Annotated in this window: 53 protein-coding genes and 2 pseudogenes (1 of these 55 cut by a window edge); 26 read left to right on the top strand and 29 right to left on the bottom strand. The window is 69.7% G+C overall.

Annotation, left to right across the window (positions count from 1 at the left end):
• Both ABT061_RS41500 and ABT061_RS41495 read right to left on the bottom strand, forming a co-directional pair.
• Positions 1–512 carry the 5' portion of an ABC transporter permease gene (locus tag ABT061_RS41500; RefSeq protein WP_350928628.1) on the bottom strand. 334 nt of this gene lie to the left of the window's left edge, so 512 of the gene's 846 nt are visible here — the first part of the coding sequence; it begins with the start codon at positions 510–512; the stop codon falls past the left edge of the window.
• A gap of 76 nt (positions 513–588) precedes the next feature.
• Entirely contained in the window at positions 589–1,542 is a 954-nt protein-coding gene (locus ABT061_RS41495; RefSeq protein ID WP_350928626.1) for an ABC transporter ATP-binding protein, read from the bottom strand.
• Positions 1,543–1,734: 192 nt separating this feature from the next.
• Here ABT061_RS41495 and ABT061_RS41490 point away from each other — a divergent pair, with 192 nt between their 5' ends.
• The 7 genes from ABT061_RS41490 to ABT061_RS41460 all read left to right on the top strand — a co-directional run bounded on the left by ABT061_RS41490 (position 1,735) and on the right by ABT061_RS41460 (position 10,225).
• Positions 1,735–2,406 carry an iron-containing redox enzyme family protein gene (locus tag ABT061_RS41490; protein ID WP_350928624.1) on the top strand — a complete coding sequence of 224 codons (672 nt, stop codon included), beginning with the start codon at positions 1,735–1,737 and terminating at the stop codon, positions 2,404–2,406.
• Positions 2,406–3,494: a radical SAM protein gene (locus ABT061_RS41485; protein ID WP_350928675.1), complete on the top strand. Its 1,089-nt coding sequence runs from the start codon at positions 2,406–2,408 to the stop codon at positions 3,492–3,494. The genes ABT061_RS41490 and ABT061_RS41485 overlap by 1 nt, the downstream gene beginning before the upstream one ends.
• Positions 3,484–3,672, top strand: coding sequence for an aroma-sacti cluster domain-containing protein (locus tag ABT061_RS41480; protein ID WP_350928622.1), 189 nt, complete (start codon positions 3,484–3,486; stop codon positions 3,670–3,672). The genes ABT061_RS41485 and ABT061_RS41480 overlap by 11 nt, the downstream gene beginning before the upstream one ends.
• A gap of 12 nt (positions 3,673–3,684) precedes the next feature.
• Positions 3,685–6,702 carry an adenylate/guanylate cyclase domain-containing protein gene (locus ABT061_RS41475; protein WP_350928620.1) on the top strand — a complete coding sequence of 1,006 codons (3,018 nt, stop codon included), beginning with the start codon at positions 3,685–3,687 and terminating at the stop codon, positions 6,700–6,702.
• Complete coding sequence (locus ABT061_RS41470) at positions 6,699–7,535, top strand: S8 family peptidase (RefSeq protein ID WP_350928618.1); 837 nt, start codon at positions 6,699–6,701, stop codon at positions 7,533–7,535. Before ABT061_RS41475 ends, ABT061_RS41470 begins: the two co-directional genes overlap by 4 nt.
• Complete coding sequence (locus ABT061_RS41465; RefSeq protein WP_350928616.1) at positions 7,519–8,172, top strand: GAF domain-containing protein; 654 nt, start codon at positions 7,519–7,521, stop codon at positions 8,170–8,172. The genes ABT061_RS41470 and ABT061_RS41465 overlap by 17 nt, the downstream gene beginning before the upstream one ends.
• Positions 8,173–8,299: 127 nt before the next feature.
• Positions 8,300–10,225 carry an AfsR/SARP family transcriptional regulator gene (locus tag ABT061_RS41460; RefSeq protein WP_350928614.1) on the top strand — a complete coding sequence of 642 codons (1,926 nt, stop codon included), beginning with the start codon at positions 8,300–8,302 and terminating at the stop codon, positions 10,223–10,225.
• A 373-nt stretch (positions 10,226–10,598) separates the two neighbouring features.
• On the opposite strand, the gene ABT061_RS41455 is transcribed toward ABT061_RS41460, so the two are convergent.
• Positions 10,599–11,576 carry an aldo/keto reductase gene (locus tag ABT061_RS41455; protein ID WP_350928612.1) on the bottom strand — a complete coding sequence of 326 codons (978 nt, stop codon included), beginning with the start codon at positions 11,574–11,576 and terminating at the stop codon, positions 10,599–10,601.
• A gap of 109 nt (positions 11,577–11,685) precedes the next feature.
• On the bottom strand, positions 11,686–11,880 hold the full coding sequence (locus ABT061_RS41450) for a DUF1918 domain-containing protein (protein WP_350928610.1): 195 nt from the start codon (positions 11,878–11,880) through the stop codon (positions 11,686–11,688).
• A gap of 163 nt (positions 11,881–12,043) precedes the next feature.
• Here ABT061_RS41450 and ABT061_RS41445 point away from each other — a divergent pair, with 163 nt between their 5' ends.
• Complete coding sequence (locus tag ABT061_RS41445) at positions 12,044–12,385, top strand: ArsR/SmtB family transcription factor (protein ID WP_350928608.1); 342 nt, start codon at positions 12,044–12,046, stop codon at positions 12,383–12,385.
• A gap of 385 nt (positions 12,386–12,770) precedes the next feature.
• Positions 12,771–13,850 carry a TauD/TfdA family dioxygenase gene (locus ABT061_RS41440; RefSeq protein ID WP_350928606.1) on the top strand — a complete coding sequence of 360 codons (1,080 nt, stop codon included), beginning with the start codon at positions 12,771–12,773 and terminating at the stop codon, positions 13,848–13,850.
• A 203-nt stretch (positions 13,851–14,053) separates the two neighbouring features.
• On the opposite strand, the gene ABT061_RS41435 is transcribed toward ABT061_RS41440, so the two are convergent.
• From ABT061_RS41435 to ABT061_RS41390, 10 genes are all read right to left on the bottom strand, one after another.
• Positions 14,054–14,470, bottom strand: coding sequence for a nuclear transport factor 2 family protein (locus ABT061_RS41435; RefSeq protein WP_350928604.1), 417 nt, complete (start codon positions 14,468–14,470; stop codon positions 14,054–14,056).
• Complete coding sequence (locus tag ABT061_RS41430) at positions 14,452–14,904, bottom strand: VOC family protein (protein ID WP_350928602.1); 453 nt, start codon at positions 14,902–14,904, stop codon at positions 14,452–14,454. Before ABT061_RS41430 ends, ABT061_RS41435 begins: the two co-directional genes overlap by 19 nt.
• Positions 14,905–14,963: 59 nt before the next feature.
• Entirely contained in the window at positions 14,964–15,878 is a 915-nt protein-coding gene (locus ABT061_RS41425; protein WP_350928600.1) for an ABC transporter permease, read from the bottom strand.
• Complete coding sequence (locus ABT061_RS41420) at positions 15,875–17,107, bottom strand: ABC transporter permease (protein WP_350928598.1); 1,233 nt, start codon at positions 17,105–17,107, stop codon at positions 15,875–15,877. The genes ABT061_RS41425 and ABT061_RS41420 overlap by 4 nt, the downstream gene beginning before the upstream one ends.
• Entirely contained in the window at positions 17,104–18,687 is a 1,584-nt protein-coding gene (locus ABT061_RS41415) for an ABC transporter ATP-binding protein (RefSeq protein ID WP_350928596.1), read from the bottom strand. Before ABT061_RS41415 ends, ABT061_RS41420 begins: the two co-directional genes overlap by 4 nt.
• Before the next feature lies 1 nt (position 18,688).
• Positions 18,689–19,798 carry a BMP family ABC transporter substrate-binding protein gene (locus ABT061_RS41410; RefSeq protein WP_350928594.1) on the bottom strand — a complete coding sequence of 370 codons (1,110 nt, stop codon included), beginning with the start codon at positions 19,796–19,798 and terminating at the stop codon, positions 18,689–18,691.
• A gap of 117 nt (positions 19,799–19,915) precedes the next feature.
• Positions 19,916–20,584, bottom strand: coding sequence for a flavin reductase family protein (locus tag ABT061_RS41405; RefSeq protein WP_350928592.1), 669 nt, complete (start codon positions 20,582–20,584; stop codon positions 19,916–19,918).
• A complete protein-coding gene (locus tag ABT061_RS41400; RefSeq protein ID WP_350928590.1) occupies positions 20,581–22,020 on the bottom strand; it encodes an amidohydrolase family protein in 1,440 nt (479 codons plus the stop codon). Before ABT061_RS41400 ends, ABT061_RS41405 begins: the two co-directional genes overlap by 4 nt.
• Complete coding sequence (locus tag ABT061_RS41395; protein ID WP_350928588.1) at positions 22,017–23,003, bottom strand: zinc-binding dehydrogenase; 987 nt, start codon at positions 23,001–23,003, stop codon at positions 22,017–22,019. Before ABT061_RS41395 ends, ABT061_RS41400 begins: the two co-directional genes overlap by 4 nt.
• Before the next feature lie 258 nt (positions 23,004–23,261).
• Positions 23,262–24,731 (bottom strand): aldehyde dehydrogenase family protein, encoded by a 1,470-nt coding sequence (locus ABT061_RS41390; RefSeq protein ID WP_350928586.1) that lies wholly within the window; start codon positions 24,729–24,731, stop codon positions 23,262–23,264.
• Between the two features lie 75 nt (positions 24,732–24,806).
• Here ABT061_RS41390 and ABT061_RS41385 point away from each other — a divergent pair, with 75 nt between their 5' ends.
• The 3 genes from ABT061_RS41385 to ABT061_RS41375 all read left to right on the top strand — a co-directional run bounded on the left by ABT061_RS41385 (position 24,807) and on the right by ABT061_RS41375 (position 28,868).
• Positions 24,807–25,889, top strand: coding sequence for an NAD(P)-dependent alcohol dehydrogenase (locus ABT061_RS41385; protein ID WP_350928584.1), 1,083 nt, complete (start codon positions 24,807–24,809; stop codon positions 25,887–25,889).
• A gap of 155 nt (positions 25,890–26,044) precedes the next feature.
• On the top strand, positions 26,045–28,270 hold the full coding sequence (locus ABT061_RS41380; protein ID WP_350928582.1) for a cytochrome P450/oxidoreductase: 2,226 nt from the start codon (positions 26,045–26,047) through the stop codon (positions 28,268–28,270).
• A 118-nt stretch (positions 28,271–28,388) separates the two neighbouring features.
• Positions 28,389–28,868, top strand: coding sequence for a hypothetical protein (locus tag ABT061_RS41375; RefSeq protein ID WP_350928580.1), 480 nt, complete (start codon positions 28,389–28,391; stop codon positions 28,866–28,868).
• A gap of 90 nt (positions 28,869–28,958) precedes the next feature.
• Here ABT061_RS41375 and fdhA read toward each other — a convergent pair whose 3' ends face one another.
• Both fdhA and ABT061_RS41365 read right to left on the bottom strand, forming a co-directional pair.
• Positions 28,959–30,182, bottom strand: coding sequence for a formaldehyde dehydrogenase, glutathione-independent (fdhA, locus tag ABT061_RS41370; RefSeq protein WP_350928578.1), 1,224 nt, complete (start codon positions 30,180–30,182; stop codon positions 28,959–28,961).
• A 239-nt stretch (positions 30,183–30,421) separates the two neighbouring features.
• Positions 30,422–31,260, bottom strand: a pseudogene (locus ABT061_RS41365) (IS5 family transposase).
• Positions 31,261–31,637: 377 nt separating this feature from the next.
• Between ABT061_RS41365 and ABT061_RS41360 the strand changes: the two are divergent.
• Positions 31,638–32,402 carry a class I SAM-dependent methyltransferase gene (locus ABT061_RS41360; protein WP_350928576.1) on the top strand — a complete coding sequence of 255 codons (765 nt, stop codon included), beginning with the start codon at positions 31,638–31,640 and terminating at the stop codon, positions 32,400–32,402.
• A gap of 67 nt (positions 32,403–32,469) precedes the next feature.
• On the opposite strand, the gene ABT061_RS41355 is transcribed toward ABT061_RS41360, so the two are convergent.
• The 6 genes from ABT061_RS41355 to ABT061_RS41330 form a co-directional block, all read right to left on the bottom strand.
• Positions 32,470–33,114 carry a DNA alkylation repair protein gene (locus ABT061_RS41355; RefSeq protein WP_350928672.1) on the bottom strand — a complete coding sequence of 215 codons (645 nt, stop codon included), beginning with the start codon at positions 33,112–33,114 and terminating at the stop codon, positions 32,470–32,472.
• Between the two features lie 305 nt (positions 33,115–33,419).
• Positions 33,420–34,244, bottom strand: coding sequence for a hypothetical protein (locus ABT061_RS41350; RefSeq protein ID WP_350928574.1), 825 nt, complete (start codon positions 34,242–34,244; stop codon positions 33,420–33,422).
• 427 nt (positions 34,245–34,671) lie between these two features.
• Positions 34,672–36,204, bottom strand: coding sequence for an apolipoprotein N-acyltransferase (gene lnt, locus ABT061_RS41345; RefSeq protein WP_350928572.1), 1,533 nt, complete (start codon positions 36,202–36,204; stop codon positions 34,672–34,674).
• A gap of 316 nt (positions 36,205–36,520) precedes the next feature.
• Positions 36,521–37,213 (bottom strand): hypothetical protein, encoded by a 693-nt coding sequence (locus ABT061_RS41340; RefSeq protein ID WP_350928570.1) that lies wholly within the window; start codon positions 37,211–37,213, stop codon positions 36,521–36,523.
• A gap of 207 nt (positions 37,214–37,420) precedes the next feature.
• Entirely contained in the window at positions 37,421–37,897 is a 477-nt protein-coding gene (locus ABT061_RS41335) for a hypothetical protein (RefSeq protein WP_350928568.1), read from the bottom strand.
• 80 nt (positions 37,898–37,977) lie between these two features.
• Complete coding sequence (locus ABT061_RS41330) at positions 37,978–38,439, bottom strand: hypothetical protein (RefSeq protein ID WP_350928566.1); 462 nt, start codon at positions 38,437–38,439, stop codon at positions 37,978–37,980.
• A 335-nt stretch (positions 38,440–38,774) separates the two neighbouring features.
• On the opposite strand from ABT061_RS41330, the gene ABT061_RS41325 reads away from it, so the two are divergent.
• The 3 genes from ABT061_RS41325 to ABT061_RS41315 are packed head-to-tail and all read left to right on the top strand — an operon-like array spanning position 38,775 to position 40,110.
• Entirely contained in the window at positions 38,775–39,110 is a 336-nt protein-coding gene (locus ABT061_RS41325; RefSeq protein ID WP_350928564.1) for an ArsR/SmtB family transcription factor, read from the top strand.
• Positions 39,107–39,577 carry an SRPBCC family protein gene (locus tag ABT061_RS41320; RefSeq protein WP_350928562.1) on the top strand — a complete coding sequence of 157 codons (471 nt, stop codon included), beginning with the start codon at positions 39,107–39,109 and terminating at the stop codon, positions 39,575–39,577. Before ABT061_RS41325 ends, ABT061_RS41320 begins: the two co-directional genes overlap by 4 nt.
• A gap of 20 nt (positions 39,578–39,597) precedes the next feature.
• Entirely contained in the window at positions 39,598–40,110 is a 513-nt protein-coding gene (locus ABT061_RS41315) for a DUF6069 family protein (RefSeq protein WP_350928560.1), read from the top strand.
• A 286-nt stretch (positions 40,111–40,396) separates the two neighbouring features.
• Here the strand turns inward: ABT061_RS41315 and ABT061_RS41310 are convergent, their stop codons facing one another.
• On the bottom strand, positions 40,397–40,858 hold the full coding sequence (locus tag ABT061_RS41310) for a MarR family winged helix-turn-helix transcriptional regulator (protein ID WP_350928558.1): 462 nt from the start codon (positions 40,856–40,858) through the stop codon (positions 40,397–40,399).
• A 98-nt stretch (positions 40,859–40,956) separates the two neighbouring features.
• On the opposite strand from ABT061_RS41310, the gene ABT061_RS41305 reads away from it, so the two are divergent.
• On the top strand, positions 40,957–41,823 hold the full coding sequence (locus tag ABT061_RS41305) for an alpha/beta fold hydrolase (protein ID WP_350928556.1): 867 nt from the start codon (positions 40,957–40,959) through the stop codon (positions 41,821–41,823).
• On the opposite strand, the gene ABT061_RS41300 is transcribed toward ABT061_RS41305, so the two are convergent.
• Entirely contained in the window at positions 41,780–42,181 is a 402-nt protein-coding gene (locus ABT061_RS41300; protein WP_350928554.1) for a hypothetical protein, read from the bottom strand. The genes ABT061_RS41305 and ABT061_RS41300 overlap by 44 nt on opposite strands.
• Before the next feature lie 171 nt (positions 42,182–42,352).
• A complete protein-coding gene (locus tag ABT061_RS41295) occupies positions 42,353–43,057 on the bottom strand; it encodes a hypothetical protein (protein ID WP_350928552.1) in 705 nt (234 codons plus the stop codon).
• Positions 43,058–43,282: 225 nt separating this feature from the next.
• On the opposite strand from ABT061_RS41295, the gene ABT061_RS41290 reads away from it, so the two are divergent.
• The 6 genes from ABT061_RS41290 to ABT061_RS41265 all read left to right on the top strand — a co-directional run bounded on the left by ABT061_RS41290 (position 43,283) and on the right by ABT061_RS41265 (position 48,563).
• Positions 43,283–43,999: an ABC transporter ATP-binding protein gene (locus tag ABT061_RS41290; RefSeq protein WP_350928550.1), complete on the top strand. Its 717-nt coding sequence runs from the start codon at positions 43,283–43,285 to the stop codon at positions 43,997–43,999.
• On the top strand, positions 43,996–44,718 hold the full coding sequence (locus ABT061_RS41285) for an ABC transporter permease (protein WP_350928548.1): 723 nt from the start codon (positions 43,996–43,998) through the stop codon (positions 44,716–44,718). The genes ABT061_RS41290 and ABT061_RS41285 overlap by 4 nt, the downstream gene beginning before the upstream one ends.
• The gene (locus tag ABT061_RS41280) at positions 44,712–45,965 is read left to right on the top strand and encodes a histidine kinase (RefSeq protein ID WP_350928546.1); all 1,254 of its coding nucleotides are present in this window, start codon (positions 44,712–44,714) and stop codon (positions 45,963–45,965) included. Before ABT061_RS41285 ends, ABT061_RS41280 begins: the two co-directional genes overlap by 7 nt.
• A 15-nt stretch (positions 45,966–45,980) precedes the next feature.
• Positions 45,981–46,607: a response regulator gene (locus tag ABT061_RS41275; protein ID WP_350928544.1), complete on the top strand. Its 627-nt coding sequence runs from the start codon at positions 45,981–45,983 to the stop codon at positions 46,605–46,607.
• Positions 46,608–46,882: 275 nt separating this feature from the next.
• Positions 46,883–48,184: an FG-GAP-like repeat-containing protein gene (locus tag ABT061_RS41270; RefSeq protein ID WP_350928542.1), complete on the top strand. Its 1,302-nt coding sequence runs from the start codon at positions 46,883–46,885 to the stop codon at positions 48,182–48,184.
• Positions 48,185–48,365: 181 nt separating this feature from the next.
• Complete coding sequence (locus ABT061_RS41265; RefSeq protein ID WP_350928540.1) at positions 48,366–48,563, top strand: hypothetical protein; 198 nt, start codon at positions 48,366–48,368, stop codon at positions 48,561–48,563.
• A gap of 75 nt (positions 48,564–48,638) precedes the next feature.
• On the opposite strand, the pseudogene ABT061_RS48485 reads toward ABT061_RS41265, so the two are convergent.
• Positions 48,639–48,821: pseudogene (locus ABT061_RS48485) on the bottom strand (IS30 family transposase); the annotation flags it as partial.
• Between the two features lie 174 nt (positions 48,822–48,995).
• Between ABT061_RS48485 and ABT061_RS41260 the strand changes: the two are divergent.
• Positions 48,996–51,425, top strand: coding sequence for a GDSL-type esterase/lipase family protein (locus ABT061_RS41260; protein WP_350928538.1), 2,430 nt, complete (start codon positions 48,996–48,998; stop codon positions 51,423–51,425).
• Positions 51,426–51,698: 273 nt separating this feature from the next.
• On the top strand, positions 51,699–52,028 hold the full coding sequence (locus tag ABT061_RS41255; protein WP_350928536.1) for a tetratricopeptide repeat protein: 330 nt from the start codon (positions 51,699–51,701) through the stop codon (positions 52,026–52,028).
• A gap of 90 nt (positions 52,029–52,118) precedes the next feature.
• Here the strand turns inward: ABT061_RS41255 and ABT061_RS41250 are convergent, their stop codons facing one another.
• The 3 genes from ABT061_RS41250 to ABT061_RS41240 all read right to left on the bottom strand — a co-directional run bounded on the left by ABT061_RS41250 (position 52,119) and on the right by ABT061_RS41240 (position 55,038).
• Positions 52,119–52,616, bottom strand: coding sequence for a flavin reductase family protein (locus ABT061_RS41250; RefSeq protein WP_350928534.1), 498 nt, complete (start codon positions 52,614–52,616; stop codon positions 52,119–52,121).
• A 9-nt stretch (positions 52,617–52,625) separates the two neighbouring features.
• Positions 52,626–53,849: a styrene monooxygenase/indole monooxygenase family protein gene (locus ABT061_RS41245; RefSeq protein WP_350928532.1), complete on the bottom strand. Its 1,224-nt coding sequence runs from the start codon at positions 53,847–53,849 to the stop codon at positions 52,626–52,628.
• 199 nt (positions 53,850–54,048) lie between these two features.
• Positions 54,049–55,038, bottom strand: coding sequence for an AraC family transcriptional regulator (locus ABT061_RS41240; RefSeq protein ID WP_350928530.1), 990 nt, complete (start codon positions 55,036–55,038; stop codon positions 54,049–54,051).
• Positions 55,039–55,322: 284 nt separating this feature from the next.
• Between ABT061_RS41240 and ABT061_RS41235 the strand changes: the two genes are divergently transcribed.
• Positions 55,323–56,348, top strand: a complete 1,026-nt coding sequence (locus ABT061_RS41235) for an aldo/keto reductase (RefSeq protein ID WP_350928528.1) — start codon at positions 55,323–55,325, stop codon at positions 56,346–56,348.
• Positions 56,349–56,449: the final 101 nt, after the last annotated feature.

Genomic DNA, 56,449 nt, shown 5'->3' with positions numbered 1-56,449 from the left:
AGCACCGCGATCAGCAGCGGCCAGCGGCCGAAGTCGATGTTCGGGGCCTCGCCGGGGCCGTGCACGAACAGCACCGCGAGGAAGACGACCACCGCCGCGATCACCCCCTGGATCGCACCCGCGACGATCTTCTCGACCCCGACGGCCCAGACCGGGATCGGGGCCAGCGCCCTGTCGTCGATCTCCTTGGTGTAGGACAGCTCCATGACCAGCGGGGTCGTCACCGCGAAGATGCCCTGGAGCACGATGCCCGAGGCGACCAGGCCGGGGACCAGGATCGTGGCGAACGTCTCCGCGCGCCCGGCCTCGGAGAGTCCCTGCCCCGCCCCGTACCCGATCCGCGGCAGGACCACGGCGAACACGAATATGAACAGGACGGGCTGGACCACGGTGCGGGCCATGAAGGAGGGCAGGTCCCGCCGCAGCACCCGCAGGTCCCTGGCGAGCAGCGCGCCGAAGGTGCGCGCGTAGCCGCGTGACGCGGCCGGCGGCGCGATGGTCGATGCCGTCATCGCATCTCCTTGAGCGGGGAGATCCCGGGCTCTGGCCCCGGGAGAGGGGGCGCGGCGCGATGCCGCGGGGAGGAGGTCAATCCCGGTACTCCCGCCCGGTCAGGGCGAGGAACACCGTTTCGAGGCTGGGCCGGACGACCCGGACGTCGGCCAGCGCCAGCCCGGCGTCCTGGCCCGCGCTCACCAGGGCGGCGAGGATGCCCTCCGGCGCCAGGGTGAAGACGCGCAGCCGGTTCTCCGAGACCTCGGCGTCCGCGACCCCCGCCAGCCGCCGGGCCTGCTCGACGAGCTTCTCCGGGTCCCCGTCGTAGGTGAGGGTCAGCACGGTCCGCAGGCCGGTCGCCGTCTTGAGCTCGGCGAGCTCCCCGCAGGCCAGCACGGCTCCGCGGTCGATGATCGCGATCCTGTCGCAGAGCTCCTCGGCCTCCTCCATGTAGTGGGTGGACAGCACGATCGTCTGGCCCCCGGCGCGGATCTCCCGCAGGGTGTCCCAGAGGTTCACCCTGGTCTGCGGGTCCAGACCCGAGGTGGGCTCGTCGAGGAAGAGGATGTCCGGCCGGTGCATCAGCGCCCGCGCGATCATGACGCGCTGCGCCTGGCCGCCGGACATCTCGGTGATCCTGGCCGTGGCGCGGGAACTCAGGCCGAACCGCTCCAGCAACTCGAGCGCCCGCCGCCTGGCCTCCTTCGCGGGCAGCCCGGCGTACCGGCCGCGGAACTCCAGGTTCTCGCACGCGGTGAGCTGCCGGTCGAGGTTGTTGTACTGGGCCACGACACCGATGTGGCGTTTGACCGCGATGGGCTCGCGCACCACGTCCGCGCCCCCCACCCTGGCCACACCGCCGGTGGGCACGATTCTGGTGGTGAGCATGCCGATCGTCGTCGTCTTTCCCGCCCCGTTGGGCCCGAGGAGGCCGAACAGCTCCCCCCTGCCCACTCGCAGGGTGAGCCCGGCCACCGCCTCGGTCACCCCGGACGAGCTCACGTAGGTCTTGCGCAGTTCGCTGGTCTCGACCGCGACGTCCGCCATGTCCGGCTCCCTCTTCGGCACGTGGCGCCCAGTGTGCGAGCCCCCGGTTAAAGCGCGCCTTGATCGCGGTTGGAATCCGGTTTGAGGCATGGCACCGCCCCTGGCAGGGCGCGGCACCAGGTACTTCCATACCGGGTTTCAACCGTTATCCAACCGGCCGAGCCGACACTTCGTTCAGACGACGGGAGCCCGATGCCACCCCCCAGCGCCATCCTGCGGGCGAAGATCGACCTGGCCGACCGCGCGCTCAGGAGCGCGGAGAGCACGCTGTGGCGCGCCCCCGGTCCTCGACGGCGCTACCGCGACTACCTGTGCGCGATGCACATGGTCATCAGGGCCTCGGTACCGCTGCTGCGGGCCGCGTCGGCCAGGGCGGTGGAGCTGGGCGAGGGGGAGCTGGGCGAGTACCTGGACCGGCACGCGGCCGAGGAGGCCTGTCACGACGACTGGCTGCGCGAGGACCTGGCCTCGATCGAGCCCTCGGCGGAGGAACTGCTGCGCCGCACGCCGCCCCCGTCGGTGGCCGAACTCGTCGGGGCCCAGTACTACTGGGTGCTGCACCACCACCCCGTCGCGCTGCTCGGATACGTCGCGGTGCTGGAGGGCGAGGCGCCCTCCCCCGCACTGCTCGAACACCTCGAACGGGGCACCGGGTACCCCCGGGCGGCCTTCCGCACCCTGTGGCGGCATGCCGCGCTGGATCCGGGGCACCGTGACGGCCTGGACCGGATGCTCGACGGCCTGCGGCCGACGCGCGAGCAGCAGGCCGCCGTCGGCACCAGCGCCCTGCACACCGTGCGCGCCGCGGCCGCGCTCCTGCGCGAGCTGGCCGGGGAACCCCCGGAGGTGCTCCCGTGCACCTGATGGACATCCTGGCGCTGCGCCCGGTACCCGCCGCCGCGGTGCTCATGGCGATCACCCGGCGGTGCCCGCTGCGCTGCGGTCACTGCTCGACCGGCTCGCTGCCCGGTTCCGAGGAGCACCCCGGGGAGATCTTCCAGCGGTTCGCCGGGACGTTCACCCCGGCGGACCGGCCGGAGCTGGTCATGCTCACCGGAGGCGAGCCGCTGCTCCGGCCCCGTCTGGCCCGCTCCCTGGCCGAGACCGCCGCCCGCAGCGGCACCCGCACGATGATCCTGTCCGGCATGTTCTTCGCGCCCCGGATTCCCGCCTCGATCGCCGGGGCGATCGAGGCGGCCGACCACTTCTCCGCCAGCCTGGACGCCTTCCACGAGGAGGAGGTGCCCAGGAGGAGCGTCTTCGCGGTCATGCGGGCGCTGCTGGCGCGAGGCAAGGACCTCAGCTTCCATCTCACCGGGAGCGGGCCCGACGACCCCTACCTGCGCGACGTCACCGCGGAGATCCGGCGGGAGTTCCACGACCGGATCCCGATGCTGGTGGGGCGCGTGCGGCCGGTCGGCCGGGCCCGTGCCGGCACGCCCGCGCTCCGCCCCCTGCCGGGCAGGGGCACCGTACCCGCACCGGCCGCCGGGAACGCCGGAACCGTGACGGGCTCCGGGGTCGCGCCCGCGCTGCCGTGCGCGATGGCCGCCTGGCCGACCGTCGGGTTCGACGGGACGATCACCGCGTGCTGCAACCAGGACGTCGTCGACCACCGCCCCGTCCCCGGCCACCTGCGCCTGGGGCACGCGGGTGCCGACGACTGGAGCACGGTCAGGGAGCGCTGCCTGACCTCCGGCACGCTGCGCGCCCTGAGAACGTACGGCCCGCTCCGGCTGGCCGGCGCCCCGCCGGGCCGGGGGTACTGCGAGACCTGCCGGGAGCTGGAGGTCACCCCTCCCCCGCACACGCCCGCCGCCGCCTTCCTGGAGCGGCGGGTCCTCGACATGCAGCTGGCCGGCGGCGGGGTGGGCTTCGCCGGGAGGTACGGCTGCCCGCCCTACGGCGACCTCGTCTCACTCGGCCACCCCGGGAGGAAACATGACCTTTGACCCCCTCGACGAGCTGGCCCGGGCGGGAATCGACCTCACCCTCGTCGGCCCCGAGCAGCGCGAGATCGTCCGCTCGCTGAGCGAGGCCGAGGTCGCGCTCCTGGTCTCCATCCACGGGCAGCTGCGAGAGGGCTCCCCCGAGGTCGAGGCCCACATCGTCGGCGGACTCCTGTTCTGATCGGGGATGATCATGCGGTGCCCTTCCTGCCTGGCCGAGACGCCGGGACACCCCCGGTTCTGCCCGTCGTGCGGCACACACCTCGCCGCGCCGGCGCCGGTGGAGGTGCGCAAGATCGTCACAGTGGTCTTCTGCGACCTGGCCGAGTCCACCGCGCTGAGCGAGCGCCTCGACCCCGAGTCCCTGCGCGCGGTCCTGATCCGCTACTTCGCGCTCATGCGCGACCAGCTCGCCTGGCACGGCGGCACGGTGGAGAAGTTCATCGGCGACGCCGTCATGGCCGTCTTCGGCGTACCGGAGCTGCACGAGGACGACGCGCTGCGCGCCGCCCGTGCCGCGCTGGACATGCGGGCGGCGCTCGAACGGCTCAACGACGACCTCGACCACGATCTCGGGATCCGGCTCAGGGTCCGCATCGGCGTCAACACCGGCGAGGTCGTCACCTCCGGCCTCACCCGCGGTGAGCAGGCCCTCGTCGCGGGCGAGACGGTGAACGCCGCCGCCCGGCTCCAGCAGCTCGCCCAGCCCGGAGAGATCCTGCTCGGGCCCGAGACCTGGCGCCTGGTCGGCCCCTCCGCCATGGGCACCGCGGCCGGCCCCCTGACACTGCGCGGCAAGCGGCATCCGGTCACCGCGTGGCGGCTGGTCTCGATGCGCTCCGACGACCCGGCCGTGATCCGGCGGTTCGACATCCCGTTCGTCGACAGGCAGGAACCGCTGCGCGAGCTGGACCGGACCCTGGACGGGATCATCAGGCACCGCCACTGCCGCATCGTGACCCTGCACGGCGAGGCGGGGGTGGGCAAGACCCGGCTGGCACGGCTGTGGGCGGAGCGCGCGGGGCAGCGGGGCGTCCTCGTCGGTTCCGGCCGCTGCCGCCCGTACGGCGCGGGCGGCACGCTGCTCGGGGTGGCGGACGCGGTGCGCGAGCTGGTGACCGTGGGCACGCCCGACCCGCGGGCCCTCGCCGTGCTCCGCGACGGCCTGCTGAAGGACGGCACGCCCAACCCCTCATACCAGGAGACCTCCTGGGCACTGCGCAGCGTCCTGGCCGGACTCGGGCGCTCCACGTACGTGCTGATCGTGCTGGACGACGTGCAATGGGCGGGCGGCGCGGTCTTCGACACGCTCGGCCGGCTGGCCGAGGAGCTGAGCGAGGCGGCGGTGATGGTGCTCTGCGTGACGCGCTCCGACCTGTTCGACCGCATGCCCGGCTGGCAGGTCGCCTCCCGGCTGGCGCTGCCCCGGCTCGGCCCGGCCGACTCCCGGCTCCTGGCCTCCGGGCTGGCCGAGGTGACGCCGCACGACGACGCCCTGCTCGACCGGATCGCCGACCGCTCCGAGGGCAACCCCCTGTATCTGGAGCAGCTGGTGGCCATGCTCGGCGACGGCGGGGAGCCGCACGGCCTGCCGCTGACCGTGCACGCTCTCATCGCGGCCCGCGTCGACAGGCTGGGTCCCGCGGCCAGGGAGGTGCTGGAGTGCGCCGCGGTGGTCGGCAGGGAGTTCACCGCCGGGGAGCTGCGGGCCGTCTCGGGGACCGGCGAGCCCGGCGCTCCGCTGGAGGAGCTCCGGCGCAAGTCCTTCATCGAGCATCGTACGGAGGCGACGTTCCGGTTCACCAGCGGCCTCATCCAGGAGGTCGTCTACGGTGGCATGGCCAAGCGGCGGCGGGCCGAGCTGCACGAGCGGTTCGCCGGCTGGCTGGCCGCCGGAGGCGGCGGGGACGAGGCGGTCGGCACGCACCTGGAGCAGGCATACCGGCACCGCGCCGACCTCGGCCCTCCCGACGAGCACACCGCGCGGCTGCGCGACGGGGCGGCGGCCCGGCTGTCGGAGGCCGGCACCCTCGCGCTGCGCAGGAGCGACCTGTCCAGAGCGGAGAACCTGCTCAGCAGGGGGGCCGCGCTGCTGGGGCCGGCCCACCCCGGCTGGCCGCGGATCAGCGGGCGCGTCGCGGAGACCCGGATCACCCTGGGTGACGTCGAGCGGGGACGGCTGCTGCTCACCGAGGTGCTGGAGCGCGCGACCGGCGACGCCGACGCGGTGGTGGCCGCCCACGCCTCGCTCTACCTGAGCCACTTCGACCCGGCCGGCTCCTCCGAGGTCGCGCGCCGTGCCATACCGGTCTTCGAGGCCGCCGCCGACGACCTCGGACTGGCCAGGGCCTGGGCCATGGTCGCCCAGGAGGCGCAGGGGCGCGGCAGGTTCGCCGAGACCAGGGAGATGTTGCAGCGTGCCCTGGAGTACGCCACGCGGTCCGGCGCCGAGCTGGAGCGCGCCACCATCCTGGGCAACCTGGCGGCCTCCCTCTGGCTGGGCCCGGAACCGGCGCCCGTCGCCATCTCCAGGTGCCGTGACCTGCTGACCGCGCACGGCAGGGACCGGGGGATCGTGCGCGCCGTCGTCGGCTGTCCCCTGGCGGTCCTGCTGGCCACGCGGGGAAGGTTCGACGAGGCCAGGACCACCCTCGCGGCGGCCGGGCGTTCCCTCGCCGACCTGCGGCACGCCTACGCCGACGCGTTCATGCCGATCTTCTCCGCGGCCGTCGAATCGCTGGCCGGACGCTGGGACCTCGCCGAGGACCTGCTCCGCCAGGCATGCGCCAGGGCCGGGGCGCTCGGCGACAGCCAGCTCCTGGTCACCGCCTCACGTGACCTGGCCGGCACGCTGCTGCGCCGGGGAGACCTGGCCGGGGCCGAGCTGTGGGCGGGCACGGCCCTGGAGGGCTCGCCCCGGGCCGCCCCGATGAACACGGCCGAGCTGCACGCGATCCAGGCCGAGGTGCTCGCCGCCCGGGGCGCCGCGGAGCCCTGCCGGGAGCTCATGGACCTGGCCGTACGCGAAGCCGGCGGCACCGACTCCCCCGCCTGCCGCGCCACGGTGCTGCTCGGCAACGCCCGCGGCCTCGCCGTCCTGGGCGCCCACCGGGAGAGCGAGGCCGCGGCGCGCGGCGCGATGGCCGAGTTCGCGGCCAAGGGGCACCTGGTCGGCAGGGGATGGGCACTGGCGCTGGCGGGCCGGCGATGACCGCCCATCCCGAGCTCACCTGGCGGCTCGGCGCCGAGGACGACCTCGCCGACATCAGCGTGTCCGCCGCGGGCAACGCGGCCATCACCCCGGAGTGGGCGTGGCAGGGCGCCACCGGGCGCGGCGTGCGGGTCTGCGTGGTGGACAGCGGGGTCGACCGCGACCACCCGCTGCTCGCCCCGGTGCAGGCGACCCATGCCGTGGTGACGGGCCCGGACGGTAAGGCCGTCGTGCGGGAGAGCGACGCCGCCGACACCTGCGGGCACGGAACGGCGTGTGCCGGGATCATCCGCTCGATCGCGCCCGAGTGCGAGCTGCACAGCGTCCAGGTGCTGGGAGCGGGCTTCTCGGGAACCGGTGACGCCTTCGTCACCGGGCTCCGCTGGGCCATCGAGCAGGGCTTCGACGTGGTGAGCCTGAGCCTGTCGACCAACAGGAGGCACCTGGCCGAACCGCTGCGCGAGCTCGGTGACCTCGCCTACTTCCGCCGTACGGTGCTCGTGGCGTCCGCGCACAACCTGCCGGTGGAGAGCTTCCCCTGGCGGTTCTCCTCGGTGATCTCCGTGGGAAGCCACGCCGGGGCCGATCCCGGGCTGATCCTGTACAACCCTCGCCCGCCCGTGGAGTTCTTCGCCCATGGATCCGACGTGGAGGTGGCCTGGCCCGGCGGCGGGCGCACCCGGTGCACCGGGAACAGCTTCGCGACCCCTCACGTCGCGGCCCACTGCGCGCTGATCCTGAGCAAGCACCCCGGGCTGACGCCCTTCCAGGTGAAGACCGTCCTGTACCTGACCGCGCAGAATGTGAGGAATCTCGATGATGGTGAACGGTGAGATGATCGCGGCCGTCTCGGCGGCGGTCGCCGGCTCTGAGGCGGAACACCGCCTCCTGCTCCAGTCGATCGTCGACACCGCACGCGTGATCTTCGGGGCCAAGGCGAGCTCGATCTTCCTGGTGAACGAGGAGCACGGGGACCTCGTCTTCGAGGCGGTCTCCGGCGAGGGCGAGAAGGTGCTCGTCGGACGGCGCTTCCCCGCCACGCGGGGCATCGCGGGGTGGGTGCTGAGCGCCGGGGACGCGCTGATCGTCGACGACCTGTCGACGAGCACGGTGTTCGCCCGCGACATCGCCGAGTCGACCGCGTACGTGCCGGGTGGGCTCATGGCGGTGCCGCTCGTCCACGACGACGAGGCGCTGGGCGTGCTGGAGGTGCTCGATCCTCACCCACAGGCGCGGGCGGCCATCGACGAACTGGCCCTGCTGACGCTCTTCGCCGCGCAGGCGTCGGCGGCGCTGCGGATCGTGCAGCGCAACCGCCACGCCCTGCGGGTGCTGGAGGGCACCGGGGCCGAGTTCGGCGACCTGCTGTCCATCGTCTCCGCGCTCGCGGGCGGGACCGAGGAAAGACGGCGGGCCGGACTGCGTCTGCTCGGTTCACTTCACGAGCTCCTGGTTGACAATCAGAGCTGACTACTTCAGCAGAAATCACCGGTTTACTAATAGATAGGCGCATATATCATGACAATTCTGTGAGCCCGCCTCCACATAACCCGGTCAGATTTCCGCAGCCGCCTGGACAGCCAATGGAGAATCCCCCGTGGGTGCAACCGTAGTGCGCGAGAAGGCGGAGGCGGGAGAGACCACCTTCGCCGTGCTCGGCCCTCTTGAGGCCCGCCGCGACGGCAGCCTGGTCCCGCTCGGGCCCTTCAAGCAGCGCGTGCTCCTGTCCCTGCTGCTCTGCCACGCCAACAGGATCGTCCCGGTGGACCAGCTCAGCACCGCGGCGTGGAGCGAGGAGCCCCCCAGGACCGCGCTGAAGAACGTCCAGGTCTACGTGTCCGCGCTGCGCAAGAACGTGCTCGGGGAGGCCGACCGCGACCGGCTGGCCTACCGTCCTCCCGGCTACCAGCTACGGCTCGGTCCCCAGCAGCTCGACATCCTCGTCTACGAGACCCTGGCCCGCAGGGGCCGCCAGCACCTGCGCGACCGCGAGATCACCAAGGCGGTGGGCCCGCTCCACGAGGCTCTGCGGCTCTGGCGGGGCGACCCCCTGCCCGACATGGCGCACGTGCCGCTGATCAGCGACGAGCTCTCCCGGCTGCGCAGCGAGCGCATGTCGGTGTACGAGGACTGGGCCGAGGCGGAGCTCAGCCTCGGACACCACACGCACATCATCGGCTCCCTGGAGGAGAACGTCCGGCGCCACCCGCTCAGGGAACGGCTGCGCAGCACGCAGATGATCGCACTGTTCCGCTGCGGGCGGCAGTCGGAGGCCCTGGCGCAGTACGAGGACATGCGCCAGACACTGGCCCGGGAACTCGGCCTCCAGCCCAGCCCGGTCCTCGAACGGCTCTACCGGGCGATCCTCGCGGGTGACCCGTCCCTGGACGGCCCGTCGGCCGGGGGCCCGCCACACCTCGGCGGCGCGGCCGTGATCAGGTCGCACCCCACCGCGGGCCACGGCCAGGAGGTGATCGCCCACCTCAGCCAGCTCCCCCGCGACCTGGCCGACTTCACCGGCCGCCGCGAGAGCGTCCAGGACATCCTCGACGTCTTCCGCGCCCGCCGGCACAGCCCGCCGGTGGTGATCTCCGGCCCGGCGGGAGCGGGCAAGACCGCGCTGGCCGTGCACTCCGCCCACCTGCTGCGCGAGCGCTTCCGCGACGGGCAGCTCTTCGTACGGCTGCGCACGGCGGGTGGCCGGGAGCGTTCGATTCCCGATGTGCTGGCCGAGATCCTGCGCACCTGCGGCTTCGAGGGCGACCCTCCGCGCCGGGCCGGCGAGCGGGTCGCCGCCTGCCGGGCCTGGCTGGCCGAGCGCAGCATCCTGCTGATCTTCGACGAGGCGTCCACCGCGGCGCAGATACGGCCCCTGCTCCCCGGTACCGGGGACAACGGAGTGCTGATCACGAGCAGGAGGCGGCTGAGCGCCCTGGAGTCGGCGCACCACGTGGCGCTGGAGACCTTCACCCCCGCGGAAGGCGTCGAGTTGCTACGGCGGACCGCCGGTGCCGAGCGCGTCGACGCCGACCCCGCGGCCGCCCTGCGCGTGGTCGGCACCTGCGCCAACCTTCCGCTCGCCGTCCGCATCGCCGGGGCGCGACTGGCCGCCCACCGTCACGTCAGGCTCTCCCTGTTCGCCGACCGCCTCGCCGACGAGCACTCGCTGCTGGACGAGCTGTCGGTGGACGACCTGTCACTGCGCACCTGCGCGGCCACCTACGAGCGCGATCTCGGCCCCGAACTGTGGACCTCGCTGCGGCGCCTGGGCGCGCTGCCGAGCGGCGAGTTCACCGCCGACGATCTGGCCGCGCTGCTCGACTCGGACGTGCGGCTGGCCGCCGACGTCGCCGACAGGCTCGCCGAGGCCAACGTGGTCACCGCGGAGCCCAGCCCCTCCCCGGTCTATCTGATCGCCGACTGGCTGCGCCTGTACGCACGGGAGCGGCTGCAGCGGGAGGAGTCGGCGCCCCAGCGCACCGCGGCCGGGGAGCGGCTACGCCGCGCCCGCACCCGCGCGTAGCCCGGCACGGCGCCCGTCCCCCTAAGGCATGTCACACGATGAATGGGCAGATAAAAGGACTTCCTCTATTTTGCCTAACGGACCACCGGCGAACTCCCCGCCCAGAGAAAGGGAATTCATCCGGCGGCCAAAAATCCCGGCCACTCCCTCCCGAATTCCGCTTTTCCGGCTAACCCGATATCATCCGGCAGTCCCGATACGGCCATGCATAACCGGCCGGTTTACAGATCCATAAAAACCTGCCTACGAGGGCCGGGTCCCGCATCCGCGCGGAATCCGGCCCTCGTCGCCCGCGGCGGTTCACCGGCACCGGTGGACCGCCATGGCGCGCCGGATCCAGGAGATCATGACCGGCGTCGTCACCCGCGGCGGTTCACCAGCGCTGGTGGACCTGGGGGCGGATCAGCTCGTCGTAGATCTCCCGCACACCCTGGAGAGTGGCCTCGGGCAGCGCGTCGAACGCGGCGGCGGCCGCGTTGGCACGGGCCTGGGCCGGGTTGCGCGCACCGGGGATGACCACGGAGACGCCGGGCTGGTCGATGATCCAGCGCAGCGCGAACTGCGCCATGGTGATCTGGGGCGGCACCAGCGGGGCCAGGCGGCGCACCGCCTCCAGGCCGGTGGCGTAGTCGACCCCGGAGAAGGTCTCGCCGACGTCGAAGGACTCGCCGTGCCGGTTGAAGGTGCGGTGGTCGTCGGCGGCGAAGACCGTGGACTCGTCGTACTTGCCGGACAGCAGACCGCTGGCCAGCGGGACGCGGGCGATGATGCCGACCCCGGCGGCGGCCGCCGCCGGGAGCACCTTCTCCAGCGGCTTGAGCCGGAAGGCGTTGAGGATGATCTGAACGGTGGCCACGTTCGGCCGGGCGATCGCGGTCAACGCCTCCTCGCAGGTCTCCACGCTCACCCCGTAGGCGGCCACACGGCCCTCCCCCACGATGGTGTCGAGGGCGTCGAAGACCTCGTCCGAGGAGTAGACCGGGGTGGGCGGACAGTGCAACTGCACCAGGTCGAGGGTGTCGACGCCGAGATTGGCCCGGGAGCGGTCGGTCCAGGCCCGGAAGTTGTCCAGGGTGTAGGCGGACGGCTCCTGGGCGACACGGCGGCCCATCTTGGTGGCCACGGTCAGCCCGGGCCTGTCCTTGATCAACTGCGAGACGATCTGCTCGCTCCGTCCGTCGCCGTACACGTCGGCGGTGTCGACGAAGGTGACCCCGGAGTCCACGGCCGTGTTGAGGGTGGCCAGCGCCTCGTCCTCGCCGACCTCACCCCAGTCGGCCCCCAACTGCCACGCGCCGAGCCCGACGACGCCGATCTGCCTGCCGGTTCTACCCAATTCACGCTGCTGCACATCAGCGATCGTAGCCCGCGCGACGCGATGGGATCACCGGTGTCCGGGGCGGGGCGGTCCCGGCCGCCCCGCCATGGGCAATCCTCACCAAACGGGCGTGAAACGCCTGCTACTCCGGTGTCTTCGACACCACATGGGCGTCAGGCCCAGGAAAAACGAGGCTCTCGTGCTGGTCGTCCTCCCAGCGGACCACGTAGGGCGGGCTTCCGTCCTGGTGATGGAGTTCGACGATGAACCCGATCTTGCGAGGGTCGCCGCTGTGGGTCCCCTCCACGATCAGCTTGTCACCTATGGTTGCCTTCACTGTGGCCTCCTGGATCACAGGTGCCGGCTCTCCGGGCATCCCTCTCCTCCCATGGCACCATCCCGAGGCGCATACGTCCAGGTGGGAGGCACATTGGGGCGGCCGAACGGTTCGGCCGGCCGCGGAATTCCCGCATATGAGCCGACACTGGGATAGTGAGGCCATGCACGCACTCGACGTTCTCGGTGACCCCGTCCGGCGCCGGATCCTGGAGTTGCTCGCCGATGGCGAGCGGGCGGCCGGCGAAATCAGCGCCGTGGTGCAGGAGGAGTTCGGGATCTCCCAGCCCGGCGTCTCGCAGCACCTGCGCGTGCTGCGGGACAACGGGTTCGCGACCGTGCGCGCCCAGGGAACACGGCGCCTGTACGCCGTCGACCCCGCCCCGCTACGGGAGGTGGACAGGTGGCTCGACCGCTACCGGCACTTCTGGACCCAGCGCCTCGACGCCCTGGGCACCGAGATCGCACGGGGAAAGCGGGAGCGCCGCGCCGGAGAGGCCCGCTGAGGCCGTCCCCGCCCGGAGGGCCGCAGAGGCGCACAGGCGTAACGGAGGGCGAGACGACATCTCTATTGACGGAACCTTTGGGAGCGGTCTAGCGTGGCGGAAGAACCACCAGCCGCAGGAGAGAACCATGACCCAGGTAGCCGTACCAGGCTCCGGGTCCAGCCTGCCCTGCTTCAGGGATCCGATGCGGATCCGCCCACCGCGCAAGGGCCTGCGCCCAGGTACCGCCGCCGGGGATCCGCAGACTCCCTTCTGACCCTGGCGTCGCGGCGGGCTCCGCCGCACGACCGGTTCGTGCGGCCTCTCCCGTCGCGTTCCCGCCCGGATCACGTGTCCCGCCCCGGCGAGCACTTTCTGAGACGACCCCGAGCACTCGGAGCGCATCATGACCACAGACCTTTCCTCATCCCCCATTACCGGCCCCTCCGCCTGGCGCGGTGACGAGCTGGCCGGATCGACCGAGTGGATCTACCTTCTCAACGACGCCGAGCGTGAGGAGCTGGAAACCCTCGGCCGCCGGTTCGTCGAGGACGACCCCGACCTGCGCGACGTGACCGCGGAGAGCTACCCGCTCGTCGCCGCGCGCGGCATGATCGAGGAGTGCGCGCGGCAGATGGACGCCGGGCGCGGCTTCATCCTGGTCCGCGGCCTGCGCACCGCCGAGTACGGCGACACGCTGGCCGGCGCGATCTTCTTCCTGATGGGCCTGCACCTCGGCACGCCGATGGAGCAGAACCAGCTCGGCAACGTGCTCGACCACGTCATCGCGACCTCCAACAAGACGCTCGACGACCCCGGAGCGCTGCCGTCGCGGGTGCGCGACCGGCTGCCCTTCCACTCCGACAGCTCCGACGTGGTGGCGCTGCTGTGCCTGCGCGCGTCCAAGGAGGGCGGCTCCAGCAGCCTGGTGAGCGGCACGACGATCTACAACGAGATCCTGCGCCGCCGCCCCGACCTCGCTCCCCTGCTGTTCGAGCCCTGGCACTGGGACTGGCGGGGCCAGGACCCCGACGCCCTCTCGGACACCTACGTCTCCCCGATCTGCAGCTACGTCGACGGGGTCTTCAGCACCTACGCGGGCAGCACGATGATCTTCTCTGCCCAGAAGTACCCCGGCGTGCCGCAGCTCACCGAGGCGCAGATCGAGCTGCTGCACCTCTACGACGAGATCACCCAGGAGCAGGGGCTCCCGATCGACATGGACTTCCAGCCGGGTGACGTCCAGTGGCTGCTGAACTACGCCGCCCTGCACTCGCGGACCAGCTACGTCGACTGGCCCGAGCCGGAGCGCCGCCGGCACCTGCTGCGCCTGTGGCTCAAGCGCGACGTGGGCCGCCCGCTCGTGGAGGGGTTCGGCAAGAACGTCGTGAAGGCGAGGGGTGACGGGGAGGGCAAGAAGCCGCTGCCGGGCGGCAGCTTCCGCATCGCCGAGGCGGTCGTGCCCAACCAGGACTGGGGCAACTGACCCGCGCCACACAGAAGAGACGGCCGGTGGGATCTCTCCCACCGGCCGTCTCACGTTCGGGGCCTTCGGACGCCCCCCAGCAGCCCTCAGGGGCCTCTCGGTGCCCTTTCCGGCACGAGAGGCCCCTGAGGGTCATTTCGGCCCACCTAAGCCCTTACTGATGCTTTGGGAGCCTTTATTGGTTTGATCGACCTAAAGGGAACTTAGGGCTGGGTGTCGAGTTGTCGCCGTACCTCGCCGCTGTCCCAGTAGTCGGTGCGGTGCGCGATCAGGCCGTCGGCGTCGACCCGGAACCTGAACACCCCGCGCACCACCACCGGCCTGCCGCCCGCCGAGGCCAGCCGGAACGACATCCGGTAGGCGAGCGACGCCCGGTCGCCCTCGACGAGGAGGTCCTCGACCTCGTAGCGTAGATCCACGAAGTCGGCCAGGAAACCGGTGAGGTTGGCGCGGTAGCCGTGCCTGCCGGTCACGCTCCGCCCCAGGGCCGAGGTGTGCTCGTTGACGAAGTCCTCGCTCACGCAGGCCGCGACCGCATCGGCGTCGTGCGCGTTGAGCGCCTCGACGTACCGTGCGACCGCGGCCCGGGTGAGCTGTCCGCTCAGGAGGGGTTCGCCCACAGCTTGCGCACCGTGTTGAAGACCTGCTGGTTGTGGGAGATCTCGATGACGTTGCCGTCGGGGTCCTTCAGCGCGCAGATGTAGCCGACCGGGTCGGGCATGTCGCGCGGTTCCCAGTGCAGGCAGCCCAGCTCGCGCGCCCGCTCGGCGATGCCGTCCACGTCGGTGCGCTCGGGCACCTCGATGCCGATGTGCGCGAACGGCGTCAGCAGCCCCAGCTGCCCGCCCTTGTCCTTGTTGAACGAGACGAGCACCAGGACCATCGGGGTCTCAACCTGCTTGTCGTTGGAGAGCCAGGCGCTCTCACCGTCGGCGTCGCGGAACCGCTCGACGACCACCAGCGGCGTCAGCGACGTGTAGAACTCGATCGCCTTGTCGAGGTCGCCGGTGGGCAGCGCGACATGGGTCCATCTCGCCTGGGTCAGATCACTCATTGATTCCTCCAAATATCGTGTGTTTCACTGCGGGTGGTCATCGGGGCTCGGCCCGGTCGTCAGGTAGATCCCCGTTCGAACGGTTGGCCGAGCGCCCTGGGTTCACGGTTCTGGTTCGCGAAGAGCAGCATCGCCAGCAGCGCGAGCAGGTACGGCGCCACCACGAGCAGCTGCGAGTTCATCGTCAGGCCCAGCGCCGGCAGCGCCAGGCGCATGGCGTCGGCCAGGCCGAAGAGCGCGCAGCCGATCAGGGTCCGCCGCAGCCGCCAGGCACCGAAGATCACCGCCGCGATGACGATGTACCCGCGCCCGGCGGTCATGTTCTGGTTGAACGAGCCGACCTCGCCGACCGCCAGGTACGCGCCTCCCAGCCCGGCCAGCGCGCCGCACCACAGCAGCGCCTGGCGGCGGCGCAGGTTGACCCGGATACCGGTGACGTCGGCGGCCTGGGGCTGCTCGCCGACCGCTCGCAGTTCCAGGCCCCACCTGCTGCGTTCCACCAGCCACCAGGTCAGCGGGATGAGGACGATCAGCAGGTAGACCGGCCAGCGCTCGACGAACAGCGGGTGGCCGATCAGCGGGATGTCGCGCAGCCAGGGGATGCTGACCTGCGACACCTGGTGCGACTCGAACGAGCTGACCGTGATCAGGTAACTGGTCAGCCCGAGCACGAGGGCGTTGAGCACCAGGCCGATCACAAAGGTGTTGATCTCCAGCCGGTGTGAGAGGTTGCCGTGCACGAACCCGATCAGGAGCCCGATCAGCACGCCCGCGACCAGCCCGGTGGTGGCACTGCCGGTGGCGCTGGCCGTGGCGACCGAGCCGAACGCGGCGCCCAGCATCATCGCCTCGACGGAGATGTTCATCGCGCCGGCCCGCTCGGCGAGGTACTCCCCGCACGCCGCGAAGGCCAGCGGAACGGTGAGCCTGATCCCGCTGGACAGGATGGTGGAGATGTCGTCTACGGCGATCACAGCGCGGCCCCCTCTGCGACGGGCGCGGGCCGGTGCTCGGCGCGCGCGGTACGGACACCGGCCCTGCGACGCCGGATCATGGCGACGATGACGGGCGGAGCGACGAAGGCCAGCACCAGCAGGGCCTTGACCACGTCCACGAGGAACGGGGGCACACCGGTCGCGGCGAGGAAGCCGCCGCCGGAACGCAGCACGCCGAAGAGCAGGGCGACGGGTACGGTCAGCAGCGGCCGGTTACGCGCGACCAGGGCCACCAGCATGCCGTCCCAGCCGATGTTCATCGCTATGCCCGGCTGAAGCCGGTTGACTCCCACCGGGCTGGCCAGCAGCACGGCCCCGGCCAGACCGGCGAAGGCACCGGAGATGGCCAGCGCCATACCGCCCAGCGCGTTGACGCGCACCCCCGCGTGCTTGGCGGCGAGCGGGTTGAGGCCGAGCATGGTGAGCCGGAACCCCCACCGGGTGCGGGCGAGCGCCACCGCGACCACCACGGCGCCGACCAGCGCCAGCAGCAGGCCCCCGTTGACCTGAAGGTTGGGGTACTCACCGACCGAGCCGAGCAGCGCGCCGGCCGGCAGCGGGTTGGACTGCGGCGAGACGATGGCATCCCCGATCCGCGACTCCTGCAGCAGCCACGACGTGTTCACCGCGAACGCGACGACCTGCTGGGCGATGAAGATCATCAGGAGCGTGCTGACCACGATGTTGACGCCGCGGATCCGGTACATCAGCGCGCTGAGGGCCGCCCAGGCGCCGCCCGCCAGCGAGGCGGTCAACAGGACGATCACCAGCAGCAGCGGCCCCGGGACCGCCAGGCGCAGGCCGACCCAGGCCCCGAAGAGGGCGCCGATCAGCACCTGGCCCTCCTGGCCGATGTTGAACGTGCCCGATCGGGCGCTGACGCAGGCGCCCACGGCGACCAGCAGCAGCGGTGCCGCGTACAGCAGCGTGGAGGTCCAGGCCGTCCAGTTGGCCATGCTGCCCTCGAAGAGGGCCTGCACCGACGCCAGGGGAGATCCCCCGGTGACGGCGATCAGCAGTGACGACAGGGAGAGCGCCACGAGCACGCCCGCGGTGGTCGCCAGGCCGGTCTGCCAGCCGCCCGCACTCGGGGTGAGGAAGGCCAGCAGGCGACGCCCGGAGGTGTCGTCCGTGCCGGGAGCCGGCTGGGACTTTCGCCCCGGCTTCTGGGGGGAGTCCTGGCGGAGGTCCTCGCGGACTTCGTTCACGCGGCCACCCCGCCCACCAGCATCCCGAGCCGCTCGGCCGTGGCCTCCCCGGTGGAGAGCACACCGGTGATCTTCCCGGAGGAGATCACCGCGATCCTGGAGGAGAGCGCCATGACCTCCTCCAGTTCGGTGGATATCAGCAACACGGCCACTCCTCCTGACGCGACGTCGCGCAATCGCCGGTACATGTCCTCGATGGCCCCCACGTCCAGCCCGTGCGTGGGCTGCGCGGCGACCAGCACGAGCGGTCCCGCCGAGAGTTCACGGGCGAGCACGACCCGCTGCTGGTTGCCTCCCGACAGGCTGCGCACCGGGGTGTCCATCGACGGGGTGACGATGTTGAACTCGGCCGCCAGGCGGCGGGCCACCTCATGCGTCTTCCTGCGGCTGACGAACGCGCGGCCGCTCACCGCGTTCAGCGACTTCATGACCAGGTTCTCGGCGACGCTCATGTCCAGCACCACCCCGGATGCGTGCCGGTCCTCCGGCACGATGCCGAGTCCGGCCGCGTGCAGCGCCCCCGGGCGGTTCAGGTCCACCTGCCTGCCGGAGATCTCGACAGACCCGGCGTCCGGGACGACGAGCCCGGACAGCACGTCGCCCAGGTTCGACTGGCCGTTGCCCTCGACCCCGTACAGGCCGACGATCTCGCCGGGGGCGACGTCCAGGTCGAGGTCGGACAGCACGCGCACCCCGTCGACGGTGACGGTCAGGCCGCGCAGCCGCAGCGCGGCCACCGAGGACTCCGCTTTACCCGCTCCGGATTCACCCGTCCGCGGGGTGTCGACCGGCAGCAGGCCGAGCGCCGCGGCCTCGCTGCCCAGGGATACCTCCCTGCCCACCATCTGGCGGGCCAGTTCCTGCGGCCCCGTCTCCGCGGTCGCGCTCTGGAAGACGACCCTCCCCTTGCGCAGCACGGTCACCCGGTCGGTGGCCGCGGCGATCTCCGCCAGCTTGTGGCTGATCAGGATGACCGCACGGTTCTCCGAACGGACCACGTGGCGCAGCACACCGAACAGCTCGGCCGACTCCGCCTGGGTCAGCACGGACGTCGGCTCGTCGAGGATGAGCACCGACGGATCCCGGCGCAGGCATTTGATCAGCTCGACCCGCTGCCGCTCGCCCGCGGAGAGCCGTTCGACCCTGGCCAGCGGGTCGATCGGCAGGCCGTAGCGCTGGGAGACGTCCCGCACCTGGTCACAGGCGGCGGCCTTGTCGATCTTCCCGGTGTCCCCCAGGATGACGTTCTCCCAGACCGTCAGCGGATTGATCAGGCTGAAGTGCTGGTGCACCATGCCGATGCCGAGAGCCACGGCCTCCTGCGGGCTGCCGATGTCGACGGGCCCGTCATGATGCAGGATGGTCCCGGCGTCCCGCTGGACGAGGCCCAGCAGGATCTTCATGAGCGTCGACTTTCCGGCCCCGTTCTCACCGAGCAGACCGTGGATCTCGCCCTGGTGCACGGCGAGATCCACGGCGTCGCAGGCGACGACCGGACCGTAGCTCTTGCTGATTCCCCGCAGCCGCAGCGCGGGCGCCGATGGCGGGGTGAGCTCCCTCGCCCGTTCGTCCTCTGTCATCTCAGGAACCGAGCCTCTTCACCGTCTCCGTGGTGTCGATCTTCTTGCTACCGACGTCGGCGATGAAGGCCTTCAGCTTCTCGTTCTGCTCGGGGGTCCCGTTACAGATCTTGACGGTCGGGAACGGGTCGACGCCGAGCGTCCAGACCTTCTCCACGCCCATCTGCAGCTTCGCGGCGGCGAGTTCCTCCAGCGCGGCCTTGAAGTAGTCTCCGGGGCTGAAGAGCACCGAGATGTCGAACTTGGGCTTGGTGGAGTCGCACCGGTCGGTACCGGGGGTGAGGGTGAGGACCCCGTTGGCGTTGGCCAGCTCCGCCGCCGCGTCGGTGGCGCCGCCGAGGTAGGGGTAGATGACCTTGACACCCTGGCTGATCTGCGCCTGGGTGGCCTCCTTGGCCTTGGCGGAGTCGTTGAGGTCTCCGCTGTAGGTGGTCGTCAGCGTGGCCTCCGGAATCACCAGCCGGATGCCGGCCTTGAACGCGGCGGACGCGGTGACGGTGAAGTCGGCCTCGGGGCCGGTCACGAACCCGGCCTTGGTGTCGCCGTTGTCCTTCATGATCAGGCCCGCCGCGTACCCCGCGGCCAGCATGCTCTGGTCGGCCCGGTCGGTGGAAAGCATGATCTTCGGGGTCTGCAGGATGTTGTCGGCGGACGGCACGTACCAGGCGGTGTTCGCGCACACCGGCTCCTCCGAGGCCGGGATCGCGTCCCGGAGCTCCGAGGCGCCGAGGGCAACCATGTCGACCTTCTGCTGGCAGAGCGCCCGCGCGGCGTTGAGCGCCTCGCTGGTGTTGACGCTGCCGCGCTTGATGATCGTCCAGCCCTTCTCCGCGGCGTACGCCTCCGCCGTGTCGACGAAGCTCTGGTAGTAGCCCTTGTCGTTGATGTCACCCGGGCTCAGCACCCCGATGACGACCTTGCCGTCGCCGTTGATGTCCGGCTGACCCGGTAGCACGTTGCCGCCCTCGGTCTTCGCGCTCGCGTCGGCCGGGGCGGGGGCCGTGGCCTGGGGCGCGGTGGCGTCGTTGCTCGCGCACCCGGCGAGCGCCAGCGCGCTCAGGCAGGCGGTCAGTGCGGCCGTGGCCCGGCCCCTTCGATAGTATGCGGCCATGACGATCCTCTCGATCTGAATGCTCGCGCACCGCCCACGGTGCGCGAGTGGGGGATGAATCTTGGTCGCCGGCGGGGTGCGGGCTTTAGCGGAGCCCCTCCCTGCCTGCGCGACAGGTCAGGCGAGCACCTCCTCGCCACCCGGCAGATCGGCGTAGGCGATGCGGTCCTGGCTGAAAGTCGACTCCGGCGACGCCGCGACGAACCAGGGAAAGCCCATTCTGCCGACCGCGTGCACCTTGGTCGGGTCGATCCTGGTGGGGGACGCCATGATCGACTCGTCCACCGTTATGCAGACCACCTCGGCCAGCACGATGTGCACACCCGAGAAGCAGGAGGAGGAGTCCCCCCGGTCGATGACCTCGCGCACCCGGCACTCCAGGTGCGCCGGGCTGTCGGCCAGCGACGGGGGCTGGACGACCTGCGACGGCACGGTCCGCCAGCCGACGAGGTCGGCCTCGTCGACGCCGGCCGGATACTCCCTGGCCACCGTCTCGATGTGGTCGGCCAGGGCGGTCGTGGTCACGTTGATCACGAACTCGCCCGAGGCGTTCAGATTCACCCAGCTGTCCTTGGGCTCGTCCGTCGCCTCCCTGACCGAGCCCACCGTGACCGCGACGAGCGGGGGTTCTCCGGAGACCGGCATGTAGTAGCTGAACGGGGCGACGTTCACGCCGCCCTTGGCGTCCAGCGTGGTGATCATCGCGATCGGGCGCGGCACGACGAGCTGGGAGAGCAATCCCTGCTTCTGCGCCGGCGTCCTGTCTGCGAGATCGATGATCCTCATCCGTGTACTCCTTGGATGTATTCTTCCGCCGACAGGGCCTGCCAGCGGTGGGGAACGTCGATACCGGTCCTGCGGAGCAGCGCGGCGGACCGTGCCTGCGCCTCCTCCGACAGGGCTTCGAGATCGACGGTGGTGATCCGGCGGTCGCGCACGACCACCTGACCGTCGACGAGGACGTCCCGGACCGTGTGGCTCGGGGCGCCCCAGACGAGGTGGGTCGCGAGGTCACCGCGCGGGGCCCAGACAGGGTCCCCGGTGTCCAGGACCACGAGGTCCGCGGCCTTGCCGACCTCGATCGAGCCGACGAGGTCGCCCAGGCCCACCGCGGCGGCGCCGTCGATCGTGGCCAGCGCGAACACCTGGTCGGCGCGGAGGACGGGCCGCACGTCGCGGTCGCGCTCCAGCGCGGCCAGCAACCACGCGGCACGCAGCAGATCGGGCACGTCGCCCGCGTTGTGGGAGTCACAGCCCAGGGCGACCCTGCCGCCTCGGCGTACGAGCTCGGCGTGCCGGCCGGCGCGGGTGTAGCCCTGGCCGAGGCGCAGGTAGGCCCCGGGGCAGGATGCCACCGCGGTCCGCGTCTCGACGAGGGCGTCCAGCTCCGCGTCGTCGAGCCAGACGGCGTGGCCGAGCACCAGCCTCGGGCCCAGCACGCCCAGCTGCCCGAAGTGGAGCACCGGCCGCCTGCCCGCGCGCCGCGCGTAGGCGTGGACGTCCGCCTCGCCCGGCGAGATGTGCCAGGTGAGACCGACATCCAGCCGCTCGGCCAGCTCGGCGGCGCCGGTGAACAACTCGTCGCTCGCCAGATCGTGCCCCACCAGGGTGACCCAGCCGGTGACGGTCCCGCCTGGCGGCAGCGCGCGTACCGTCTCCTCCTGCAGGGCCAGGGTCTCGGCCGCGGGCAGCGCGTGAAGGGCGCCGGGCACGTCCCAGCCCCACCGGCCGACCCGGCCGCGGATGCCGGCCGCCCGGAGCCCCGCCGCCACCCGCAGCGGGTGGGCGACGGTGCCCGGCTCCAGGATGGTGGTGACCCCGCGCAGGAGCGACTCGGCGGCGGTCAGGGTGGCGGACAGCTCGTCGTCGTCGCCGGTGACCTTGCCGTGCAGCGGGACGATCCAGTCGAAGATCGACTCCTGGGAGTCGATGTCGTCCGGGATCATGCTGCGCACCAGCGGGTCGGCGGTGGTGTGCTGGTGGGCGTTGACCAGGCCCGGGATGACGACACAGCCGCCCGCGTCGAGTTCGGCCGCGCCGGGGAAGTCCTTCCGCAGGGTGGCGGCGGGACCGATCGCGGCGATGCGCCCGTCGGCGACGGCGACGGTGGCGCCGGTGACCACCTCGCGACGCGGCGACATCGTCACCACGTCCCCGCCGACGATCAGCAGAGCGACGTCATGCCCCGCTCGACCCGGCTGCGTTGCCCGCTCCTCCGTCATGGCCGCACCAGCACCCTGCCGACCAGATCGCGCGAGCGCTCCAGCCCGAAGCTCTCGTGCAGGTCTTCCAGGCCGCACTCGGCGGCGCGGAGGGTGCGCATGCCTCCCGCGAAGTACGCGTCGAGCATGGCGGTGAAGTCAGCCGAGGTGTAGGCGCCGGCGCCCAGCAGGCGGAGCCCTCGGTGGTAGATCTCGGCGAGGGAGAGGGAGACCTGGTCGCCGCTGGTGTTGCCGAAGGTCACCAGCCTGCCGCCGATCCGCAGGCAGCTCAGGGAGTGCCGCCAGGTGGCGGCGCCCACGTGATCGAGGACGACGTCGGCACCCCTGCCGCCCGTGTAGTCGCGGACCGCGTCGGCTATCGGGGCGTCGTTGCGTAGCAGCAGGTCGGCACCGAGCCCGGCCGCGACGGCGAGCTTCTCGTCGCTTCCGGCCACGGCCACCACCCGGGCGCCGGCCCGCTTGGCCAGCTGGATCGCGGCGATGCTGACGGAGCCGGCGGCGCCCTGGATCACCACGCAGTCGCCGGCGGTCACCTTCCCGACGGCGTAGGTGGCGTTCCAGGCGGTGCTCCACGGGGTGGGCAGCGCCGCGGCCTCGTCGAGGTCGACGTGGTCCGGCACCGGGTGCGCCAGGTCGGCGGGGACCGCCACGAACTCGGCGTAGCCGCCCGGCATGTTCCCGCCGATGACCCGCAGCCGGACGCAGTGGCCGCGGTCACCGGCCAGGCAGTGCGGGCACGATCCGCAGCCCACCGTAGGATCGACCACGACCCGGTCTCCGGCCGTCAGGCCGGTGACCGCCGATCCGATCGCCGCCACGTGGCCGGCGATGTCCATGCCGGCGATGTGCGGCAGGCTGAAGCCGGGGAGCACCCCGGGGCCGCGCCGCTGGAGCAGGTCGAGCCGGTTGAGGGCGCAGACGCCGACCCGGACGACCACGTCGAGCGGACCGGGCTCGGGGTCGGCGACCTGTTGAACGCTCACCGCCTCCGGACCTCCGAAGGCCGTCTGGACCAGTGCTCGCAACTCTAACCCTCCAAGCGATCGTTATTCACGATGGCATCTCGCATTGTGATTCATCGCCCGCAATGCGTCGTACTCTGCCGCCGCTCCGATAGGCGTGTCAATGCCTCCGGAGCCAACTGCCCCGCGCGTCACATGCTTGTTACATGCGTGCCGCGTGGCGCGAATATGTGCAGGTTGGAACGCTGCCATTTAACAGCCGCTCCGTCACTGTCACGTTCATTCCACGGGCGACCGGTCGAGCAGACGTACCGCGACAGCCTTCTCCTGCGTGTACTCCCGCATGGCGGCGTATCCGCCGCCACGGCTGAAGCCGCTGTCCCTCTGCATGTTGAAGGGGAAGCCGATGACCCCGGCGTCGGCGAACTGGTTGACCGAGACCTGCCCCGAGCGCACCTCCTGGGCCAGGCGCAGCGCCCGGGAGACGTCGCTCGTCCAGATGCACGCCAGCAGGCCGAAGTCGGTGTCGTTCATCATCTCCACCGCCTGCCGGGCGCCGGAGAACTCCTGCACCGCGAGCACCGGGCCGAACACCTCCTCCCTGGACAGCCGGGAGCGCGGGTCCACGCCGTCGAAGAGCGACGGCTGGACGAACCAGCCGCCGTCCGCCCGCTGCGCGGGGCCACCCCCGGCGACCAGGCGGGCACCCTCGGCGGGGGCACTCTCCAGGAAGCCGAGCACCCGGCGGTACTGCGCCTCGTTGACCAGCGGCCCCATGTCGAGGTCGGCGTCCCACGGACCGATCCGCACGGCGCGCATCGACTCCGCCACCCGCTCCACGACCTCGTCCCTGATGGACGCCTCGACGAGCAGCCTCGACCCCGCGTAGCAGTTCTGCCCGGCGTTCTCGGTGATGGAGCCCACGATCGCCGGGATCGCCACGTCGAGATCGGCATCGGCGAAGAGCACGTTGGGCGACTTGCCGCCCAGCTCCAGCTTGACCGGGACCAGGTTGTCCGCCGCGGCCCGCATGATCGCACGGCCGGTGGTCGTGGAGCCGACGAAACTGATGTGGTTCACCTCGGAGTGGGAGGTGAGCGCGGCACCGGCGTCGGCGCCGACTCCGGTGAGCACGTTGAGCACGCCCGGCGGGAAACCGGCCCGCCGCGCCAGCTCCGCCAGCGCGAACGGCGCCAGCGGCGCCACCTCCGAGGGCTTGAGCACCACCGTGTTGCCCGCGGCCAGCGCGGGGGCCACGTTGGCCGCGGTGAGCACTGCCGGAACGTTCCAAGGGATGATGACCGCGCAGACGCCGTACGGCTCCTGCAGGGTGTAGCCAAGGTAGTCGGGGGTGCGGGTGGGAAGAGTCACGCCGGTCAGCTTGTCGGCGGCGCCCGCGAAGTACTCGATGATGCCCTGGGCGATGAAGATGTTCATCCGGCCACCCGACAGCGGCTTGCCGACGTCTCGGGCCTCGAAGCGGGCGAGGTCCTCGACATGCTCGCCGATCAGCTCCGACCAGCGGCGCAGCAGCCTGCCGCGCTCGGAGGCCGAGGTCGCGGCCCAGCCGGGGAAGGCCCGTCTGGCGGCCGCCACGGCGTCGTCCACGTCCGCTCGGCCCGCGCAGGCCACCGTCTGGATGGTCTGGCCGGTGGCGGGGTCGGCGATGTCGAGCTCACCGGCGTCGCGAGCGGCTGCCCACTCTCCGTCGATCAGTTGCTGGGCGGATGGGATCACAAGTTCGGCCATGTCGGAATCCTTGACCCCCCTTGTTCTGCATGTCAAGATGCCATCTCGTTTTATGAAAATAGCTGTGGAGGATCCGTGCGTATCACCGCCGCCGTTCTGGAGGCCTCCGGAGGGTCCTTCGCCCTCCGGGAGACAGAACTCGAAGAGCCCCGTCCCGACGAGGTGCTGGTCCGGGTGAGCAGCACCGGCATCTGCGGTACCGACCTGGAGTTCGCCACCTTCTTCCCCACCCCCGCGGTGCTCGGCCACGAGGGCGCCGGGGTCGTGGAGCGGGTCGGCTCGCGGGTGACCTCGGTGGCCCCCGGTGACCACGTGGCGATGAGCTTCACCTCCTGCGGCGCCTGCCCCCTCTGCCTGACCGGCTCCCCCGCCTACTGCCGGAGCTTCGACGCCCTCAACTTCGGCGGCAGGCGGCCCGACGGCTCCTCGGCGCTCTCCCTGGACGGCGCGCCGGTCAACGGCCACTTCCTCGGGCAGTCGTCCTTCGCCACGCACGTCGTGGCGACCGAGCGCGCCGTCGTTCCCATCGACAAGAGCATCGACCTGACCCATGTCGGCCCGTTCGGCTGCGGCCTGCAGACCGGCGCGGGCGGGGTGTTCAACGTGCTGCGCCCGTCCCCCGGCTCCTCGATCGCCGTCTTCGGGGCCGGCGCGGTGGGGGTCGCGGCGATCATCGCGGCGGCGATCAGCGGCTGCTCGGTCGTCGCGGCGGTCGACGTCAACGCCGCCAAGCTGGAGGCCGCCCGCGGCTACGGAGCGACGCACACGGTCGACTCCTCCGCCTCCGGCTCGGCCGAGGCGCTGCGTGAGATCGCACCGCACGGCTTCGACTTCGTCATCGACACCACCGGCCGCCAGGACGTGCTGCGCACCGCCGTCGAGGCGCTCGGCCCGCTCGGCCGGTGCGGCGTGATCGGCGTCGGCCCCAGCCAGGAGATGAGCTTCGACTGGCGCAGTATCCTCAACGGACGCACCGTCACCGGGATCATCGGCGGCAGCAGCCTCCCCCAGGTGTTCCTGCCCAGGCTGCTGGATCTGTACGTCGCGGGACGCTTCCCGGTGGACAGGATGATGACGTCCTACCCCTTCGAGCGGATCAACGAGGCGATCGCCGACCTGCGCGCCGGTAGGACCGCGAAGGCCGTCCTGACCTTCTGAGCTCCCGGTCCTCGCCGGAGACCGTGTGACATCGCTGCGATATGCGAGACATTGTCTCGTGATCCGCACGTGAGTAGACTTCCGGCACCCAGACACCCAGTGGCGCGGCTGGGCAACACCGCGCATCGTTCGTATGGATATGGGGCCTGTGCGCCATGACCCAGCAGGTTGACTTCGACCACCACTCCGCGGCGTGCACCGCGGACCCGGTCACCTACTACGACTCCTTTCGCGAGCAGTGCCCGGTCGGCCGGACCCCGGCCCACGGCGGCTTCGTCTACACGACCCGCTACGCGGACGTGACCAGGATCGCCCGCGACGACGACACCTTCTCCTCCTCCAGGGCCTCCTCGGGCGAGGACCGGGTCGCGATCGTCATCCCCAGCGGGCCGGGCCTGGAGCAGTACCCGATCGAGTTGGACCCTCCACAGGCCACCGAGTACCGCGACCTGATCAACCCCCTGCTCACCCCGGACGCCGTCGACCGGCTACGGCCGATGATCGCCAGGCACGCCACGCGCGTCGTCGACGCGTTCATCGAGCACGGCTCGGCCGACTTCGTCCGTGATCTGACCAACCCGCTGCCCGCCGCGGTCACCCTGGACTGGCTGGGCTTCCCCGAGGAGGACTGGGCCCGGCTGGCCGGGCCGATCCACGACATCTTCGCCGCGCCCGCCGACAGCGACAGGGCCCGCAGGGGCGCCGAGGGCCTCGCCTACATGGAACGGCGGATCCGCGAGATCATCCGGCTACGCCGGACCGAACCCGCCTCGGACGCGACGAGCGTCCTGGCCGCACAGCACCGTCCCGACGGCACCCCGTACGGCGAGGACGAACTGGTGTCGGTGATCGGGCTGCTCATCGCGGGCGGTGTCGACACCACCACGTCGCTGACCGGCAGCGTCCTCGTGCATCTGAGCCGCCACCCCGAGCAGCGGCGCCGCCTGATCGAGTCGCCCGACCTGCTCGACACGGCCACCGAGGAGTTCCTCCGGGCGTTCGCCCCCTCGCAGTCCATGGCGCGCACCGTACGCGCCGACACCGAGATCGGCGGGTGCCCGGTGCGGGCCGGCGAGCGCGTGCTGATCTCGTGGGTCGCCGCCAACCACGATCCGGCCGTCTTCCCCGACCCCGCCGAGGTGCGCCTGGACCGGGACGCCACCAGGCACCTCAGCTTCGGCATCGGCACGCACCGCTGCGCCGGCGCTCACCTGGCCCGCGCCATGTTCCGCGAGATGATCACCCAGGTGCTGACCAGGCTGCCCGAATTCCAGGTGCTCGAAGACGGGCTCGTCGCCTACCCCACGCGGGGAAACCAGTCCGGCTGGGACGCGATCCCCGCGATCTTCCCACCGGGACCCCGGCTGGGTGCCGGATCCGCGCCCGGCACCCAGCCGGCCTTCACCTCTTCTTTCAACAAGGCCGCCTCCTTCGAGGCGGTCGTCACCCGGGCCGAGCCGGTCGCCGACGGTGTGCTGGCGCTGACCCTGGCCAGGGCGGGCGGCGGCGAACTGCCCGCCTGGGAGCCCGGCGCGCACCTGGAGTTCCGCCTGCCGTCGGGCCGCGTCCGGCAGTACTCCCTGTGCGGCGACCCCGGGCAGCGAGACAGCTACCGGGTGGCGGTGCTGCGCGAGGAGAACGGCCGCGGCGGCTCGGCCGAGATGCACGAGATCGCCCGTGAGGGTGTCACCGTCGGCGTACGGGGACCGCGCAACCACTTCCCGCTGGTGGCCGCCGAGGACTACCTGTTCGTCGCCGGGGGTATCGGCATCACCCCGATCCTGGCCATGGTCCGCGCCGCCGCCCGCCGGGGCAGCCCCCTGCGCGCCGTCTACGGCGGGAGATCCCGCGCGTCCATGGCCTTCGGCGACGAACTGGTGGAGTGCGCGGGCGAGCGCGCCGAGCTGGTGCCACAGGACGAGTTCGGCCTTCCCGACCTGGACGCGATCCTGGCCTCGGCGGGGCCGGCCACCGCGATCTACTGCTGCGGCCCGTCCGGGATGATCGAGGCCGTTGAGCGGGTCTGCGAGCGCCTGGGCATCGGCGACCGGCTGCACGTCGAGCGCTTCACCGCCGGGGACGCCCCGGAGATGCTCTTCGACCCGGCGGCCAACACCGCCTTCGACGTCCACCTCGCCCGGACGGGGCGGACCGTGCGGGTCGAGCCCGACCAGCGCCTCATCGAGGCGATCCGCGAGGTCGCCCCCGGCCTCTCCTACGACTGTGAGAAGGGATACTGCGGCGCCTGCGAGACCCGGGTGCTCGCGGGAACGCCCGAGCACCGCGACTCGCTGCTGACCGCCGAGGAGCGGGAGGCGGGCCGGACCATGATGATCTGCGTCGGCCGCTCGTCGTCACCCCGCCTGGTCCTGGACCTCTGACGGTCCGGCGAGACTCGCAGGAAGCGAGGAGCGGGGGCGGAGGGGGAATCGCCCACGGGTTCCCCCTCCGCCCCTCGCACCTGTACCGCTCGCGCGGATCCGTCATACGATGCCGCACATGCCGAACTTGGGACCCGTGGAACTGCTGATCGTCGCCGTCCTGGTCGCGGTGATCCTGGTGATCGTCATCGGGGTCGTCATGGCCGCCAGGAAGGGCAACCAAGCGCCCATGCCCATGCCGACGCCCATGCCTACCCCGCAGGGGCTGCATGAGCTCGTCACCGGCCTGGTCCGCACGGGACGCAAGATCGAGGCGATCAAGGAGCTGCGCCGCCACACCGGGCTCAGCCTGCGGGACGCCAAGATGACCGTCGACGGCGTGGCCATGGGACACGACCTGTGGAGCCAACCCGCCATGACCCGGTTCAAGCCCGCCCAACCCACCGCTCTGCCGCACGCCGGTGCGGCGGGCCCCGATCTGGCCACCCGCGTGCGCGAACTCAAGGCCGCCGGCCGCGCCGAGCAGGCGGTCTATCTGGTGCGAGGCGAGACCGGCATGGGCGAGCGCGAGGCCGAGTTGTTCGTCGAAGCACTTTGAATCCGGGCGACCACCGGAAGCGGTGGCACGTACGGGGAAGGGATCGGTTCACCCCGCCCGCACGCGGGGTCCGGCGTCGGTGACGGATCGCTACCCCGTCGTGCCGAGCATGCCGTTGGGGTCGAGCACGAACTTGGACGCGGCGCCCTGGTCGAAGTCCTGATACCCCTGGGGTGCCCGCTCCAGCGGGATCGGCACCGCGTTGACCGCCTTCGCGATCTGCACCCTGTCGTGCAGGATCGCCTGCATCAGGTAGTAGTTGTAGCGCATGACGGGGCACTGGCCCGTGGTGAAGGAGAGTGACCTGGCCCAGCCGAGGCCGAGCCGGAGGGAGAGCGAGCCCTGCTTCGCCGCCTCGTCGTGGGCACCCGGGTCACCGGTCACGTACAGGCCGGGGATGCCGAGCGCGCCGCCCGCTCGGGTGATCTCCATGAGCGAGTTGAGCACGGTGGCCGGGCGTTCCTGTCCGGCGTCGGCGCCGTGGCCGCGCGCCTCGAAGCCGACGGCGTCGACGCCGCAGTCGACCTCCGGCACGCCGAGGATCTGCTCGATCTGGTCCCTGGGCTCGCCCCGTGACACGTCGACGGTCTCGCAGCCGAAGCTGCGGGCCTGCGCCAGGCGGTCCTTGTTCAGGTCGCCGACGATGACCGCGGCGGCCCCGAGGAGGAGCGCCGAGACCGCCGCGGCGAGCCCGACCGGGCCCGCACCCGCGATGTAGACGGTCGATCCCGGCTTCACCCCGGCGGTGACACAGCCGTGGAAGCCGGTCGGGAAGATGTCGGTGAGCATGGCCAGGTCGAGGATCTTCTCCATCGCCTGGTCCCTGTCCGGGAACTTGAGCAGGTTCCAGTCGGCATAGGGCACCAGGACGTACTGGGCCTGCCCGCCGACCCAGCCGCCCATGTCGACATACCCGTACGCCGAGCCCGGCCGGTCGGGGTTGACGTTCTCACAGATCCCGGTCTTGCCCTCCTTGCAGTTGCGGCAGCGGCCACAGGAGATGTTGAAGGGCACCGAGACGAGGTCGCCCACCTTCGTGAACTCCGCGTCCGGGCCGACCTCGACGACCTCTCCGGTGATCTCGTGGCCGAGCACGAGGCCGACGGGCGCGGTGGTGCGGCCACGGACCATGTGCTGGTCGCTGCCGCAGATGTTCGTCGCGACGGTCTTGACGATCGCCCCGTGCGGCACCTTGCGGCCCACGTTGGCGGGGTTGACCCCCGGGCCGTCCTTGAGCTCGAACTCGGGGTAGCCGATGTTCTGGACTTCCACCTTGCCCGGTCCCTGGTAGGAGACGGCTCTGTTGCTCGGCATGACGTCCTCCGTGTTCCCTCGTGGCGCCCTTCCACGTGATGCCCGGTGGAGCAGCCGGTCGTCGCCCGCGAGGGGGCTACGAGGGGGCTGTGACGGCCGAGTCCGGACCGGAGACAATGGCTCACTGTCCGTTTTCCACCATATACCCGCTGTTTTCGGCGCCACCTCGGGAGCCGGTCCCCGCGCGAACAGTTCCTTGAGTGGGTGTTTGATCCCGTGAGTTCTGTCTGATTGTGGTTTCAGGTGTCTCTCCAGGTTGGGGGGATTCGCGGGTGAGGCGGCGGGTCATGTTGTCGATCATGGCGGTGTGAATCATGGCTTCGGAGCGGGCGGGCAGGGCTTCGTAGTCGCGGGCCAGGCGGCGGTGGAACATCAGCCGGCCCAGCGTGCGCTCGATGACCCAGCGTCGAGGCAGAACGGTGAATCCCCTGGTGGCGGAGTCGCGGCGAACGACTTCGACGTCGATGCCCAGCGCGGCGCCACCTTCGATGACCGTGGTGCGGTAGGCGCTGTCGGCCCAGGTCTTGGTGATGGTCGGGTGATCGGCGGCGACCTGGGCCGGCAGGGGCAGGCCGGCGGCCCCGTCGGAGACACTGGCAGCGGTGACCATGACCGCCAGTAGCAGGCCGAGGGTGTCGGTGACGATGCTGCGCTTGCGACCGGTGATCTTCTTACCCGCGTCGTAGCCCTGGCCGGCGGCGGGCACGTTGGCCGAGGTCTTGACGCTTTGGGCGTCGATGACGCAGGCCGTCGGTTCGGGATCACGGCCTTCGGCGGCGCGTACCAATCGGCGCAGCAGGCCGCCGAGCTGGGTGAAGACGCCGTCGTTCTGCCAGTGGGCGAAGTAGCCGTAGACGCTCCGCCAGGGCGGATACTCGTGCGGCAGATAACGCCAGGGGATGCCGGTGCGGTCGACGTAGACGATGGCGTTCATGATGGCGCGCAGGTCATGCTCGCAGGGGCGCCCGATGTCCAGGCCTCTGCCGCGGCGGTCGGCGCGCCAGGCGCTCAGCACGGGTTCGATGAGCTTCCAGCGGGCGTCGGACAGGTCGCTGGGGTACGGTCGCCGCTCGGCCATGCCTCCGGCGTACCGCGCGGCACATCGGCCGCCCAGGCCTCGATGGGTATCCCTCACCGGCGGGTAAGGACAGGGCGCCAGGTCTTGGGATGAGACAGGATTTTCCTGGACGGGACCGGCGGCCTGTTCCTCGAAGGCCGCCGTTTCGGAATCCATTGAAAGAGTACAAGTCGGGCGCGCAGGCTACCGAATGGATCAGGCGATTCCCTATCTCCTGGGATCAAACACCCACTTAGCGGCCTGGCCGAGGTTCGCTTCGGTACGGCCGTGCCCGATAGGGGCGCCGGGATCAGCGGCGCACTTCGCCGCGCCCGCTTGGCGCCGTAACCCGAGAAAGCAGTGGCCGCGCGGGCTCGGGGCCACATACGTTCGCCTCCATGGTTGACACAGCTTTCGGGCATCCGCGCCTCGCCGCCATCTACGACCCACTCGATCCGGACCGCAGCGATCTCGACGCGTATCTCGCGATGGCGGAGGAGTTCGGCGCGCGGTCCGTGCTGGACATCGGGTGCGGTACGGGCGTGTTCGCGCTGCTGCTCGCCGAGCGCGGGATCACGGTCACCGGGATCGATCCCGCGCGGGCGTCCGTCGACGTCGCGCGTGGCAAGCCGGGCGCGGAGCGGGTGCGCTGGCTCGACGGCGACGCGGGGGACCTGCCGCCCATGCAGATCGACCTGGTGACGATGACCGGGAACGTCGCCCAGGCGATCGCCGATCCGCAGGCATGGCGCACGACGCTGCGCGGCGCGTACGAGGCGCTGCGGCCCGGCGGGCGGCTTGTCTTCGAGACGCGCGATCCGGCGCAGCGCGTGTGGGAGGAGTGGGCGGAGTGGACGCGCGAGACCACGTACCGCATGACGGATATCCCGGGCGTCGGCCACGTCGAGACCTGGGCCGAGCTGACGGACGTGAGCCTGCCGCTGGTGAGCTTCCGGGGTACGCACGTGTTCGCTGCGGACGGGGACGTACTGACCTCGGAATCGACACTTCGCTTCCGCGAACGTACGGAGATCGAGCGGGACTTGCACGAGCACGGCTTCGTCGTCGAGGACGTACGCGACGCACCCGACCGGCCGGGCAGGGAGTTCGTGTTCGTGGCGCGGCGCGGTACCGCGGAGCCCGTCCCTCCCGGAATGCCCTAGGGAGCGTGCGCACCACACAGCGCCGAGCAGATGATGCTTGACGGCACGAGCGTGAGCGCGAACCTTCCTACTTATCGTGCTGTCGGCGCACCATCTCGGTGATCCAGATGGGCGCGAACGGAGACGTGCAGCCCGGGGAAGTCGGGTAGTCCTTGAGCACCTCCAGGCGCTCACCAATGTCGATTGCACGGGCGCGGTGCTCGTCGTGCTCGATCCCGATCTGAGCCAGGCAGTGGTTCATCGCCCACTGCAGGCGATCCGGGGCGTCTTTCATCTCCGCCTTGATGACGTCGAGCAGTCCTGCGAGGTCGAGGCCCTCGGGCTTCTTCGTCACGCGTTCGGTGGTCAGCGCCCAGCCGGCACTCGCGACCGCTGGATCCGGATCGGCGGACCAGGCCAGGCGCAGCTCTTCGGAGTGCGGGTTCTTCTTCACCACGTAGTTCACGAGCCAGTCGTGCACCTTGGGTGTGCGCGCCTCGCGCAACATGACATCCAACTTGTCACGCTCGAACGCCTTCGGGCGGCAGATCAGGATCGCCAGCAGTCTCGCCGCGGTGTCATCCGTCTCCCAGAGCCGGCACGCGAGTTCCTGCTGCGTCTTCAGCCGCTTCGCGAGCGCGCGCAGCTTGCCGAGGTTCACACCGTGATCGTCACCGTGTTTCTCGTTCACCTCGCGCGTCTTCGGGTCCTCGAGCTCGGCCAGCTCGGCCATCACCTCGGCCACCATCGTCTCGGTCAGCGTCGTCTCGGCCACCTCAGCCTCCTGTCCGTCATGTGCGAGATTCAGCCTACGGCGGAAGTCGGCCTCCTGTCGTACACGCCGGTTCGACGGAGCCACCGACACGAAATTCCGCGTCTTCACAAATTTGCAGCAGTTCTCGGCACTGACCCTCGCCTTCGCTGTGAGCAGCCATCCAACTCCTAGCTAACCCGGTACATCAAGCCCGCCAACGCGATCTTGGAATATCTGGCGATCTTCCATAACCGGCGGGCCGTTCTCGTGATCGCCAGAGCGTCTTAAGTGTTCTTGGCGTCCGTCGGAATGGGCATGTTCTGCATGCGGACGTACTCCAACAGATCACCTTCGTCGATGACCTCCTCAGCGGGCGGGGTGGTGATGACGAGATGGCATCCCCAGTCGGTGTAGCGCGTGTCGCTCCGCTTGACCAGCGGCTCTTTCCCCCCTCCCGCGGTGTCGGTGGTGACCAGGCGCTTGGGCAGACCGTCACGGCCGGTCCAGAGTTGCCAGGAGACCTTCCCCTTGCTCTTCTTGCCGATGGGCTTCCCCGAGGTCCAAGCGATGGGGGCGCTCTTGGAAATCCTGCGCAGTTCTTGGTAGCTCACGGTGCCTCGGTAGAGGAAACCGCCGGAGACGGCCTTGCTCGCTGAGCGCTTCAGTACGGCCTTCATCATGGACAGGTCGTACATGTCGATCGGCTGCAGGCTGGCGTCCCGGGCCATGTCCCGGTTCATGCGTCCCCTGTGCTCGTTCGGGAACCGGACCCACTTCTTGCCATCCGGAACGGGCCCGGGGTACCGGGTGGCGTCGTCGTACACGTTTTTACCGACGCGGATCACCCGGTAGGGGTCCGATTTCTTGGACGGGAGCCCCTTGCCTTTCGGCCGGGAGAGATCCCACCAGGTGAAATCCGCAGCCACCGGACCTGACGGGGCCAACTGGAGATGACCGCTGATCCGGATCCCACTCCCGGAGACCGTCGACTTCTTGCCGTAGAAGAAGCGGTTGGTCTCGGAAATCCGAACGCCATGCTCATTCCGGAACTGCTGCTTGAGTGTGCGCGCCGGATCGGGAGCATCTGCCTGCGCGGCGGCGGGACTCATGGCAGCCGACACGGACGCGATCAGTACGGCGACTGCTAGGGCAACCCATCGTCTCATGGGGCATTTGTCCTTATTTTTGAGTTTTTGAGGCATTCAACGGAAAAGTGAAGCTCAGCTGAGATGGTAACGGGCGCATTCCATCGGGGACCTTGCCTGCTTCGGCGTTCGGCCTTGTGCTTTCCCGCGTGGCGGGCGGCAACGCCGAGCACACGTGCGATGAAGCGGGAGCGATGCCTGAAACCCTGGCACTACGCTCGATCTTCCTAACGGAAGTGCTGACACCGCCCCTGGACAGGGATGGACACTCACAGAAAACGATCAAGGGCCTGTGAGCAGGTCTTGGGGATGCCGGTGGACACCGACGGACGATCTCGAACTGGCTACGGAACAGAAGGTGAGGGCTGTGCGGGCCTGGCCCTTCGTTCTGCTATCTCCGACTACGGTTGCTGCCTGCCCGAGTCTCGCGGCAGCCCCAATGGGCCAGGCGCCGCCCGACCCGCCGGATGGCAAGCCCGAGAATGGCCGCGATCACGATCGCACCGGACATGAGAGGCACCCAGTCGCCCAACCGGACGTAGAGCGTTTCTTCGCTGGAGAGCGGTACGTCGACGATGAAGGTGCCGCGATACTCGGGCGGGACCCATATCAACGGCCTGCCTCGCGCGTCGAATGCCGCCGAGGTCCCGTCGAGCTCCACCAGCACCGCTGGGCGGCCGGACTCCACCGCTCGTACGGCCTCGAAGCCGGCCTGCTGTGAATGTGCCCAGCTGCCGTGGAATGTGGTGAGCGAGCCTTGCACGATGGTGACATCGGCGCCCATGCGCGCGAGGTCGCGCCGCATGTCGGGGAAGGTCGACTCGTAGGAGATCAGTGGGCCGACCTTCAGACCGGAGACGTTCAGCGTCGTCAGCTTGTCGCCGGGGGATCGGTCCTGTTTGGGGGCCCCGGTGTAATCGGCTATCCAGCCGAGCAGCGGTCGCAGCGGTATGTACTCGCCGAAGGGCGCCAGCCGCTGCTTGGCGTACGTGGCCACGAGCCCTTTGCCGGTGTACTGGTAGGTCGATTTGGTGATCTGCCCGGACGGGCCGCGAGCGTCCACGTTGACCAGCAGGTCGCTGCCTGTCGCGGCAGCGGCCTCACGCAACTGGCGATCAACGTCGGGCCGCTGCTTGGGGTCGAGTCCGACGCTGCTCTGGCCCCACACGATGACGTCGTGGTCGAGTCCCGCGAGTTCGTGGGTGAGCCGCAGATGGACGGCGAGGCGCTTCTGCGGGCCGTAGACGATACCGGGCTGCACACCCGCCACGCGCATGCTGCCGGTCACCACCGGCTCCGGCCGTAATATCCCGTAGCCGACCGCGGCCGCGGCCAGAACGACGGCGACTCCCCCGCCGACCAGTCGGGTACGGAGCATGGCGCCGGGGATCAGCAGGGCGGTGATTCCGATGTTGACCGCGACCAGCAGGAAGCTCAGCAGCCACACCCCGCCGAGGGCGGCGACGGCGAGTACCGGCCCTGCCGTCCACTGGCTGAGGCCGAGGAGCCCCCACGTCCCGCCCAGGTGCTTCCAGGAGCGCAGCGCTTCGACGGTCAGCCACACCGAGGGCAGTACGAGCATCGCCACCAGCACTCTGGCGAGCGAGGGCCGCCGCAGTAGCCCGTAGGCGGCAAGCCCGAAGGGCACCCAGACCAGGCCGACTATTCCAGCCGCCACCACCGAGAAGACTCCCAGGTAGGGGAGCACCCAGTGGTGCAGCGTCACAAAGAAGCCGCCCGCCGCCAACCAACTGCGCCATGCCGCCTCCCGAAAAGATCCTGCGCGGGCCAGGAGCAGCAGGAGAGGAACGAGCCCCACCCACGCCCACCACCACGCGCTGACGGCCGGAAACGCCAGAGCCAGGCAGGCGCCGATCAGGAGGGCGAGGAGACGGAGCCCCCAGCGGACCAGCACGGCGAGCATGCCATCGAGCTACCCACGCGGATACCGGCGAACCCATCGGCGACCCCGGTAAGGCGAACGGCCCCTGTGGGTCGGCCGATCGCGTCATACCGGCCGGTCAAGCACCCACCATCCGACGGTCTGCCGATCGTTGCCAACGGCACCGCAGACAACCAGCTCGGCAAGATTCAGTAGACGGGGTTGGCCGCGGCCGTTGACGCCTGCGCGCCCTCAGGAATCGAAGGCATCCGCAAACCCGACACCGGCCTGTTCGAGATCGCTGCCCGATGTTCTGGACGCGCCGCGCAAGCAGCGCCACACTGCCAAGCGGATCTTCTTACGGCGACTCCGCAGCTGCCAGAGAGCGCCGACGTCGCTCCACGAGGAGGAAACGGACGACGATGAAGCCGATACTCGCGGCAGCCGCCACCCACACGACCGTCTTCCCTATGGTCGCGATCACCTCATTTCTGCCCGGTGGGAGCAGGATCATCTGTACGGCAGCGCCGGCCGGCACGGTCAATCTCGCGAGGAGACCGATCACTCCCGGACGCTTGACGAACGCACCTACGGCACCCAGGGGCGCCCCGAAGAGGACGCTGGTGACCCACCACACAAGCGGCTCGGTCTCGTACCAGGAGGACAAGGGTTCGCCGTTGCGCATGGTTTCCATGACGCTGTAGGCGGCCGTGGCCGCGAGCAGGGCCAGTGCACCCGCGGCAGCGCCTCGGGCCAGTGCCGCAGGACGGATCTCTCTTGCGCGGGTTACCAGCCCCCCCATGGCGACCGCCAACCCCGCCCAAGCCCAGCCGGAGTCGAGCAGCACGCTCATGATCTCCGCGATTGACCACCCGCTGGTGGTGTAGGCACGGCTTTCAAGGTCGGCGTAGCCGTGGGAGAGGGCGTTCACGAGGGAGGTCGCCGCGCCGAATCCCGCTCCGACCGCCAGGGCGCTCACCAGGATCTCTACGGGACGGGTCGCACGCGAGCGGTCCTGCCAGCGACTGCCATGCCGCTGATCGTTGGTCACGACGTCTTTCTATCGTAAAGATCATGATTTGTGCGGCGGATGTTCCATGCGATCCAGGGATCAGCCGCGTTTGGCGATTGGTGACATGTCCGTTGACGGCACCCCAACACCGTCTGAGGGGCCACGGCGATTCCAGCAGCGCAGGCGGGGTCGGCATGAGCCAGTCGACGACTGTGTCCGCAACGGCCCGATCCCGGAATTCTGTTCTCATTGGTCGACGTAATCGAAGTAGACGCTGTCCGTCTCCGGATCGAGGTAGAACGCTCCGGAGTCTCCTTCGCTCGTCACCTCAAGGTCGAAGGATCCGCTCCGGACCCACCGGGCGCCCGCGGGCATGAACTCGGCGAGCGGCTCCGGAGGCGAACTCGGCGTCTCGGGCTCGAAATCCCACTGTGGCGTTCCCACGACGGCGGCGACGGCGCCTGCTCTCAACTGGGCGATTCCCACCAGTCGAACGTCGCTGGGGCCCGGAACGGACAACCTGGAATCGCCGCCCAAGACGATGCCGAGCCAGTGCGCGCCAGACAACCGGCCGAGCGCGGCGAACCGGCGTTCCAGCGGCTCCAGGTCCGTGCGGACCCGCTCGTCATCCGCGCCTTGCGCAGTCGATGCACACGCCGCGAGCACCGCCACCGCACCGAGCAGGAGCACCCCCCGGCGTCCGAGATCCACCAGGCCGCCCATGACGCCGCGCTCCTCGGGATTTCCGCGCCCAAGGCGTGATCGCATCGGCCGGCTCATGGCCACCCCCTGTAAATGATCATCTAGTCGGCTCCACGCATGTTCTTCCTGGAGAGGAACAGCAGGATCGTCGCGGCGACGTAGAGGAGCCAGACCATGACCGCCAGCCAGGCGGCCAGGTGCGAGTACCGGTCCAGGACTTCATCGGCCCGGAAAGCCGACGTCGACCACAAGAAGAAACAGAGCAGCGTGTACGGTACGAGGCCCACCGCCATGGCGGCCTGCGTGCCCGGCGTCCCGCCTCGTCGCCGTACCAGAGCCGCCAGCGCCAGCGTGATCGCCCCCACTATGGCGTAGGAGTACAGCAGCGTCTGGGCCTTGTCCAGCGCGAACTCGGCGTAGAAGCTCACCCCGTCACCGCCCTTCTCCTGTCTCCCCAGCTCCGCCGCAAGGCCGGGCAGAAGAACGAGACTGACTCCCACGGCCACCAGCTCGCACAGGAAAGCCGCCAGCAGGCACCCGGAAGCACGTCCCGGAACCTTCAACCCCGCCCTCCCCCATCGCCGTCTTCTCTTGGGACCATGGCGGAACCTGCTTGCGAGGCGCTTGTGGATCACAAGGAAACCCCGCCGAACCTTGATCGCGAACACGTCTCGCAACCAGGGCTTCGGCGTAGTAAGGAGCTTGATCGGGGTTACCGCTCACGTTCGGAGAGTGGGTGTGAGCCGTACGAGCGCGATCCAGAGGATTACTCCTCTGTGGGAACCGGACCCCCCTGACAGGCGGCCCACTCGGACGGGTCACCCAGCTTGACATCTGTCCATGTACGCCGTCCGGCCACTTATTGAACCTTCTGGTTCAGTGAGCTACAGTAAACCATATGGTTCAGCAAGAGGTCCTTGACCGTACGTTCGCAGCCCTCGCAGATGCGACGCGACGACAGATCCTCATCCGGCTCGGCCAGGGCCCCGCCTCGATCGGCGAGTTGGCCGAACCGTTCGGCATGTCGCTCACCGGTATGAAGAAGCATGTGCACGTCCTGGAGAACGCCGGGCTGGTCACCACGGAGAAGATCGGGCGATCACGGCAGTGTCGTCTGGGCACCGAACGGCTGGAGGACGCCATGTCCTGGATCAGGTTCTACCAACGGCTCTGGGAACGTCGGCTCGACGGCCTCGACGCCTACTTCACCCTCAAGAAGGAAAACGACCAATGACCCAGAACATCGAGACCACTCGGCTGCGCACAAGCCGTTTCCTGCCCGCGAGTCCGGAAGAGGTCTTCGACGCCTACACCGACGCCGAGAAGCAGAAAATCTGGTTCAGCATCCTCAACGAGAAGCCCGGCATCGTGGAGATCGACGTAGACCTGCGCGTCGGAGGCCGGCAGACCGCGGTGTGGGGACCGGACTCCGGCACTCTGTTCCGCGAGACACAGACCTTCCTGGTCATCGACCGTCCGCATCGCCTGGTCACCGAATCCACCGGCATCAGCCCGGACGGCATGACCATGACGACCACGATCGAGATCACGTTTGAAGAGCACGACGACGGAACGCTCCTCACGGTGGTGCAGACCGGATTCCCGACGCCTGAGATGCGTGACTTCTTCGTGCGGGAGGTCTGGGCCGGAGCGCTCGATCGGATCGAAGCGTACCTGCGCAGCGGGGAGCGGCGGCCTTGACGGAAAGCGCGGAGAGCCAGATGAACACGTCGAAGAACGCATCCGATCGGGCACCGGACGGCTCGAACGGATACGGTCACGGCAGCCCCATCATCACCGTCGTCGCAACTGCGGCAGCCGCGCTGTTCCTCAATCTCGTCATCTACGGGCTTGGGCGTGCCGCCGGCGGCGACTTCCGGTTCACCGCCTCGGGTCAGCCCGCTGAGGTCGACGCGCTCACCGTCGCCGGCTTCACCGTCCTGCCGTTGCTTGTGGGGATGACCGCAGTGGCGGTACTCACCCGAATCCGGCCATGGGTGGTGCCCGCGGCGCTGGTCGTCGCCCCGGCGATCGCGCTCGGGACCATCCTTGTCATGACGATTCCCGCTGATTTCGACGACACCAGCAAGATCACGTTGGCGTTGTGCCATGTCATGCTCGTGCCCGTGACCGTCGCCGGACTACTGAGACTGCGCGGGCAGCGCCATGGACAGGCCGCCGCGGACCCGGATATCGCCGAGACGACTCCACCCCGGCCCGGCGGGCAACCATAGGGACGGCGACCGCGGAAAGATTCACGACGGTGGACGAGTACATCGCCGCCCGGCAACGAGGCACAGGTCAGAGATCAAGCTCGGGGCGATCGAGATCGAAGGTCACCTCGGCCGACCGCACCGTGCGGACGCGGGGTCCTCGACGATCTCTCTGAGCTTTTGACCGTGGCGAGCTGATCGACGTAGTCGTAGGCCAGGCCCTCGCCATAAACCACCTTTTCCGGGCACGCGTTGTACTTGTGGCCGTCGGCTACCTTGAAGGGCCCAAAAGGGAATACCGCAAGTGCTACTCCTGGCTGGTTCGCTTCCGGGTGACAGCCTCGTGCACGCCGCCGAGAAAGCGCTCGACGGTCGCCTGGTCCGCGGCGTCGAACCGGCTCATGACGGCGACTACCTCGTGGATGAGCGGGCCGAAGAAGCTCCAGCCGAGCGCGACCGCGCTCTCATCCACTTTCAACAGCACACGCCGACGGTCTCGGGTGTCGCGCTCCCGGCGCACATGACCGAGTCTTTCCAGACGGTCGATCACCGCCGTGGTACCCGCGGAGTTGAGGCCAAGTCGCGCCCCCAGCACTCCCGGGGTGGCGGGCGCGCCCGTACGGGCGGCATCCAGGAGGCAGATGAGCGCACGCACATCGGTCGGGTGGAGGGCGTGTCGGGTGGCGAATCTCTCCCCGACCCGGTCGAGCTCCATGGTGATGGCGCGCAGCAGGTGCACCACTCGCATCCCGGCGTCCTGCTCGTTCACGTCGTCTGCCGCCTTTCTCCGTCGTCGCCGCTGCCATATTATGGCAATATCTCGCTCAGCGAGATTCTTGCTTGGCGAGCTACCTGTTGAGGTGGGGCATGTCCGATGATGGCCACGGCACGAACGCGGCCTTCCTCGCCGCCTATGACGCGGTCCTGGAGCGTTGGCCGGTCCGGGTCGAGCCGATCGACCTACCGTCGACATACGGAACGACGCGGGTGAACGCGTGCGGGCCCGCGGACGGCCCGCCACTGATCCTGTTACACGGCGGTGGCACCACTGCGGCGATGTGGTTCGCCAACGTCGCCGAGTTCGCACGCCGACATCGGGTGTACGCCGTGGACCGCATCGGCGAGCCGGGACGGAGCGTCCGGGGCGAACGGCCTCCTCGCGACATCCCCGGCCTGCTCGGCTGGCTGGACGGGGTGCTCGACGGGCTCGGGGTCGGAAACGTCGCCGTGTGCGGGCACTCCTACGGCGGGTGGGTCGCCCTGACATACGGCCTCCACGCACCTCAGCGGGTCCGGCGGCTCGTTCTCCTCGATCCGACGCAGTGTTTCGGAGGATTCCGGGTGGGATATCTGGCACGCGCGCTGCCGTCCCTCATCCGGCCGACGGCCTCACGCGCACGAGCTTTCCTGGCGTGGGAGACCGGCGGCGTGGAAACCGACCCCGCCTGGCTGCGGCTGTACGGCCTGGCCGCGGAGTTCCCGGACGCGAAAATCGTGACCGGGAAGCAGCCCGAGCCCGGACTACTGCGCACACTTACGACGCCGACTCTTGTGCTCCTCGCCGGGCGTGGCAGGGCCCATCCCCCTCACCGCGTCGCGTCCGCCGTCACCCGCCTCCTGCCGCACGCGGAGACCGTGGTGCTGCCGGGCCTCTCCCACCACGCGATGCCATGGCACGAGGCCTCCGACCTCAACACCCGCGTCGTCGGTTTTCTCGACAGGACGGCGACTTGAGAGACGAAGGAGACCCCGAACTCCCATCGGGTGCCCAGAAACCGAAGAACGATCCGCTCGCGTCGAAGACCGGGGTCCGTTCGGTCTCGTCGAACAGGACGTAGTCCCAGACGACCGGTTCGGCGCCGCTCAGAGCTGCGGGACGTACCCAGGCGGCGTCCTGCCGGAACCCGGTCTCGTTCAGCAGATTGCCGTCGACACAGGCGGCGTAGACTGCGTCGGGGTCGTACTCTCGCAGGGGGCGGCCGAGCAGGACGGCGAAGGCGTCGGCGAGCCGCCGGTCCCAGTCGCCGTCCGGAGACGTCCGGGACACCGAAGGTGCCCGGGAGTCCACGGATGTGGAGGGTTCACGTGTCATGGCGGCACCGTAGTGCCGCATCAGGCCACGTTCGCTCTGTTGCCTATCTCGCCAGGCGGGTGGTGGACGGAATCCTTTCCTGGACCTGATCGACGCCGTCCTCGACCGCCGCCGACGCGTTCGGTGAGCGCCACCCCGGCGCGCGACGTGCGCCGGCGGGGGTCGTTGGCCTCACGGTGCCGGGTCCGACAGCAGGACGGGGGAGACCTTCCCCGGCTGCAGAGGGAAGAACGTGTGGTCGCAGGCGATGCCGTCACCCTCCTCGGCGAGGATTACGGCCACGCGCTCGGCGAGCTCAAGGAGGCCGGGAGAAAGCTCTATGCCCTGGTCGCTCACGGAGTAGTCCGTGTAGTTCGGCCAGCGGATAACACTGATCTCAAGCGGGCCCGTGGGTGAGGTGAACTCTCCGCAGGGATCGTCAGGATCCGGAGGAGCCTCCAGCCCGGGAAGCACCTCGGCCAGCAGGTCGATCACGCGCTGGTCGGGGATGGGCACGCAGCGGTAGGCATACGCCGCGGAACCGCTTGGATGGGGCATGCCGGGATGCGCGTACCCGTGCAGGCGCCGGGCCAGGCCCTCGACCACGTGCCTCGGTTCGTATTCCTGCCCGCCCCTCGTGGCCGAGGAGGAGGCCACGTAGGCGATCCGCCAGGGCCGCGGCAGCCCCACCCGGGCTTCGAGGTCCGGCGTGGCCTCGATCGGCCCCTTCAGGGACACACTCTCTCCCGCTAAAATGCTCGCCTTGCCCCAGGCAAAGGCCCGGGGGTTGAGGAGTCGCACGGTCTCCAGAACCACCTCCGGATCGGGCACGTACGGCAGGAACAGCGTCGGCCCTCTGCGTAACCGCCTGGCCAGGAAAAAGTCGCGAATCCCCACGCAAAGCCTCCTGCGATCTCAGTGCCGGAAGCTCAGAGTCACAGAACGCCCTGGCATCTCACTTGGACGCCACTGAAAGCACCCGGCGGCAAGGCAAACGCTGCCTGATGCGGCACTAGGTCGAACGCGGCGAACAGGCCGGGGCTGTGGCCAGGCGCATAGGGCCGACCCCCATCAACCATTCGATGGATTCCGGAAGCGTCGCCCACCGGCGACTCTCGAAACATGACAGTCATCGAGATCGACGGCTTGAGTAAGAGCTACCGGACCGGCAAGGCGGTGGACAGCGTCTCCCTGCAGGTGAGGCGAGGCGAGATCTTCGGAATCGTCGGCGCCAACGGAGCGGGGAAGACCACGGTCGTGGAATGCATGTCGGGGTTGCGGCGGCGAGACGGCGGCACCCTGCGGGTGCTGGGTCTGGACCCGCAGAACGACCGGCGCAAGCTGATGCAGCGCATCGGTGTCCAGCTGCAGGAGGCAGCCCTGCCCGACGCGATCAAAGTCAGTGAGGCGTTACGGATGTATGCCTCCTTCTACGACAAGCCCGCCGACTGGCGGGAGATCATGGACGAGTGGGGGCTGACAGACAAGAAGCGCGCCGGCTTCGCGAGCCTGTCCGGCGGCTGGAAGCAGCGACTGTTCATCGCGCTGGCCCTGGTCGGCAACCCGGAAGTCGTCTTCCTCGACGAGCTCACCACGGGCCTGGACCCCTCCGCCCGCCGTAACACCTGGGGTCTGATCCGCGACATGCGCGAGCGCGGGGTCACCGTCGTACTGGTCACCCATTTCATGGACGAGGCCGAGGCGCTGTGCGACCGCATCGCGATCATCGACCAGGGCCTGGTCGTCGCCGAGGGCAGCCCGCGCGAGCTGATCACAAAGGGGCGATCCGATTCGCTGGAGGGCGCGTACTTCGCGCTGACCGGAAGGGAAGTGGAATGAAAGGCATCACGCAAGTCATCGCGGTCGAGCTCAAGCTGATCATGCGTGATCCGATGTCGGCGTTCTTCGCCTTGGCCTTCCCGGCGATCATGCTGTGGGTCAAGTTGCGCAGCGGCAAACCCCTGCCAGGCGGGCTGCCGGCCATCGACGCCACGGTGCCGATGCTGAGCATCTTCGTCATCGGTCTCGCCGCGCTGGTCATCCTCCCCGCCACACTCGCCGGGTACAGAGAACGCCGGGTGCTGAAGCGGCTGCGCGCCACTCCCGCCTCGCCCACCATGCTGTTCGGTGCCCAGTGGGCTGCTCACATGCTGCTGGCCGCCCTCGGGACGGCGCTGCTGACAGTCATCGGCCTGGCCGTCTACGGGCTGACGGCACCCGTAAACGCGGGGAGCGTTCTCCTGGCCTGGATACTCAGCGCGCTGAGCCTCAGCTCCATCGGCCTCCTCGTCGGCGCGCTCGTCCCCAGCGGCCGCACCGCGACGGTGATCGGGCTGAGCCTCTTCTTTCCGATGAGCTTCCTCTCCGGCGCCATCATTCCCCGCGAGACCATGTCCGGCTCGATGCGTGCCATCGGCGACCTGACCCCCATGGCCCCCGCAGTCCGGGCAATCCGCGACGGCTGGGCCGGCGATGCGACGTCCCCGATCACCCTGGGCGTCATGGTCGCGATATCCATCGTCGCCGGCGGCGTCGCCCTCAGGACGTTTCGGTGGTAGCCGCCGACGACCCCGCCGCCTCGCGCTGGGATCGCGTCTGGCCCGCCCTGCCCTACCTCTTCATCCTGCTTCCGGCGGTCTTCGCCTTACTGCGGGACTGGAGGCCGGAGGTGCCGGCCCTGGCGTTGCTCGCCGGTGCCTGGTACTGGTTCATGGTCATGTCGCATCCCGGCTGGATCGAGAGACCGGTGGTGATGATCATTTACTTCATCGTGATACTCACCGTCATCGGGGTACTGATCAGAATCGACACGCTGTTCACGGTGACGGCCCTGGTGATGTTCATCCAGTCCTTCACCCTGATCCCTGGGTGGTGGGCATACGCAGGGGTGGCTGCGACAGCCGGTGTGCTGGTCGTCGCTCGCCCTGAGCAAGGGCGGACCCCGAGCCAGATGCTCTTCTCCTTCCTCGTCGCGCTGCTGGTCGCCTCCGCGATCGGCCTGGTCAGCCAGGCCATCCGCGATCAGAACGAGAATCGCAAGGTGATGATCGCGCAGTTGCGGGAGACCGGCGCCAAGCTGGCCGCGCTCGCGGAGGAGAATGCCGACCTGCAGGCCCAGCTACTGACCCGCGCTCGTGAGGCCGGTGTGCTCGCGGAGCGGCAGCGGATGGCCAGGGAGATCCACGACACCATCGCGCAGGGTCTGACCGCCATCCTCACCCAGCTCGAAGCCGCCGACAGCGTGATCGACGACATGCCCGCCGTTCGCTCACCCCTGAACACGGTGCGTACCTTGGCCAGAGAGAGCCTGAACGAAGCCCGCCGATCGGTCCAGGCGTTGCGTCCGGCACCGCTGGACGAAGCCCAGCTCGCCACCGCCCTGCACGAAACCGCGACGAAATGGTCGCAGACCACCGGCGTACTCGCCTCTGTGTCGGTCACCGGCGACCCCCAGCCGCTGCATCTGGAGGTGGAGGTCACCCTGCTGCGGGTGGCGCAGGAGGCGCTGGCCAACGTCGGCAAGCACGCCTCGGCCACCCGGGTCGCCCTCACCCTGTCGTACATGGAGGACGTCGTGGCACTGGACGTGCGTGACGACGGGTCCGGCTTCACCCTTGAGGCGGCGGGCTCCTCGAACGCGGGCGGCTTCGGCCTCATCGCGATGCGGCAGCGCGTCACCCGGCTGGCCGGGAACTTCGAGATCGAGACGGCCCCCGGCCAGGGAACGGGGATCTCCGCCACCATTCCGGCCATCCCCGCCGACTCGGATTCGAGATCGTCCGACCACTCCAGAAACGCGTTGTGAGACATGCCGATTCGTATGATCATCGTGGATGACCATCCGGTCGTCCGCGATGGGCTGCGTGGAATCTTCGCCGACGACGATGCCTTCGAAGTCGTCGGTGAGGCGGCAGACGGGCCGGAAGCACTCGTCGTAGCCATGCGGACCAACCCCGATGTCGTGCTCATGGACCTGCGCATGCCGAAGATGAGCGGCGCGGAGGTCATCCGCCGGCTACGCGAACAGACGCCCGGCATCCGGGTACTGGTCCTGACCACCTTCGACAATGACGCCGACGTCCTGCCCGCGATCAAGCAGGGCGCCACCGGCTACCTGCTCAAGGACACTCCGCGCGCCGACCTGCGTCGCGCGGTGCGGGCGGCGGCCCGCGGTGAGACGGTGCTGTCCCCCTCCGTGGCCGACGTGCTGACGCGCAAGGTGCGCAAGCCGGAACAGCGGACGCTGAGCCGCCGGGAAATCGAGGTGCTCGGGCTCATCGCCCGCGGCGCGACCAATCGTGAGATCGCCGCGAAGCTGTTCATCACCGAGGCGACGGTGAAGACGCATCTGCTGCATATCTTCGCCAAACTCGAGGTGAACGACCGGGCGGCCGCGGTCGCGGCAGCATATGAGACCGGCCTGCTCAAGCCGGCCACCGACGTCTGACCAAGGGCGCTTCGTGGCCGAGACGGCTTGATCGGTGCGGCCGGTGCCTGTTCATATCGGTGACGAGCCTCCTCGGTCTCACCGGCCGCCCGATCGTCACGGGCGCGTGGTGGTGGGGGTCGTGCCCGGCCGAAGAGCCACGGTGGCCGCCCAACTCTTCTCAGTCGCCATCCTGTTACCCAGTCCAATCCGCTTGGCTTCGGCCACCTATCTCGATGGGTCACATAGCTTGACGTTGGCGCCGCAGTAACCGACGGAACGCTTAGCATCCCTACATGTCCCCTCGCATAGCGATCATCGTGTTGGCGGCCATGCTCGCCACTGGAGCCTCGTTGCCTCCTCGCCCCGTCCGTGGGGATGTCAACGGGGACGGCGGGGCCGACCTGGTGGTAGGTGGCGCCGGTCTGCTCACGATTCAGCCTCTGAAGGGCAGAGCGGCGGTCCTGAACCAGCACGCGACCGCGCTGTCGACGGGCGACTTCGACAAAGACGGCCTCGCAGACGTGGCGGTCGGCACCGGCGGCACGGTCACCGTCTTGTACGGCCGGCGCGCGGACGGCCATGTCGGCCGGAGCAGCCGGTTCACCCCCGGCCAGGGCGGTGTTCCCCGGCTCGGCACCGGCCACGGCTTCGGCAACGCGCTGACCACCTCTGACTTCAACCGGGACGGTTACGCCGACCTCGCCGTCGGTGCGCCGGAGACCACGCTGAACACCGCGGCAGTGCGCGGCGGCGCCGCCGTCGTCCTGTACGGCTCCCGCCGCGGTCTCACCTCATCCGGGGCACTGCGGCTCAGCGAGGACACGCCGGGAGTGGTCGGCTTCAGCCAGCACAGCCGTCTGTTCGGCGCCGGGCTGGCGGCCGGAGATGTGACCGGCGACGGCTACAGCGACCTGGTGGTCACTGCGCCGTCTGGGCGGCCGGGATACGACATCGGCGGGGCCATCCACGTGTTCAAAGGGTCCGCCAGAGGCGTGACGATCACCGGAAACACCATGGTGACCAGCGGAAATGTGGACGGCCGCGTTATGGATGTGCAGGCGTGCGCGGGGGGCTTCGAGGGTGCCGACAACAAGGCGAACATCGCCAGGTGCACGCGCGAGCCGTTCGGCTGGTCAGTCCGGGTCGGCCGCTTCCACGGCGGCAAGTACGCCGACGTGATCGCCGGGATCGGCACCGGCAGGCTTCTCGTCCTACGAGGCGGTCCCGTGGGCGTCGACAAGCGCCGGTTGAAGACAGTGGCTCTGCCCGGCATCGCCGGGACCAGCGACCCGGCCAATGACTACGCCGGCTCGCTCGCGGCCGGCGACGTCGACAAGGACGGCTACACCGACCTCGTCGCGGGGGCTCGCGGCAGGGGCGAGGTCGCCGTCCTGTACGGCTCCGCCGCCGGGCCGCGCCGGCCTGACTGGATCGGGAAAGGCGGGGCCAACGTGGCGCTGCTCGACGTGGACGGCGACACCGTCCCGGAACTCGCCACCACCGGCGGAGAGTCCACCCGGGTTTTCTGGATCAAGAACGGCCGGGTTGCCAGGACCATCGCCCTTCCCCTGCAAGGCAGGCTGATCGCACGCTGACCAGAGCCGATACCCGAACTGCTGAACAAGAAAGCTCGAAGTCACCGGCAATCATGCCTCTAATGAGGGTGAACCGAGAGTGGTCTGCTCGTGACCGTGGCTCCCGTTAGCCCCGGATTCTCCACCACCGCCGAGGCCCTGCGGCTGTGCGAGTGGCAGCGCGGCCCGGCCCACGCTCGTCATGAACCAGTTCTCTGCCGAGGACTTCAGCCTGGTTGTGGACGACCGGGCGGACGTGCACGTCAGCAGCAAGGACGGCCGTTTCTACCTCGGGTGGTTCCCGCTCGGGCGTCCCGGCCAGCAGTACCCAGATGACCAGGTGGGCGGGGTCGAGGCGGACCGCGCGTACCAGAGGAGATCAGTGAACCGGTCTGGGTAGCGCTGCGCGAGAGCCGCAGCGGTACGCACCGAGCGCAACCATGCGTACTTCTGGACGGGACGAGTGGAGAGTGAGGCCGGCTCGATCGACCACCGTCCGTCCGTACCGCCACCGGGTGCCGGTCCTGCGGTTGATACCCGGTTCCCGGCACGCGGCCGAGTTGCTCATTCCCTGTGCCATGAGCCGAAGGTATTGATCACGTTTGTCCGCGAGCGGAGCGGGTCCCCGCTTCTTACGTGTCCGACGCGCCTCGGTCATGGCAACACCCCTCAGGGTCAGGTGTTGCGACCACCTTTAGCACCCAGGCCGCCTCAAGTCGTCATAACCACCCGCGAGTGTTAATGGGGGATTCACGCCATTTTGGTCTGGGCTGGAGATGATCAACTCCTGAATACGGAGGTATGCGTGAATACGCGAAGTACGACTGGCCGTGTGGCCTTGTTTTCCCGTCATGTCCTGGTCTCCATACTGTCCATCGTGGTGGCCACCGCGATGGTGGGCGTCGCTCCCGCCACGCCGGCGCGAGCGGCCGACCAGGACTTCATCCTCACCCTCAACGCCTCGGACCTCGGCATGGATCCTGCCGACCTGCGAGACATCGTGCCGGAGATGCAGGCGGATATCAGGGAGCACGGCGGACTGGGCCCCGCGATCAAGCAGACGCTCGCGGACAACCAGGACGGCGCCATTATCGATACCTCGGAGTGGCCGAATTTCGACGGCACGGTGAACGTGACCTCCAACGGCGCCGGCCTGGTTATCACCATCCCGCGCGGGGAGGTCACCACCTCCTGGTCCTGGAAGACGATTGCCGCCGGGGTGATCGCCTGGACCACGGGGTACGGGCTCAGGACGATGTGCATCGCGGCTTTGACAGCCAGCGGGGTGGGCGCCGCGACCATTCCGCTGGTCTGCACCCCCCTCCAGGGCGCCGTTACCGGCATCATGGGGCCGCTCATGATGAACGCGTTCAACGGAACCCTGGGCACCCCTAAGGCGACCAGCGAGATCATCATCGGTGGGCTGCTCGGACTGGCCGGTGGCTTCCTGTGGGAGAAGTACCTCGCCCCGTGGGCGAAGGCCAATCTCGCCAACGCCATGAGGAGCGTCGGCACCTGGGTCAGGTCCAGGGTGCCCTGGCTCGACTCCTGGTTCGGAAGCGGGGTCTCCAACAGGGCGGATGAGCTCGGCCACCAGCTCGAGGAACTGGAGGACCTCCTCAACGAAGCGATGAGGGACTGGGGCGGGTTGCGGCCCTCGCGTCCCTCCTCGCTGCGGGTGATGCCGCTCGGAGACTCGATCACCTACGGCGTGGAGAGTTCCGATGGGAACGGCTACCGCGACGAGTTGTACACCTATCTGGAGAACAGTTGGAGCAGCGTTGACTTCGTCGGGTCGGTGAAGGGCGGCTCGATGAGTGACCCCGACAATCAGGGGCACCCGGGCAAGCGGATCGGCGAGATCGCGGCCTTCGCCTATTGCACTGTGCCGCGGTATCAGCCGAACGTGATCACCCTGCACGCCGGCACCAACGACATGAACCAGGACTACCACCTGTCGGAGGCGCCCACCCGGCTCAAGAAGCTGATCAACCAGGCACTGACGCACTCACCACGTGCCACGGTGCTGGTCGCCAAGCTCATCCCGACCGGCAAGGCCGGGCTACAGCCGCGCATCGACGCATACAACGCGGCGCTGCCCGGCATGGTGCAGGACCTGCAAAGCGAGGGCAAGCACGTACTTTTGGTGGACATGAAGCGGGTGCCGGTCAGCGACGGACTGCAGAACGACGCGCACCCGACGGACGCGGGCTACGCCAAGATGGCCGACGCCTGGTACAGCGCCGTATCGGCGGCGGACGCCAAGGGCTGGATTCAGACCCCGCTGCCCGAGAATGCAGCCAACGGCTGCAACCCGGCGGACTCTCCCGTCGACGACGGCCCGACGGGCTCTAACGTCGGGTCCGGCGACCCGGGGGGCTCTAACGTCGGGTCCAGCGAGACAGCTCTCGGCACGGGATGGCGTGCGCTGGGCGTGATCGCGCCCGGATACGGCACCAGGATAGGCCGCACGATCATCGCCGAGCTCAATGGCGACCAGCGGGCCGACTACCTTCAGGTCGCCGCAGACGGCAGCTTCCGCGCATCGGTGAACACCGTCGGCACCCCCGGGCAACCCGACTGGGTGAACGTGGGCACGTACGCTCCGGCAACGAGCGACGTGTCCAAACCGATCGATGTCAATGGGGATGAGGTGCGGTTCGCCGACCTTAATGGGGACGGACGCGACGACTACCTCCTGGTCGGTTCCGACAGCAAGGTACGGGCCTACCTCAACTTCCCAGGGCCGGACAACAAGCTTAGATTCCTCCACTGGGGGATCGCCTTCAGCGAGGAGTCGTTCAGCCGGAACAACCTCCGATTCGCGGACGTCACCGGAGACGGGCGCGACGACATCCTGCGGGTCAGCGATGCGGGCGCGGTCCACGTGTACCGGAACATGTGGGACCCCAACAGCGCGCAAGTGGGCAGCGAGCCACAGCCCCCGGACTGGCTGCTGTGGCTGAACTGGGCCGGCGGCACCCGGGGCTCGTCGCTGGAAGCCGTCCGGTTCGCCGACGGCGACGGTGACGGCCAAGCCGACTACCTGCAGGTCGGCGGAGACGGCTCGGTGCACGCCTTCCTCAACCGCGGCGGCGGGGGCAACGGTAGCTTCGAGGCCCGCTACAACTGGGCCCAGGCGTCCAACTATCCCCGCCCGTACGTCCAGTTCGCTGACATCAGCGGTGACGGCAAAGCCGACTATCTGGTCGTCTACGACGGCGGCTCAGTCCGCGCCTGGCTGAACCGCGGCGGCAACTAGAAACCGTCTACGGACCACGGCCCGGTCCAGACAGTCGCCGCAAGAGTGAGTGCGGCCTGGCAGCCTCCGGCAACTTCGTCGGCGCGCACAGCCAGGCCGCACCGCTGCCGAGTCGATCGATGCGGCCGCTGTCGACGCTGCGCAGAAGCGAAATCGCCACCTGGTACGAAAAGACTGCCGATCGACATACCCAGCTGCGGCAGTCGGCTGGGCGGGTCCGGTACCACAACCCCCGTACCGGACCCAGAGGAGGCGGCGCGGCTGGCCCGCGAGGTGCTGGACATCGCGCACGCCGACCCCACCTGGCCGGCCGCGCTGACAGCCCGGATCACCCTTGGCATGGCCATCGCCCACGAGCAATCCGACGAGGCCGCAGAGCACCTGCACCAAGCCCTGAAACTCGCCCGCGAGGACGGCCACAAACACAACGAGGCGTGGTGTCTTAACTGCCTGGGCGTCGCCCTGCGCCAGATGGGCCGCTACGAGGAAGCACTGGCCCACGAGGGGATCGCGGCCGTGCTCGACGAGACGGACCCGGCTGCCGCCGCCGAGCACCGCGCGGCGGGGCAGGCCATCCGGCAGGAGCTCAAACCAGGGGCCTGACGTGACTGGTCGCTCCCGCGGATCATGTCTGGTCTGCGTTTTTCAGGCGCCAGGCGCCGCAGTGCCTCGCCGAAAAGGGAGGCCACCGCGTCAGTCCACGGCGCCGAACGCCATCTCCCGGTCCGGCGAGGAGAACACTCGGTAGCCCCCCGAGTGGAAGACCAGCGGCTCGCCCTCCGTCCGCCGGAAGTGCTCGACCTCTCCGACGAAGATGAGGTGGTCGCCCCCGTCGTAGGTGCTCACCGTACGGCAGGCGAAGTGGGCAAGGGTTCCGGTGAGCACCGGCACCTCGCCGGGTGCCAGGTGGGTCTCCACCCCGGCGAACTTGTCCGGCAGCGGCGTGGCGAATCGCCGGGACAGGTGCTCCTGTCCGGCGGCCAGGACGTTGACCGCGAACCGCCCCGCCTCGGCGAAGGCCGGTGCGCTGGGAGCCCGCCGGGCCAGGCACCACAGGACCAGCGGCGGGTCGAGCGAGACCGAGGTGAAGGAGTTGACGGTCACGCCCAGCCGGTCACCCCGCCGGGTGACGGCGGTGACCACCGCCACCCCGGTGGCGAACTGCCCGAGGGCATCGCGCAGAGACCTCATGACCCCTTCTCACTTCCCGAACCGCGCCAGATATTCGGCCGCCCCGGCCGGATCCATGAACCAGCCCGCGTAGTCCGACGGGTCGTCGAAGCCGTTCACGAAGCGGGAGGCCACCTCGGGCAGCCGGCCCGCGGCGCCCAGAATCTCCAGCACGTGCGGCGGCGGGGGCGCGAGAAGCGCGTTCGTCCACGCGGTGACGTGCCGGGCATCCTGCCAGTAGCGCTCGAAGGCCCGCTCCATCCACGCCGCGTCGAACGGCCGCTCACCACGCTCCAGGATGTCGGACAGGTAGGAGGCCGCGCACTTGGCGGCGTTGTTGGCCCCCTGCCCGGTGATCGGGTCGTTGAGCACGACCACATCCGCCACGCCCAGGACCGGGGCGCCGGACGGCAGCGTCGCCACGGGCCTGCGCACGACGGGGGTGAAGCGTCCCGACAGGACGCCGCCCTCGTCGGTGAGCTCGACACCGTCGCAGCGATCCGCCTCCCACGGCAGGAAGGTCTCCAGGACCCATCGGCTTCTGGCCAGGTGCTCGGCGGGGGTGCGAACGTCCGCCCAGCAGTCCATCGGTCCGCCGGGGACACCCTCGAACACCATGATCTCGCAGGGGCCGGTGACGGTGAGCGCGGGAAACACGAAGTACTCGCCGACCCCGGGAATCACGTTGAAGCACACCGCGGAATGCCCCGGTCGCGGTACGAGACCGTTGACGTAGGTGAGGGCCAGGGCTCGCTGCGGGGCGCGGTACGGCGAGCGCGACGCGTCCTGCTCGAAGAGCGAGGCGATGGACCCCTTGCCCGCGGCGACCAGGACCAGGTCGTACCGGGCGGCGTAGGCCTCCAGGTCGTCCACGGTCGCGTCGTGGATGACGATCTCGCCGCCGAGCCGTTCCACCTCGGCCATCCACTCGGGCATCTTCAACCGCTGGTCGACCGAGCGGGCGGGCGTGTCGAGCCGAGCGGCCCAGTGGATGGCCGGTTCGCCGTCGGGACCGGCCACCGCGAACTGGATCCCGTCGATCGGCGGGCAGTCATCCGCCCACAGGTCCAGGCCGAGGTCACGCTCGTGGCCGAGGGCGATGCCGAACATGGCCTGGCTCGACGTGACCCGGCCGCCGCGAATGTCATCGGGGGTTCGGTTGGAGACGACGGTGACGTCGTAGCCGTTCCGCAGCAGGCCGAGGGCGAGGTGCAGGCCCGCCTGACCGGCACCGACGACCAGGATTCTGCGCATGACGATGTCTCCTTTTCAACGGAGGGGGGAACCTGATGAAAAGGTACGGCCGGGGCCGCCACTCGGGCCATCCGTTCAGCGCGGGTTCCATCCGCCTGGCGCGGAATCCTCCCCGGGCCCCGCCACACGACGGCAGGACGGCGGTGGCAGGACGGCGGTGGCAGGACGGGGACACCCGGCGCCGGTCGGTCCCGGACCGTCAGCTGCCGCGCAGCGTCCGCGACGGCGCCTGGCCGTAGCGCGCGCGGTAGAGCGCCGCGAACCTCCCCTGATGAGGAAAACCCCACCGGGCCGCCACGCCCGTCACCGTGCACCTGGCGGGATCGCCGGCCATCAGGTCGTCGTGGACCCGGCCCAGGCGCACGTCTCTGAGATAGGTCATCGGGGTCAGGCCGAGATGACGCCGGAAACCCTCCTGGAGCGAGCGGCCACTGACCGCCACGGCGCCCGCGATCTCGTCGGTGGTCAACGGCAGGTGGGCGTGGTCGTCGACGTATTCCATGGCCCGGCGCACCACCTTGGGCAGCGCGGGAGGCCGGGGCGCGTTCAGCCGTGCCAGGTAGTTGGACGGCTGCCCGGTGAGCAGGGAGGAGAGCATGGCGTTCTCCAGGTGGGCGACCGCCAGTGGCTGCGCGGCGAGCCCGTCACCGCGCTCGGCCTCGTTCACGATAAGGTCGGCCATCGCTCGCCAGGCCCGCGCCCAGCCCGTGGTCATGTCCATGCCCAGGCCGAAGACGAGCGGCCTGTCGAGCCGCTCCCCGAGCATCCGCTCCAGGGCGCCCTCGACCGCCGACCGGTCGAATTTGACGATCAGCTGGGGACAGCCCGCCGCCCAGCGCATGTCGAGGTGTTCCGACGGTGACGGCAGGGAGGCCAGGCGGGGGGTCGACACGATCTCCTGCCCGCCGCACCGGATCAGGCTGCTCCCTGCCAGCGGGATCTGCACCAGGAAGAAGGACCCCAGTTCCCCGGGCTCGATGCGGACGTCCGCCCCGTAGTCCAGGTAGTTCACTCGTACGGCGCCCAGCTGTGCCGAGTTCAGCCGCGCGGCCAGCCGCGAGAGGTCACCGGCGAGTTCCAGCCGGTGAGGACAGAACACGCCGGCCACCCGCTCGCGGGCCTCGTCGAGGTCCGCGGTGTCGAAGACCGGCCTGTTGCCGAGCGGGACGCGCCCCCGCACCTCGCCCATCGACGCTCCCGCCCTTGGGTGCCCATCGCACGCGTACGACTGATCTCGACATGATGGGTAGGACCAGTGTCTCCGACCACGTACAAATACACAGAGGCCCGTGGAATCGGTGTCCGATATCGGACAGCGGAGCCGGTCCGGACCCGCGCGCCCGCCGGTCGTTCTCGCGAACATCTTGATCATGTGGAGGCCGCGCACGGTCGCCCGCACACCCCCTTCCAAAACCGCACCAAAGGTGACACCCGGCATGAAGCGGTCTGAGTCGGGCTGGCAGGATCTGTGCCGTGAACCATCGCACGCTTGGCCGCACCGGCATCCAGGTCAGCCCGCTCTGTCTCGGCACGATGATGCTCGGGGCCTGGGGAAACACCGACTACGACGAGTGCGAGCGCATCGTCGGCACCGCGCTCGACGCGGGCATCAACTTCATAGACACCGCCGACGTGTACGCGTTCGGCGAGAGCGAGACGATCCTGGGCAGGGCCATCAAGGGCCGCAGGGACGAGATCGTGCTGGCGACGAAGTTCCACAACCAGATGGGCGACTCTCCCAACCGGCGTGGCAACTCCCGTCGCTGGATCATGCAGGCCGTCGAGGACAGCCTGCGCCGCCTGGACACCGACTGGATCGACCTCTACCAGGTGCACCGCCCCGATCCGCAGACCGACATCGACGAGACCCTCGGCGCCCTGTCCGACCTCGTGCGCCAGGGCAAGGTGCGGGCGATCGGCACCTCCTCCTTCCCCGCCGAGGAGATCGTCGAGGCCCAGTGGGTCGCCGACCACCGGCAGCGCGAGCGGTTCTCGACCGAGCAGCCCTCGTACTCGATCCTCGCCCGGCACGCCGAGGCCGCGGTCCTGCCGGTGGCCGAGCGCCACAACCTGGGAGTGATGGTCTGGAGCCCGCTGAACGGTGGCTGGCTGACCGGCAAGTACCGCCGGGACGCGCCGCTGCCCTCCGGCTCCCGGGCCTCCAGCAACGGCGACCACTTCGACTTCAAGGTCGAGGAGATCCGCGCCCGCAAGCTCGACGTCACCGAGAAGCTGGCGGTCCTGGCCGACGAGGCGGGCATCTCGATGATCCACCTGGCCCTGGGCTTCGTGCTCTCGCACCGGGCCGTCACCTCGGCGGTGATCGGCCCGCGCACGCTCGAGCAGCTCACCAGCCAGCTCGGCGCGGACGAGGTGCGGCTCTCGCCGGAGATCCTCGACGCGATCGACGAGCTGGTCCCGCCGGGGACGAACATCAGCCCCGACGACGTCGGCTACGTGCCGCCCGCCCTGACCGACCCCGCCCTCCGCCGCCGCTGACGGAACCCGTCGCCCCGGCGGGACGTCCCGGTCGTCCATGTGTCGAGGCTCGCTCCGAAGGCGATCACGCAGCCGGAGTCAGCGATCGTCTGTGTGCCGCG

The organism is Streptosporangium sp. NPDC002544, assembly GCF_040295965.1.
Classification (GTDB): domain Bacteria; phylum Actinomycetota; class Actinomycetes; order Streptosporangiales; family Streptosporangiaceae; genus Streptosporangium.
This window is presented reverse-complemented; position numbering and strand designations above follow the sequence as displayed.

Excerpts from the sequence above, each read along its gene's own strand:
- ABT061_RS41485 (WP_350928675.1), top strand. The coding sequence starts at position 2,406 with ATGGACATCCTGGCGCTGCGCCCGGTACCCGCCGCCGCGGTGCTCATG.
- ABT061_RS41415 (WP_350928596.1), bottom strand. The coding sequence starts at position 18,687 with ATGACAGAGGACGAACGGGCGAGGGAGCTCACCCCGCCATCGGCGCCC.
- ABT061_RS41305 (WP_350928556.1), top strand. The coding sequence starts at position 40,957 with ATGTCCGATGATGGCCACGGCACGAACGCGGCCTTCCTCGCCGCCTAT.
- ABT061_RS41410 (WP_350928594.1), bottom strand. The coding sequence starts at position 19,798 with ATGGCCGCATACTATCGAAGGGGCCGGGCCACGGCCGCACTGACCGCC.
- ABT061_RS41430 (WP_350928602.1), bottom strand. The coding sequence starts at position 14,904 with ATGAGTGATCTGACCCAGGCGAGATGGACCCATGTCGCGCTGCCCACC.
- ABT061_RS41490 (WP_350928624.1), top strand. The coding sequence starts at position 1,735 with ATGCCACCCCCCAGCGCCATCCTGCGGGCGAAGATCGACCTGGCCGAC.
- ABT061_RS41315 (WP_350928560.1), top strand. The coding sequence starts at position 39,598 with ATGAACACGTCGAAGAACGCATCCGATCGGGCACCGGACGGCTCGAAC.
- ABT061_RS41380 (WP_350928582.1), top strand. The coding sequence starts at position 26,045 with ATGACCCAGCAGGTTGACTTCGACCACCACTCCGCGGCGTGCACCGCG.
- ABT061_RS41445 (WP_350928608.1), top strand. The coding sequence starts at position 12,044 with ATGCACGCACTCGACGTTCTCGGTGACCCCGTCCGGCGCCGGATCCTG.
- ABT061_RS41390 (WP_350928586.1), bottom strand. The coding sequence starts at position 24,731 with ATGGCCGAACTTGTGATCCCATCCGCCCAGCAACTGATCGACGGAGAG.
- ABT061_RS41285 (WP_350928548.1), top strand. The coding sequence starts at position 43,996 with ATGAAAGGCATCACGCAAGTCATCGCGGTCGAGCTCAAGCTGATCATG.
- ABT061_RS41250 (WP_350928534.1), bottom strand. The coding sequence starts at position 52,616 with ATGAGGTCTCTGCGCGATGCCCTCGGGCAGTTCGCCACCGGGGTGGCG.
- ABT061_RS41400 (WP_350928590.1), bottom strand. The coding sequence starts at position 22,020 with ATGACGGAGGAGCGGGCAACGCAGCCGGGTCGAGCGGGGCATGACGTC.
- ABT061_RS41265 (WP_350928540.1), top strand. The coding sequence starts at position 48,366 with ATGAACCAGTTCTCTGCCGAGGACTTCAGCCTGGTTGTGGACGACCGG.
- ABT061_RS41300 (WP_350928554.1), bottom strand. The coding sequence starts at position 42,181 with ATGACACGTGAACCCTCCACATCCGTGGACTCCCGGGCACCTTCGGTG.
- ABT061_RS41440 (WP_350928606.1), top strand. The coding sequence starts at position 12,771 with ATGACCACAGACCTTTCCTCATCCCCCATTACCGGCCCCTCCGCCTGG.
- ABT061_RS41270 (WP_350928542.1), top strand. The coding sequence starts at position 46,883 with ATGTCCCCTCGCATAGCGATCATCGTGTTGGCGGCCATGCTCGCCACT.
- ABT061_RS41350 (WP_350928574.1), bottom strand. The coding sequence starts at position 34,244 with ATGAGTCCCGCCGCCGCGCAGGCAGATGCTCCCGATCCGGCGCGCACA.
- ABT061_RS41320 (WP_350928562.1), top strand. The coding sequence starts at position 39,107 with ATGACCCAGAACATCGAGACCACTCGGCTGCGCACAAGCCGTTTCCTG.
- fdhA (WP_350928578.1), bottom strand. The coding sequence starts at position 30,182 with ATGCCGAGCAACAGAGCCGTCTCCTACCAGGGACCGGGCAAGGTGGAA.
- lnt (WP_350928572.1), bottom strand. The coding sequence starts at position 36,204 with ATGCTCGCCGTGCTGGTCCGCTGGGGGCTCCGTCTCCTCGCCCTCCTG.
- ABT061_RS41475 (WP_350928620.1), top strand. The coding sequence starts at position 3,685 with ATGCGGTGCCCTTCCTGCCTGGCCGAGACGCCGGGACACCCCCGGTTC.
- ABT061_RS41495 (WP_350928626.1), bottom strand. The coding sequence starts at position 1,542 with ATGGCGGACGTCGCGGTCGAGACCAGCGAACTGCGCAAGACCTACGTG.
- ABT061_RS41240 (WP_350928530.1), bottom strand. The coding sequence starts at position 55,038 with ATGGGCGAGGTGCGGGGGCGCGTCCCGCTCGGCAACAGGCCGGTCTTC.
- ABT061_RS41275 (WP_350928544.1), top strand. The coding sequence starts at position 45,981 with ATGATCATCGTGGATGACCATCCGGTCGTCCGCGATGGGCTGCGTGGA.
- ABT061_RS41375 (WP_350928580.1), top strand. The coding sequence starts at position 28,389 with ATGCCGAACTTGGGACCCGTGGAACTGCTGATCGTCGCCGTCCTGGTC.
- ABT061_RS41480 (WP_350928622.1), top strand. The coding sequence starts at position 3,484 with ATGACCTTTGACCCCCTCGACGAGCTGGCCCGGGCGGGAATCGACCTC.
- ABT061_RS41405 (WP_350928592.1), bottom strand. The coding sequence starts at position 20,584 with ATGAGGATCATCGATCTCGCAGACAGGACGCCGGCGCAGAAGCAGGGA.
- ABT061_RS41360 (WP_350928576.1), top strand. The coding sequence starts at position 31,638 with ATGGTTGACACAGCTTTCGGGCATCCGCGCCTCGCCGCCATCTACGAC.
- ABT061_RS41355 (WP_350928672.1), bottom strand. The coding sequence starts at position 33,114 with ATGGCCGAGCTGGCCGAGCTCGAGGACCCGAAGACGCGCGAGGTGAAC.
- ABT061_RS41290 (WP_350928550.1), top strand. The coding sequence starts at position 43,283 with ATGACAGTCATCGAGATCGACGGCTTGAGTAAGAGCTACCGGACCGGC.
- ABT061_RS41470 (WP_350928618.1), top strand. The coding sequence starts at position 6,699 with ATGACCGCCCATCCCGAGCTCACCTGGCGGCTCGGCGCCGAGGACGAC.
- ABT061_RS41335 (WP_350928568.1), bottom strand. The coding sequence starts at position 37,897 with ATGGGCGGCCTGGTGGATCTCGGACGCCGGGGGGTGCTCCTGCTCGGT.
- ABT061_RS41245 (WP_350928532.1), bottom strand. The coding sequence starts at position 53,849 with ATGCGCAGAATCCTGGTCGTCGGTGCCGGTCAGGCGGGCCTGCACCTC.
- ABT061_RS41325 (WP_350928564.1), top strand. The coding sequence starts at position 38,775 with ATGGTTCAGCAAGAGGTCCTTGACCGTACGTTCGCAGCCCTCGCAGAT.
- ABT061_RS41465 (WP_350928616.1), top strand. The coding sequence starts at position 7,519 with ATGATGGTGAACGGTGAGATGATCGCGGCCGTCTCGGCGGCGGTCGCC.